The organism is Pseudomonas sp. LABIM340, assembly GCF_040017195.2.
In the GTDB taxonomy this organism is placed as follows: Bacteria; Pseudomonadota; Gammaproteobacteria; order Pseudomonadales; family Pseudomonadaceae; genus Pseudomonas.
In genome coordinates, this window is record NZ_CM200227.1 from 3605789 (window position 1) to 3659989 (window position 54201).

At 64.0% G+C, this 54201-nt stretch carries 60 protein-coding genes and 4 tRNA genes (2 of these 64 only partly in view); 34 read left to right on the forward strand and 30 right to left on the reverse strand.

Going from position 1 to position 54201, the window contains the following annotated elements:
* Window positions 1-538, forward strand: partial view of a lipopolysaccharide core heptose(II)-phosphate phosphatase PmrG gene (pmrG, locus tag ABKS89_RS16540; RefSeq protein WP_138215564.1) — the 3' portion only. 80 nt of this gene lie to the left of the window's left edge; 538 of the gene's 618 nt are visible here — the last part of the coding sequence; its start codon lies off the left edge, out of view; it ends in the stop codon at window positions 536-538.
* A 61-nt stretch (window positions 539-599) separates the two neighbouring features.
* Window positions 600-2060: a mechanosensitive ion channel domain-containing protein gene (locus ABKS89_RS16545; protein WP_348586161.1), complete on the forward strand. Its 1461-nt coding sequence runs from the start codon at window positions 600-602 to the stop codon at window positions 2058-2060.
* Window positions 2061-2087: 27 nt separating this feature from the next.
* On the opposite strand, the gene ABKS89_RS16550 is transcribed toward ABKS89_RS16545, so the two are convergent.
* Together ABKS89_RS16550 and ABKS89_RS16555 are read right to left on the reverse strand one after the other, a co-directional pair.
* Entirely contained in the window at window positions 2088-2441 is a 354-nt protein-coding gene (locus ABKS89_RS16550) for an SH3 domain-containing protein (protein ID WP_138215562.1), read from the reverse strand.
* Window positions 2442-2480: 39 nt separating this feature from the next.
* On the reverse strand, window positions 2481-3188 hold the full coding sequence (locus ABKS89_RS16555; RefSeq protein ID WP_348586162.1) for a 2OG-Fe(II) oxygenase: 708 nt from the start codon (window positions 3186-3188) through the stop codon (window positions 2481-2483).
* A 330-nt stretch (window positions 3189-3518) separates the two neighbouring features.
* On the opposite strand from ABKS89_RS16555, the gene ABKS89_RS16560 reads away from it, so the two are divergent.
* A complete protein-coding gene (locus tag ABKS89_RS16560) occupies window positions 3519-4145 on the forward strand; it encodes a class I SAM-dependent methyltransferase (protein ID WP_348586163.1) in 627 nt (208 codons plus the stop codon).
* A 187-nt stretch (window positions 4146-4332) separates the two neighbouring features.
* On the opposite strand, the gene ABKS89_RS16565 is transcribed toward ABKS89_RS16560, so the two are convergent.
* Entirely contained in the window at window positions 4333-5361 is a 1029-nt protein-coding gene (locus tag ABKS89_RS16565) for an ABC transporter substrate-binding protein (protein ID WP_138215559.1), read from the reverse strand.
* A 101-nt stretch (window positions 5362-5462) separates the two neighbouring features.
* Window positions 5463-6236, reverse strand: coding sequence for a class II aldolase/adducin family protein (locus tag ABKS89_RS16570; protein ID WP_348586164.1), 774 nt, complete (start codon window positions 6234-6236; stop codon window positions 5463-5465).
* A 196-nt stretch (window positions 6237-6432) separates the two neighbouring features.
* On the opposite strand from ABKS89_RS16570, the gene ABKS89_RS16575 reads away from it, so the two are divergent.
* From ABKS89_RS16575 to ABKS89_RS16590, 4 genes are all read left to right on the forward strand, one after another.
* Window positions 6433-7821, forward strand: coding sequence for an aminotransferase-like domain-containing protein (locus tag ABKS89_RS16575; protein WP_348586165.1), 1389 nt, complete (start codon window positions 6433-6435; stop codon window positions 7819-7821).
* 74 nt (window positions 7822-7895) lie between these two features.
* Complete coding sequence (locus tag ABKS89_RS16580) at window positions 7896-8696, forward strand: RNA polymerase sigma factor (protein WP_348586166.1); 801 nt, start codon at window positions 7896-7898, stop codon at window positions 8694-8696.
* Window positions 8693-9112, forward strand: a complete 420-nt coding sequence (locus tag ABKS89_RS16585; protein ID WP_138215555.1) for a PaaI family thioesterase — start codon at window positions 8693-8695, stop codon at window positions 9110-9112. Before ABKS89_RS16580 ends, ABKS89_RS16585 begins: the two co-directional genes overlap by 4 nt.
* A 75-nt stretch (window positions 9113-9187) precedes the next feature.
* Entirely contained in the window at window positions 9188-9889 is a 702-nt protein-coding gene (locus tag ABKS89_RS16590) for a YebC/PmpR family DNA-binding transcriptional regulator (RefSeq protein WP_138215554.1), read from the forward strand.
* A 45-nt stretch (window positions 9890-9934) separates the two neighbouring features.
* Here ABKS89_RS16590 and ABKS89_RS16595 read toward each other — a convergent pair whose 3' ends face one another.
* On the reverse strand, window positions 9935-10375 hold the full coding sequence (locus ABKS89_RS16595; RefSeq protein WP_138215553.1) for a hypothetical protein: 441 nt from the start codon (window positions 10373-10375) through the stop codon (window positions 9935-9937).
* 77 nt (window positions 10376-10452) lie between these two features.
* Complete coding sequence (locus ABKS89_RS16600; RefSeq protein ID WP_138215552.1) at window positions 10453-11349, reverse strand: LysR family transcriptional regulator; 897 nt, start codon at window positions 11347-11349, stop codon at window positions 10453-10455.
* A gap of 131 nt (window positions 11350-11480) precedes the next feature.
* Between ABKS89_RS16600 and ABKS89_RS16605 the strand changes: the two genes are divergently transcribed.
* The 4 genes from ABKS89_RS16605 to ABKS89_RS16620 all read left to right on the forward strand — a co-directional run bounded on the left by ABKS89_RS16605 (window position 11481) and on the right by ABKS89_RS16620 (window position 15635).
* Complete coding sequence (locus ABKS89_RS16605; protein WP_348586167.1) at window positions 11481-12989, forward strand: CoA-acylating methylmalonate-semialdehyde dehydrogenase; 1509 nt, start codon at window positions 11481-11483, stop codon at window positions 12987-12989.
* Between the two features lie 140 nt (window positions 12990-13129).
* Complete coding sequence (gene mmsB / locus ABKS89_RS16610; RefSeq protein ID WP_138215550.1) at window positions 13130-14005, forward strand: 3-hydroxyisobutyrate dehydrogenase; 876 nt, start codon at window positions 13130-13132, stop codon at window positions 14003-14005.
* A gap of 123 nt (window positions 14006-14128) precedes the next feature.
* Window positions 14129-15046 carry a bestrophin family protein gene (locus ABKS89_RS16615; RefSeq protein WP_348586168.1) on the forward strand — a complete coding sequence of 306 codons (918 nt, stop codon included), beginning with the start codon at window positions 14129-14131 and terminating at the stop codon, window positions 15044-15046.
* 22 nt (window positions 15047-15068) lie between these two features.
* Window positions 15069-15635, forward strand: a complete 567-nt coding sequence (locus ABKS89_RS16620) for a flavin reductase family protein (RefSeq protein WP_348586169.1) — start codon at window positions 15069-15071, stop codon at window positions 15633-15635.
* On the opposite strand, the gene ABKS89_RS16625 is transcribed toward ABKS89_RS16620, so the two are convergent.
* Both ABKS89_RS16625 and ABKS89_RS16630 read right to left on the reverse strand, forming a co-directional pair.
* Complete coding sequence (locus ABKS89_RS16625) at window positions 15622-17007, reverse strand: CoA transferase (protein WP_348586170.1); 1386 nt, start codon at window positions 17005-17007, stop codon at window positions 15622-15624. The two genes, ABKS89_RS16620 and ABKS89_RS16625, sit on opposite strands and share 14 nt — an antisense overlap.
* A 226-nt stretch (window positions 17008-17233) precedes the next feature.
* Complete coding sequence (locus tag ABKS89_RS16630; protein WP_138215546.1) at window positions 17234-17614, reverse strand: hypothetical protein; 381 nt, start codon at window positions 17612-17614, stop codon at window positions 17234-17236.
* A gap of 222 nt (window positions 17615-17836) precedes the next feature.
* On the opposite strand from ABKS89_RS16630, the gene ABKS89_RS16635 reads away from it, so the two are divergent.
* Complete coding sequence (locus tag ABKS89_RS16635) at window positions 17837-18151, forward strand: hypothetical protein (protein ID WP_045217597.1); 315 nt, start codon at window positions 17837-17839, stop codon at window positions 18149-18151.
* A gap of 112 nt (window positions 18152-18263) precedes the next feature.
* A complete protein-coding gene (locus tag ABKS89_RS16640) occupies window positions 18264-18449 on the forward strand; it encodes a hypothetical protein (RefSeq protein ID WP_045217600.1) in 186 nt (61 codons plus the stop codon).
* A 6-nt stretch (window positions 18450-18455) separates the two neighbouring features.
* Here ABKS89_RS16640 and ABKS89_RS16645 read toward each other — a convergent pair whose 3' ends face one another.
* A complete protein-coding gene (locus tag ABKS89_RS16645; RefSeq protein ID WP_348586171.1) occupies window positions 18456-18821 on the reverse strand; it encodes a hypothetical protein in 366 nt (121 codons plus the stop codon).
* A gap of 446 nt (window positions 18822-19267) precedes the next feature.
* Here ABKS89_RS16645 and ABKS89_RS16650 point away from each other — a divergent pair, with 446 nt between their 5' ends.
* Both ABKS89_RS16650 and ABKS89_RS16655 read left to right on the forward strand, forming a co-directional pair.
* The gene (locus ABKS89_RS16650; RefSeq protein WP_348586172.1) at window positions 19268-19981 is read left to right on the forward strand and encodes an endonuclease; all 714 of its coding nucleotides are present in this window, start codon (window positions 19268-19270) and stop codon (window positions 19979-19981) included.
* Between the two features lie 89 nt (window positions 19982-20070).
* Window positions 20071-20577 carry a DUF1993 domain-containing protein gene (locus ABKS89_RS16655; RefSeq protein WP_138215543.1) on the forward strand — a complete coding sequence of 169 codons (507 nt, stop codon included), beginning with the start codon at window positions 20071-20073 and terminating at the stop codon, window positions 20575-20577.
* Between the two features lie 31 nt (window positions 20578-20608).
* On the opposite strand, the gene ABKS89_RS16660 is transcribed toward ABKS89_RS16655, so the two are convergent.
* Window positions 20609-21082: an Lrp/AsnC family transcriptional regulator gene (locus ABKS89_RS16660; RefSeq protein ID WP_138215542.1), complete on the reverse strand. Its 474-nt coding sequence runs from the start codon at window positions 21080-21082 to the stop codon at window positions 20609-20611.
* A 132-nt stretch (window positions 21083-21214) separates the two neighbouring features.
* On the opposite strand from ABKS89_RS16660, the gene ABKS89_RS16665 reads away from it, so the two are divergent.
* Window positions 21215-21550 carry an ACT-like domain-containing protein gene (locus tag ABKS89_RS16665; RefSeq protein ID WP_348586173.1) on the forward strand — a complete coding sequence of 112 codons (336 nt, stop codon included), beginning with the start codon at window positions 21215-21217 and terminating at the stop codon, window positions 21548-21550.
* Window positions 21551-21648: 98 nt separating this feature from the next.
* Window positions 21649-22647, forward strand: a complete 999-nt coding sequence (locus tag ABKS89_RS16670) for a bile acid:sodium symporter family protein (protein ID WP_138215540.1) — start codon at window positions 21649-21651, stop codon at window positions 22645-22647.
* Between the two features lie 63 nt (window positions 22648-22710).
* Here the strand turns inward: ABKS89_RS16670 and gorA are convergent, their stop codons facing one another.
* Window positions 22711-24069 (reverse strand): glutathione-disulfide reductase, encoded by a 1359-nt coding sequence (gorA, locus tag ABKS89_RS16675; protein ID WP_348586174.1) that lies wholly within the window; start codon window positions 24067-24069, stop codon window positions 22711-22713.
* Window positions 24070-24157: 88 nt separating this feature from the next.
* Between gorA and ABKS89_RS16680 the strand changes: the two genes are divergently transcribed.
* Window positions 24158-24589, forward strand: coding sequence for a VOC family protein (locus ABKS89_RS16680; protein ID WP_348586175.1), 432 nt, complete (start codon window positions 24158-24160; stop codon window positions 24587-24589).
* Between the two features lie 59 nt (window positions 24590-24648).
* Here ABKS89_RS16680 and galU read toward each other — a convergent pair whose 3' ends face one another.
* Window positions 24649-25488 carry a UTP--glucose-1-phosphate uridylyltransferase GalU gene (gene galU, locus ABKS89_RS16685; RefSeq protein WP_138215537.1) on the reverse strand — a complete coding sequence of 280 codons (840 nt, stop codon included), beginning with the start codon at window positions 25486-25488 and terminating at the stop codon, window positions 24649-24651.
* A 205-nt stretch (window positions 25489-25693) separates the two neighbouring features.
* A complete protein-coding gene (locus ABKS89_RS16690) occupies window positions 25694-26059 on the reverse strand; it encodes a LexA family protein (protein WP_138215536.1) in 366 nt (121 codons plus the stop codon).
* A 499-nt stretch (window positions 26060-26558) separates the two neighbouring features.
* Between ABKS89_RS16690 and ABKS89_RS16695 the strand changes: the two genes are divergently transcribed.
* A complete protein-coding gene (locus tag ABKS89_RS16695; protein WP_171039440.1) occupies window positions 26559-26924 on the forward strand; it encodes a DUF3509 domain-containing protein in 366 nt (121 codons plus the stop codon).
* A gap of 103 nt (window positions 26925-27027) precedes the next feature.
* Here ABKS89_RS16695 and ABKS89_RS16700 read toward each other — a convergent pair.
* The 8 genes from ABKS89_RS16700 to ABKS89_RS16735 all read right to left on the reverse strand — a co-directional run bounded on the left by ABKS89_RS16700 (window position 27028) and on the right by ABKS89_RS16735 (window position 31390).
* Window positions 27028-27113: transfer RNA gene (locus ABKS89_RS16700), tRNA-Leu, on the reverse strand.
* A 155-nt stretch (window positions 27114-27268) separates the two neighbouring features.
* Window positions 27269-27342 (reverse strand) — tRNA-Cys (locus ABKS89_RS16705).
* A gap of 35 nt (window positions 27343-27377) precedes the next feature.
* Window positions 27378-27453: transfer RNA gene (locus tag ABKS89_RS16710), tRNA-Gly, on the reverse strand.
* A gap of 68 nt (window positions 27454-27521) precedes the next feature.
* Window positions 27522-28082 carry a CDP-diacylglycerol--glycerol-3-phosphate 3-phosphatidyltransferase gene (gene pgsA, locus ABKS89_RS16715; RefSeq protein ID WP_348586176.1) on the reverse strand — a complete coding sequence of 187 codons (561 nt, stop codon included), beginning with the start codon at window positions 28080-28082 and terminating at the stop codon, window positions 27522-27524.
* A 33-nt stretch (window positions 28083-28115) separates the two neighbouring features.
* Window positions 28116-29942, reverse strand: coding sequence for an excinuclease ABC subunit UvrC (gene uvrC, locus ABKS89_RS16720; protein WP_348586177.1), 1827 nt, complete (start codon window positions 29940-29942; stop codon window positions 28116-28118).
* Between the two features lie 2 nt (window positions 29943-29944).
* Window positions 29945-30589 (reverse strand): response regulator transcription factor GacA, encoded by a 645-nt coding sequence (gene gacA, locus ABKS89_RS16725; protein WP_017517075.1) that lies wholly within the window; start codon window positions 30587-30589, stop codon window positions 29945-29947.
* 235 nt (window positions 30590-30824) lie between these two features.
* The gene (locus ABKS89_RS16730; protein WP_348586178.1) at window positions 30825-31088 is read right to left on the reverse strand and encodes a hypothetical protein; all 264 of its coding nucleotides are present in this window, start codon (window positions 31086-31088) and stop codon (window positions 30825-30827) included.
* A gap of 214 nt (window positions 31089-31302) precedes the next feature.
* Window positions 31303-31390, reverse strand: a tRNA-Ser gene (locus ABKS89_RS16735).
* Window positions 31391-31524: 134 nt separating this feature from the next.
* On the opposite strand from ABKS89_RS16735, the gene ABKS89_RS16740 reads away from it, so the two are divergent.
* The 7 genes from ABKS89_RS16740 (at window position 31525) to ABKS89_RS16770 (ending at window position 35776) form a co-directional block, all read left to right on the forward strand.
* On the forward strand, window positions 31525-32190 hold the full coding sequence (locus ABKS89_RS16740) for a Bax inhibitor-1/YccA family protein (RefSeq protein WP_045214826.1): 666 nt from the start codon (window positions 31525-31527) through the stop codon (window positions 32188-32190).
* Window positions 32191-32305: 115 nt separating this feature from the next.
* Window positions 32306-32698: a sulfurtransferase complex subunit TusD gene (tusD, locus tag ABKS89_RS16745; RefSeq protein WP_138215517.1), complete on the forward strand. Its 393-nt coding sequence runs from the start codon at window positions 32306-32308 to the stop codon at window positions 32696-32698.
* The gene (gene tusC, locus ABKS89_RS16750; protein WP_348586179.1) at window positions 32698-33057 is read left to right on the forward strand and encodes a sulfurtransferase complex subunit TusC; all 360 of its coding nucleotides are present in this window, start codon (window positions 32698-32700) and stop codon (window positions 33055-33057) included. The genes tusD and tusC overlap by 1 nt, the downstream gene beginning before the upstream one ends.
* Window positions 33057-33359, forward strand: a complete 303-nt coding sequence (gene tusB / locus ABKS89_RS16755; protein WP_348586180.1) for a sulfurtransferase complex subunit TusB — start codon at window positions 33057-33059, stop codon at window positions 33357-33359. Before tusC ends, tusB begins: the two co-directional genes overlap by 1 nt.
* A complete protein-coding gene (locus ABKS89_RS16760) occupies window positions 33356-33691 on the forward strand; it encodes a TusE/DsrC/DsvC family sulfur relay protein (RefSeq protein WP_348586181.1) in 336 nt (111 codons plus the stop codon). The genes tusB and ABKS89_RS16760 overlap by 4 nt, the downstream gene beginning before the upstream one ends.
* Entirely contained in the window at window positions 33688-34686 is a 999-nt protein-coding gene (locus tag ABKS89_RS16765; RefSeq protein ID WP_348586182.1) for a glycosyl transferase family protein, read from the forward strand. The genes ABKS89_RS16760 and ABKS89_RS16765 overlap by 4 nt, the downstream gene beginning before the upstream one ends.
* An 88-nt stretch (window positions 34687-34774) precedes the next feature.
* Window positions 34775-35776, forward strand: coding sequence for a glutathione S-transferase family protein (locus ABKS89_RS16770; RefSeq protein WP_348586183.1), 1002 nt, complete (start codon window positions 34775-34777; stop codon window positions 35774-35776).
* A gap of 75 nt (window positions 35777-35851) precedes the next feature.
* On the opposite strand, the gene ABKS89_RS16775 is transcribed toward ABKS89_RS16770, so the two are convergent.
* From ABKS89_RS16775 to ftsK, 6 genes are read right to left on the reverse strand one after another with little or no spacing between them, the layout of a single operon-like run.
* Window positions 35852-36190, reverse strand: coding sequence for a lysozyme inhibitor LprI family protein (locus ABKS89_RS16775; RefSeq protein WP_518300945.1), 339 nt, complete (start codon window positions 36188-36190; stop codon window positions 35852-35854).
* 5 nt (window positions 36191-36195) lie between these two features.
* Window positions 36196-37581: a siroheme synthase CysG gene (gene cysG, locus ABKS89_RS16780; protein ID WP_348586185.1), complete on the reverse strand. Its 1386-nt coding sequence runs from the start codon at window positions 37579-37581 to the stop codon at window positions 36196-36198.
* Between the two features lies 1 nt (window position 37582).
* Window positions 37583-38863 (reverse strand): serine--tRNA ligase, encoded by a 1281-nt coding sequence (gene serS / locus ABKS89_RS16785; protein WP_348586186.1) that lies wholly within the window; start codon window positions 38861-38863, stop codon window positions 37583-37585.
* 46 nt (window positions 38864-38909) lie between these two features.
* Window positions 38910-40235, reverse strand: coding sequence for a replication-associated recombination protein A (locus ABKS89_RS16790; protein WP_348586187.1), 1326 nt, complete (start codon window positions 40233-40235; stop codon window positions 38910-38912).
* A 52-nt stretch (window positions 40236-40287) separates the two neighbouring features.
* Complete coding sequence (lolA, locus tag ABKS89_RS16795) at window positions 40288-40911, reverse strand: outer membrane lipoprotein periplasmic chaperone LolA (protein ID WP_045214800.1); 624 nt, start codon at window positions 40909-40911, stop codon at window positions 40288-40290.
* A 19-nt stretch (window positions 40912-40930) separates the two neighbouring features.
* Entirely contained in the window at window positions 40931-43342 is a 2412-nt protein-coding gene (ftsK, locus tag ABKS89_RS16800) for a DNA translocase FtsK (RefSeq protein WP_138215508.1), read from the reverse strand.
* A 221-nt stretch (window positions 43343-43563) separates the two neighbouring features.
* Here ftsK and trxB point away from each other — a divergent pair, with 221 nt between their 5' ends.
* From trxB to infA, 4 genes are all read left to right on the forward strand, one after another.
* A complete protein-coding gene (trxB, locus tag ABKS89_RS16805) occupies window positions 43564-44514 on the forward strand; it encodes a thioredoxin-disulfide reductase (RefSeq protein WP_081520473.1) in 951 nt (316 codons plus the stop codon).
* A 36-nt stretch (window positions 44515-44550) separates the two neighbouring features.
* Window positions 44551-45255, forward strand: a complete 705-nt coding sequence (gene aat / locus ABKS89_RS16810) for a leucyl/phenylalanyl-tRNA--protein transferase (RefSeq protein ID WP_348586188.1) — start codon at window positions 44551-44553, stop codon at window positions 45253-45255.
* Window positions 45256-45286: 31 nt separating this feature from the next.
* Window positions 45287-45994 carry an arginyltransferase gene (locus tag ABKS89_RS16815; protein WP_348586189.1) on the forward strand — a complete coding sequence of 236 codons (708 nt, stop codon included), beginning with the start codon at window positions 45287-45289 and terminating at the stop codon, window positions 45992-45994.
* 104 nt (window positions 45995-46098) lie between these two features.
* Window positions 46099-46317 (forward strand): translation initiation factor IF-1, encoded by a 219-nt coding sequence (gene infA, locus ABKS89_RS16820; RefSeq protein WP_002553999.1) that lies wholly within the window; start codon window positions 46099-46101, stop codon window positions 46315-46317.
* Window positions 46318-46404: 87 nt separating this feature from the next.
* Here the strand turns inward: infA and clpA are convergent, their stop codons facing one another.
* Together clpA and clpS are read right to left on the reverse strand one after the other, a co-directional pair.
* Window positions 46405-48678 (reverse strand): ATP-dependent Clp protease ATP-binding subunit ClpA, encoded by a 2274-nt coding sequence (gene clpA / locus ABKS89_RS16825; RefSeq protein WP_081520476.1) that lies wholly within the window; start codon window positions 48676-48678, stop codon window positions 46405-46407.
* Between the two features lie 28 nt (window positions 48679-48706).
* The gene (gene clpS / locus ABKS89_RS16830; protein WP_081520477.1) at window positions 48707-49069 is read right to left on the reverse strand and encodes an ATP-dependent Clp protease adapter ClpS; all 363 of its coding nucleotides are present in this window, start codon (window positions 49067-49069) and stop codon (window positions 48707-48709) included.
* Window positions 49070-49297: 228 nt separating this feature from the next.
* Between clpS and cspD the strand changes: the two genes are divergently transcribed.
* Window positions 49298-49573 carry a cold shock domain-containing protein CspD gene (gene cspD / locus ABKS89_RS16835; RefSeq protein WP_045214920.1) on the forward strand — a complete coding sequence of 92 codons (276 nt, stop codon included), beginning with the start codon at window positions 49298-49300 and terminating at the stop codon, window positions 49571-49573.
* Between the two features lie 73 nt (window positions 49574-49646).
* Here the strand turns inward: cspD and icd are convergent, their stop codons facing one another.
* On the reverse strand, window positions 49647-50900 hold the full coding sequence (gene icd / locus ABKS89_RS16840; protein WP_348586190.1) for an NADP-dependent isocitrate dehydrogenase: 1254 nt from the start codon (window positions 50898-50900) through the stop codon (window positions 49647-49649).
* 357 nt (window positions 50901-51257) lie between these two features.
* On the opposite strand from icd, the gene ABKS89_RS16845 reads away from it, so the two are divergent.
* The 3 genes from ABKS89_RS16845 to mnmA all read left to right on the forward strand — a co-directional run.
* Entirely contained in the window at window positions 51258-53480 is a 2223-nt protein-coding gene (locus ABKS89_RS16845) for an NADP-dependent isocitrate dehydrogenase (protein ID WP_138215504.1), read from the forward strand.
* A 104-nt stretch (window positions 53481-53584) separates the two neighbouring features.
* On the forward strand, window positions 53585-54028 hold the full coding sequence (locus tag ABKS89_RS16850; RefSeq protein WP_348586191.1) for an NUDIX hydrolase: 444 nt from the start codon (window positions 53585-53587) through the stop codon (window positions 54026-54028).
* Window positions 54029-54099: 71 nt separating this feature from the next.
* Window positions 54100-54201, forward strand: the beginning of a protein-coding gene (mnmA, locus tag ABKS89_RS16855; protein WP_348586192.1) for a tRNA 2-thiouridine(34) synthase MnmA. Its footprint extends 1026 nt past the window's final position; the window shows 102 of its 1128 coding nt (coding positions 1-102); it begins with the start codon at window positions 54100-54102; its stop codon lies off the right edge, out of view.

Sequence of the window (54201 nt, forward strand, 5' to 3'; positions counted from 1 at the left end):
ACCACTGGAAGACGTGCCGAGCAGCAGCCTGTTCGCGCAGAACTGGGCCCGCGGCGGGGTCGTCCTGCTGGTGCGTCACATGGAGCGCTGCGACCGCTCCACCGCCGAATGCCTGGGCGCCGCCGACGGCATCACCGCCCGCGCCGCCGCCCTCGCCCGGAGCATGGGCGAGAGCATCACCCGCCTCGGCCTGACCGCCACCGACATCTACAGCAGCCCGGCCAACCGCACCGTGCAGACCGCCGACCTGATGTTCGACCGCAACGTGGCGCGCCAGGACTGGCTGCTCACCTGCAAGGACGGCGACCTCGCCGAGCAGATCCGCCAGCACAAGGCCGCGCACCGCAACCTCGTACTGGTCACCCACAGCGAATGCTTCGACCTCCTGCGCGAGAACCTCAAGGTCCGCGAGACCGATACCCCCGAGTACGGCAGCGCCCTGGTGCTGTTCGACGAGAGCGAACCCAAGCTGCGCATCGCCGGCGAAGTCGAGACCGATGAGTGGCTGAAGCTGGTGGACTCGCACAACCCGAGCTGAGGCCGCTGCCAGAAAGCGCTTTCTGTGCCATCTTCTTGCGATCGTTCCAAGGAGAGGCTCGATGCCCGCCCTGCTCACTGCCCACCCGCTGTTCGCCGCCCCTGTCCTGCTGCTGATCGACCTGCTGCTCTGGCGGCTGGTCGGCCCGGCCCATCCGCACTGGCGGCTGGCCACGCGCATCCTGTGCTTCCTGCTGTTCAGCCTGCTGCTGTTCAACGCCGGGATGAACCCGCTGCGCGCCGCGCCCTGGCCGGATGACCTGCCCAGCCACATGGTCGCCACCGCCGTGCAGATCTTCTGGTGGCTGTTCGCCGCGCGCTGCCTGACCGTGGTGCTGGGCTTCCTGCTGGTGCAACGCATTGGCCACGGCGGTCGGTTGCTGCAGGACGTGGTCGGCGCGCTGATCTTCCTGGTCGCCATCATCGCCGCCGCCGGCTACGTGCTGGAGCTGCCGGTGAAGGGCCTGCTGGCCACTTCCGGAGTGGTTGCAATCGTCCTCGGCCTGGCGCTGCAGAGCACGCTGAGCGACGTGTTCTCCGGCATCGTGCTGAACACCACCAAGCCCTACCAGCTGGATGACTGGATCTCCATCGACGGCATCGAGGGCAAGGTCACCGAGATCGACTGGCGCTCCACCTACCTGCAGACCTCCCAGGGCACGCTGGCGGTGGTGCCCAACTCCCTCGCCGCCAAGGCCAAGGTGCTCAACCTGAGCCGCCCGGCGAACCTTTACGGTGTCAGCGTGAGCCTGACGGTCAGCCCACACATCCGCCCGCGCAAAGTCGTCGAGGCGCTGGAGCACGCCCTTGGGGGCTGCCGTGCCCTGCTGGCCAGTCCAGCACCGTCGGTCAGCGTGCGCAAGTCCGCGCCCGATGGAGTGGAATACGAAATGAGCGGCTTCGTCGCCGCCATGGGCGAGAAACGCGAGGTGCGCAACCAGTTGTTCGACCTCGCCTACCGCCACCTGCAGGCCGCCGGCATCAACCTGCTGGCCGAGGCGGACGCGCCGATGCGCGAGAGCGCCTCGCGGGCACGGGCGTTGCTGGTGCGCTCGGGCCTGTTTGACGCGCTGCGCGACGAGGAGCGCGACGAACTGGCGAACCGGATGCAGCGCCGCCCGTTCAAGCGCGGCGAAGTGCTGCTGGCGCCGGGGGATGTCAGCGACCGCCTGCTGATCATCGACTCCGGTGTGGTCAGCGTCACCCTGCCCCACGACAGCCAGACCATCGAGGCCGGCCGCATGGGGCCGGGCGAAGTGTTCGGCGAGGCCGGTGTGCTCACCGGTTCGGCCTGGCAGGCGCAGTTCACCGCCATCAGCGACGGCGCCGCCTACTACATCGACAAGGAAACCCTCGCCCCCTGCATGGAGGCGCGCCAGGAGATCGCCGAGGCCATGGGCCGTCTGCTCGACTTCCGCCAGAAGGCCAGCGCCGCGCTGTTGGTGGAGCAGCCCACGGTGGTCCAGCAGCGTGGGTTGATGGCCTGGCTCAAGCAGCACGCCGGGCGCCGCTACAAGGCCTGACTCCGTCGCAGATCAGGCGTTGCGGGGTCAGGCACTGACTTCCTGCAGGCAATCCAGCGGCACCCAGCCGGCCTCGCCGCCGGAACGCACGCACCAGAGCCAGCCGCCCAGCTCTCGTCCGCCTTCGAGCCGCTCGCCGACTTCCACGTCGAGTTCACGGGCGGTGTAGTCCTCCATCGCCACCCCGGAGCCCGGCGCGGTCATGTTGAACACCTGCCCCGGCACCCAGCCCTCGCGCTGGCCGGGCGTGGAGCAGAAGTACCAGTCTTCCCAGCCCTCGGCGCCTTCATAGCGCTCGCCAACGAACAGTGGCGCGCCCTTGGCGAAGGTAATGGGCGCGGGGTACTCGCTGCGGTGGCGCTGAATCACTTCGTAGTGCATGTCGATCTCCCGGTTCCCTGGACCGATCCATGCTACTCCTCACAGCGCATCGTGGAAGATCACCCCGAGGGTGAAGCGCTCGCCGGTATGCAGGCGACTGACGCCGTGGCGCAGATTGACCCGGTGATAGCCGCGCACGCCGTGAAACGGGCGCTGGGCCACGGCGAACACCACCGCATCGCCCTGCTGCAACGGCACCACGCTCGCCCGCGATTGCATGCGCGGGCGCTGCTCGGTGAGGACGATCTCGCCACCCGTGAACTCTTCGCCCGGCCGCGACAGCAGGATCGTCAACTGCAGCGGGAAGGCCAGTTCGCCGTAGAGGTCCTGGTGCAGGCAGTTGTAGTCGCCGGCACGGTAGCGCAGCAGCAAGGGTGTCGGCCGGTGCTGCCCGGAGGTATGGCATTGGGCAAGGAAGTCGGCATGCTCCGGCGGGTACTGGATACCTGTGCCCATGCGCTCCTGCCAGCTGTTGGCGATGGTGCGCAGCGTCGGATAGAAGGCTTGGCGAAGCTCCTGCAGCAAGGTCGGCAAGGGATAGGCGAAGTAACGGTATTCGCCGAGGCCGAAATTGTGCCGGACCATGACCACGCGGCTGCGAAATAGCGCGTCCTGGTCGTAGAGCGCGCGAAGTGTCTCGCACTGCGCCCTGTCCAGCAGGCCGGGGATCAGCGCGTGGCCGTCGGCGTCGAGTTGCTGGGTGAGTGCGGGCCAGTCGAGCGTGGCGAGTTTCTGGTGGATGGACATCCTGCTGATCCTTGATGGCAAGGCCCCAGTCTAGGGGCGCCCCTTCCCGCAGTGCGCCCCGGCACTGACTTTCAAACTTTCCCACAGGTGCGCGCACGGCACAGACCGTAGGGCGTATAACGCGCCAGCGTTATACGCCGCGGTGGCATCGGCGGATAACCCGTTCCGGGTTATTCGCCCTACGGTGCCGGCCAATGCGCCTCTGTAGGGCGCATAACGCCTATGGCGGACAGCCTGCTCCGGGTTATTCGCCCTGCGGTGGCCGGCCAATGGAGCCATCCGTCAGGCGTCGTTGTAGACTCGGGCATCCACCTTAGACCGACTGCCGACATGAGCACCGAAGACCCGATCCTGCGCGACATTTCCCGTGTCACCCTGCAGCACTACCAGAACAGCGCCCAGTCCTTCCGCGAGGGCACCTGGGACCACGACGTCACGCAGAACATTGCCGCGCTGCTGCGGCACATCCAGGGCGAAGCACCTTTCGCGCTGCTCGACTTCGGTTGCGGTCCGGGGCGCGACCTTTGCGCGCTGAAAAGCCTGGGGCATGCTCCGGTCGGCCTGGACGGCTGCGCCGACTTCGTCGCCATGGCGCGCGAGGCCAGCGGCTGCGAGGTCTGGCAGCAGGACTTCCTCGCCCTCGACCTGCCCGCCGAGCGCTTCGACGGCATCTATGCCAATGCCAGCCTGTTCCACGTACCACGCAGCGAGCTGCCACGTGTTCTGCGCCAGCTGCATAGGGCGCTGAAGGCGGGTGGCGTGCTGTTCAGCTCCAATCCACGTGGGGAGAACCAGGAAGGCTGGAATGGCGGGCGCTATGGCTCGTACCACGACCTTGAGAACTGGACGCGTCTGCTGGAGGACGCCGGCTTCCGCGAGCTGGAGCACTACTACCGCCCCGCCGGACTGCCGCGGGAGCAGCAGCCCTGGCTGGCGAGCGTGTGGCGCAAGGTTTGAATTGACGAGGATCACGGGCGTGGGCCATTGCCACGCCACGGAACACGCCGGAGCAAACCTGTAGGAACGCCCCATGGGCGTGATCGCAGGCAAGGCCCGCCCCTGCAGGGGAACACGATTCCTTGCAGGGACGAGCCGAGCCGGTGAGCAAATTACGCGGGTGCCGCGACCCGCGCTGAAGCGTCGATCAGCCCTTCGCCGCCCAGGCGTTGAAGCGCTGCTCCAGGTCCTCGCCGTGGTCGACCCAGAACTCGAAGTTCACCGGTACGGCCTGCTCGAGGTTCGCCGGCGCGGTGTTCAGGCGCTCGATCAGCTTGGGATCGATCAGCTTGTTGGTCCCCAGGTTCACCGAGCCATAGCCCAGCTTCACCGTGTGGATCTTCTGCTGCTCGGGCGACAGCGAGAAGGCGATGAAGTCCTCGGCGGCCTTCTTGTTCGGGCTGCCCTTGGGGATCGCCCAGGAGTCGATGGCGTACAGGCTGCCGTTCCACACCACCTTCATCGGCACGCCCTCTTCCTGCGCAGCGAAGGCGCGGCCGTTGTAGGCAGTGCTCATGACCACGTCACCGCTGGCGAGGAACTGCATCGGCTGCGCGCCGGACTCCCACCACTGGATCGACGGCTTGATCTCATCGAGCTTCTTGAATGCGCGGTCCACGCCTTCCTTGGTGGACAGCACCTTGTACAGGTCTTCCTTCTTCACGCCGTCGGCCAGCAGGGCGATCTCCAGGGTGTACTTGGCGCCTTTGCGCAGCGAGCGCTTGCCGGGGAATTTCTTCGTGTCCCAGAAATCCGTCCAGCCGGTCGGGCCGTTGGCGAGGCGTTTGCCGTCGTAGACCATGGCCATCGACCAGACCAGCAGGCCGGCGCCGCAGTCGGAGATGGTGCCGGGCACGTAATCTTCGGCCTTGCCGAGGATCGCCGGGTCGAGCTGTTCGAACAGGCCTTCTTCGCAGCCGCGCAGCAGCTCCGGGCCTTCCACCTGGACGACGTCCCAGTTGACGCCGCCGGTGTCGACCATGGCCTTGATCTTGCCCATTTCGCCGTTGTACTCGCCGGCGATCACCTTCATCCCTTCCTTCTTCTCGAAGGGTTTGTAGAAGGCCTCGGTCTGTACGTCCTTGCTGATGCCGCCGAATGAGATCACGGTCAGATCAGCAGCCATGGCGCCGGACGCCACGCCCATGAGCAGGGCTCCCAGAATCGGGTTTTTCATTTCCACCTCTTGGCTTTGTTGTTGGCAGATGGTTCAAGCACGCAGGCGCCCGGTCTCTGCGGACCGGGGCACGATAGCAGGGTCAGGTGCGCCCATTTTTCTTAACTTCGATAGACGGCCTCAGCGTCCTCGATCAGGCGCAGGGCCGATTCCCAGGCCAGCAGATGCAGGCCGTCGACCAGCGCCTCCTCTTCCTGCACGGCGACGCGCTCGCACACGGCGTGCGGCGGGTAACGCAGCTGGCGGCCGCCGGCAAGGGCCTGGACCTGCGCCTGGCAGGCGCGTTCGAGGAAGTAGATCTGGTTGAAGGCTTCGGCGATGCAGCGCCCGGTGGCCAGCAGGCCGTGGTTGCGCAGGATCATCACCATGTGGCTGCCCAGGTCGTTGACCAGGCGCGAACGCTCGTCCGGGTCCAGGGCGATGCCTTCGTAGTCGTGGTAGCCCAGGCGGTCGTAGAACTTCAGCGCGTGCTGGCTGATCGGCAGCAGGCCGTCTTCCTGGGCGGACACCGCAATGCCGGCGGCGGTGTGGGTGTGGATCACACAGGCCACGTCCTCGCGGGCGGCGTGCACCGCGGAATGGATGTTGAAGCCGGCGCGATTGACGCTTTTCGGGCCGAAGCGCGGGTCGATGACGTCGCCATGGTGGTCGACCTTCACCAGGTCGGAGGCACGCATTTCATGGAACAGGACGCCGTAGCGGTTGATCAGGTAGTGGCCCGGCTCGCCCGGCACCCGCGCGGAGATATGGGTGTCGATGTGGTCGGTCCAGCGGAAGTGCGCGATCAGCCGGTACAGCGCGGCGAGGTCGCAGCGCGCCTGCCACTCTTCGGCGGAAATGCTCGACGGATCGATGTTGTAAGCTGTGTCACGCATGACGGGCTGTCCTTGTTCTTATGCAGTGTTCTTGTGATCAGGCTATGCGGCGTATTGCCGCCGTCTGGGACCGAGTGTGCTGGCCACGCCCGGCCCGCACCATGCACAGGGACAACGCAGAAACTGCAGTGCTGTTATGGTCCGCGGACCTGTACAGATTGCCCGTCGCTCACCCACACAAGAATCGGACCTTCGGATGCTGTTGCTCGACCCCACCTCGGACATTCCCCTGGTCACCCAGATCGTCGACGGCATCGCCCAGGCCATCGACGAGCAGCGCCTGCGCCCCGGAGCCAAGCTGCCTTCGATCCGCAAGTTCGCCCAGGCCAACGGCGTCAGCCACTTCACCGTGGTCGAGGCCTACGACCGGCTGGTGGCGCGCGGCTGCCTGAACGCCGTGCCCAACGCCGGTTTCTACGTGCGCGGCCCGGCGGTCGAGGACAGCACCGGCCATGAGGCGCCCACCGAATTCGATTTCGATGCACACCTGCTGCTGCACAAGGTGTTCCAGCCGCTGGGCATGGAACTGCGCCCCGGCGTCGGCCTGCTGCCCGAGCACTGGCTCGATGGCGAAGGCCTGCTGCGCGGGCTGCGCAGCCTGGCGCGGGAAGAGCCGACGCAGTTCGGCAACTACGGCCACAGCAAGGGCAACCCCAGGCTGCGCGGCAAGCTCGCCGACCGCCTGGGCGATGCGGGGGTAGCCGCCAGCCCCGAGCAGATCCTGCTGACCGCCGGCGCCAGCCAGGCGCTGGACCTGACCGTGCGCTACCTGGTGCAGCGTGGCGATCCGGTGCTGGTCGATGAGCCCGGCTACCACAACCTGTTCCTCAACCTGCGGCTGCAGGGCGCGCAACTGCTGGGCGTACCGCGCAGCGCCGACGGGCTGGACCTCGACCGCCTGGAGCAACTGGCCCACGAGCACCGCCCCAAGGTCTACTTCACCCAGGCGCGCCTGCAGAGCCCCACCGGCGGCAGCCTGTCGCTGGCCGCCGCGCACCGCCTGCTGCAACTGGCCGAGAAGTACGATTTCCTCATCGTCGAGAACGACATCTACGCCGAACTCGACCCCGCCGGCCAACTGCTGCTGGCCAACCTCGACCAACTGGCGCGGGTGATCTACATCAGCAGCCTGTCCAAGGTCATCGCCCCGGCGCTGCGCACCGGCTTCATCGCCGCGCACCCCGAGCTGATCGAGGAGCTGGTGCCGCTGAAGATGGTCAGCGGCCTGACCAGCTCGGAACTCACCGAGACCCTGGCTCTGGACATCCTCCTGCAGGGCCGCCACCGCAAGCACGTGCGCCAGCTGCGCGATCAGCTCGGCGAGGCCCACGACAGCGTGGCGCGGCGCCTGGAAGCCGCCGGCCTGGAAATCTTCCACGAACCCCGCGCCGGCCTGTTCCTCTGGGCCCGGCACCGAGCGGTGGACGACGCCACTTTGCTCGCCAGCCGCGCCAAGGAAGCGAAGATCCTGCTGTTCCCCGGCCAGCTGTTCATGCCCGACGGCCGCAGCGTGCCGTGGATGCGCTTCAACGTCGCGCACTCGCTGGATGAGCGGCTGTATACCTTTCTCTCCGCGCAGGGTTGATGGTCACAAAATTCAGTGGAGCCGAGTCCAAGGACGAACAGCCGGCCTTTCGTCCGGCACGTCTGGAGGACACCATGAAATTTCCCGCCATCGACCCGCAGCAACTGCAACGCGCCCAGCAAGGCGACCCCGCCGCCCTCGATGCGCTGCTGGTGGCCCTGCAAGCACCGGTCTACAACCTCGCCCTGCGCATGCTCGGCCGCCGTGAAGATGCCCAGGACGCCAGCCAGGAAATCCTCCTGCGCATCACCACGCACCTTGCCAGCTTCCGCGGCGACAGCCAGTTCTCCACCTGGGCTTTCCGCATCGCCAGCAACGCGCTGCTGACTGCGCGCACCAAGGTCCGTGAGACGCCCACCGTGTCGCTGGAAGCTCTGGCGGAAAAGCTCGAACTCGGCCTGCGCCTGGCCGAAGCCAATGAGCGCCCGCTTGAACCGGCCGACAAGCTCGCCGCCGAGCGCATCGCGCTGGCCTGCACACAGGGCATGCTGATGTGCCTGGAGCGCGAGCAGCGCCTGGCCTATGTGCTCGACATCGCCTTCGGGCTGGACTCGGAGACGGCGGCGGCGGTGCTGAAGATCGAACCGGCGGCCTACCGCAAGCGCCTGTCACGGGCACGCCAGCGACTGGATGAGTTCATGCAGCAGCATTGCGGGCTGGTCAACGCGCAGGCCGCCTGCTCCTGCGAGCGCCAGGCACTGGCCCTGCCGGCGGGCGCCAGCGATACCCGCAAGGCCGAGAGCGAGCTGCTCGCCCTCACCCGCCTGGCCGATGCCGCAGCGGTGTTCCGCGGCCACCCGGATTACCGCGTCCCGCAACGGGTCATCGAAACCGTCCGCGCCGTGCTGCAGCAGCACACCGGAGGCTGGCAATGAACGCACTCGCCGATCTGGACTACCCCGAAGGCTTCCAGCCGCTGCAGCGGCGCAATCCGTTGCTGGACCTGCTCGGCCCGTTCCTGGTGCGTGGCGAAGGTGATTCACTGGAACTCGGCCTGCTGCTGGACGAACGGCACACCAACAGCCGCGGCGGCGTGCATGGCGGCATCCTCGCGACCCTGGCGGACATCGGCATGGGCTACGCCATGGCCTTCTCCAGCCAACCGCCGCAACCGCTGGTCACCGCCAGCCTGACCCTGGACTACGTCTCCAGTGCCCAGGTCGGTGACTGGCTGAGCATCCGCCTGCTGCACAGCCGGCAGGGCCGGCAGATGGCCTTTGCCAATGCGCTGCTGTCGGTGGGCGACAAGGTGGTGGCGCAGGCCAGCGCGGTATTCGCGGTCCCGCGCTGATCCGCCGGATATCGCCAGCGGCCGCGCGAGGCCTTAGACTTGCCGTCCATCAGTAACCGCCAGCAAGAGATCACTATGGGCGCCCAGTGGAAAGCCAAACATAAAGAAGTCGCCGCCAACGCCAAGGGCCGCATCTTCGGAAAACTGTCGAAGGAAATCATGATCGCCGCGCGCAACGGTGCCGATCCCGACATGAACCCGAAGCTGCGCCTGGTCGTCGAGCAGGCCAAGAAGGCCTCCATGCCGCGCGACACCCTGGAGCGCGCCATCAAAAAAGGCGCTGGCCTGCTGGACGGCGCCGCCACCTTCGAGCGCGTGGTCTACGAAGGCTTCGCCCCGCACCGCGTACCGGTGATCGTCGAGTGCCTGACCGACAACGTGAACCGCACCATCGCGGAAATCCGCGTGCTGTTCCGCAAGGGCCAGCTGGGCGCTTCCGGCTCGGTCTCCTGGGACTTCGATTACCTGGGCCTGGTCGAGGCCACCCCGGCCAGCACTGACGCCGACCCGGAACTGGCCGCCATCGAAGCCGGCGCCCAGGACTTCGAGCCAGGCGAGGAAGACGGCGACACCCTGTTCCTCACCGACTCCACCGACCTGGACGCCGTCTGCCGCGCCCTGCCCGAGCACGGCTTCACCGTGGCCTCGGCCAAGCTCGGCTACAAGGCAAAGAACCCGGTGAGCCTGTCCGACGCGGAACTGGAGGAAGTCGAAGCCTTCCTCGACGCCCTGGACGGCAACGACGACGTGCAGAACCTCTACGTCGGTCTGGCGTAAAGCGCAGCCGCAAAGGCTGGGTCATGCCCAGCCCTTGCAGTTTCTTCAGTACAGCCCGGTCGCGCTCCCCGGCTCGAAGACCGGAGTCTCGTTGGCCTGGATCATGTTGTAGCTCAGCATGAAGGTCACGCCACCCTCGCTGGCCAGTGCCTGGCTGACCCAGCCGATCGGATTGTTGAACAGCGAATCATCCGGGTTGAGCACGCCGATGGCCGCCGTGTCGGGATCCTCGTCCCAGGTCACGTCGCCCCAGTGCCAGCCCAATCCTTCGACGAACTGCCGGCCCAACAGGGCGCCGAGCGCGAACACCGCGTCATCGTCCACCTCGCGCCGCTGCGCCTTGGCATCGCGTACGTACTGGGTAATCGCCGCGACCACCTCATGGGGTGGCAACTCGGGGGGCAGTTGAAGCAACTCCAGGCCCTGCTGTTGCAGGTCTGCCAGTTGTTGTTCCAGCTCCGCCGACAGCGGGATGATTTCAGCCATTCTTCCTTCTCCTCAAACGGTTCCCACGCTGTCCTGGCGGGCACCTGTCACTGTTGAAACTTCCATCCTGGCGACACTCAAACGGCGCGCCCCATCAGCACATCCTGGCTGCCTTCGGCTTTCTCCCGCAGGAAATCCCAGGTAGTGCGCATCCGCGCGATGTCCTTGAGCTCAGTCGGCATCAGCATCCAGAAGGTCCGCACGAACTCGATTTCCCCTGCCAGCACCGGCTGCAGCGACGGGTCTTCGGCTGCTGCGAACGCCGGCAGAATCGCCAGCCCGGCGCCCTCCGACACCGCGCGCTGCTGGGCGAGGATGCTGGTGCAGCGCAGCGCCATGTGCAGCGGCCGGCCGATCTCATCGAGGTACTGCAGCTCCTTGCTGTAGAGCAGGTCGTCGACGTAGCCGACCAGGGCGTGCTCGCGCAGGTCGTCGCGATTGCGGATCGGACCGCGCTCGGCGAGGTAGTCCTTCGAGGCGTAGAGGCGCAGCACGTAGTCGGTCAGTCGGGTAATGATGTACGGCCCGCGACCGGGGCGTTCCAGGGTGATAACGATGTCCGCCTCATGGCGCGACAGCTGCAGTGCGCGCGGCACCGCCAGCAGGTCCACCCCCAGGTGCGGGTGGCGCTGGTTCAGCTCCACCAGTTGCGAGGTCAGCAGCGTCGAGCCGTAGCCCTCGGTGGCGCCGATGCGCACCTTGCCGGAGAGATTGTCCTCGGCGCCGGCCAGGCGTTTCTCGATCACCTTGCAGGCGCTTTCCATGGCCTCGGCCTGGGGCAATAGCCCGTGGCCAGCCTCGGTCAGCCGATAGCCGGCAGGCTCGCGCACCAGCAGTTGGGCGCCGACGCTCTTCTCCAGCGCCTGCAGGCGGCGGGCGACCGTGGTGTGGTCCACGCCCAGGCGCCGGGCAGCGACGGTCAGCTTGCCGGCTCGGGAAAGCTCGAGGAAAAACCGCAGGTTGTCCCAGTCCATATCTGCCTCGGCGCAGGCCGCGTGTGCAAAAACGCAGAGCATACTTGCACATCACCTCATTGAGCACATCAAAAATGCACTGCTAGGATCGTTCCAGACAACAAGAAAGCCTTCAGGCTGGGAGAACCCCGATGACTGCAACTGCCGTCCCAACCGTCAAACTCTTCCTCGACGGCAAGCCCGTCGAGTCCACCACCTCCGAATGGCGCGACGTGATCAACCCCGCCACTCAGGAAGTCCTCGCCCGCGTGCCCTTCGCCACGCCCGAGGAAGTCGAGCGCGCGGTGGCCAGCGCCAAGGCCGCGTTCAAGACCTGGAAGAAGACGCCCATCGGCGCCCGCGCGCGCATCTTCCTCAAGTACCAGCAACTGATCCGCGAGAACATGAAGGAACTGGCGGCCATCCTCACCGCCGAACAGGGCAAGACCCTGCCTGACGCCGAAGGCGACGTGTTCCGCGGCCTGGAAGTGGTCGAGCACGCCGCAGGGATCGGCAACCTGCAGCTGGGCGAGCTGGCCAACAACGTGGCCGGCGGCGTGGATACCTTCACCCTCCTGCAGCCTATCGGCGTTTGCGCCGGCATCACCCCTTTCAACTTCCCGGCGATGATCCCGCTGTGGATGTTCCCGATGGCCATCGCTACCGGCAACACCTTCGTCCTCAAACCCTCCGAGCAGGATCCGATGGTGACCATGCGCCTGGTCGAGCTGGCCCATGAGGCCGGCGTGCCGCCGGGCGTGCTCAACGTCATCCATGGCGGCCCGGACGTGGTGAACGCCATCTGCGACCACCCGGACATCAAGGCCGTGTCCTTCGTCGGCTCGACCCGCGTCGGCACCCACGTCTACAACCGCGCCTCCCTGGCCGGCAAGCGCGTGCAATGCATGATGGGCGCGAAGAACCACGCCATCGTGCTGCCCGACGCCAACAAGGATCAGACCCTCAACGCCATTGCCGGTGCCGCCTTCGGCGCCGCCGGGCAACGCTGCATGGCGCTGTCGGTGGCGATTCTGGTGGGCGAAGCGCACGACTGGATTCCCGACCTGGTGGCCAAGGCGCAGACCCTCAAGGTCAGCGGCGGCACCGAGGCCAATACCGACGTCGGCCCGCTGGTCTCCTGCGCGGCGCTGGATCGCGTCAGCGGCCTGATCGAACGCGGCACCCAGGAAGGCGCCAAGCTGGAGCTGGACGGCCGCAATCCGCAGGTGGCCGGCTACGCCAAGGGCAATTTCGTCGGCCCTACCGTGTTCTCCGGCGTCACCCCGCAGATGACCATCTACCGCGAGGAAATCTTCGGCCCGGTGCTCTGCGTGGTGTCGGTGAAGACCTTCGACGAGGCCATCGAGCTGATCAACGCCAACCCCAACGGCAACGGCACCGCGCTGTTCACCCGCTCCGGCGCCGCCGCGCGGCACTTCAAGGAAGAGATCGACGTCGGCCAGGTGGGCATCAATGTGCCGATCCCGGTGCCGGTGCCGCTGTTCTCCTTTACCGGCTCGCGCGGCTCCAAGCTCGGCGACCTGGGCCCGTACGGCAAGCAGGTGGTGCAGTTCTACACCCAGACCAAGACCGTCACCGAACGCTGGTTCGACGAGAACGAGGTCGGCGGCGCGGTGAACACCACCATCAATCTCAAATAACTCAGCCTGCCCGCCCGCTCGCCCCGAGTCGCCCCGGACTTCAGCAAGGATGCTGGTCCGGACCCGGCACCACGCGGGCGGGCACCTCCTTTCGCGCCTGATCGACCGGGCGCCCCGAACAAGAAGAAGAGGATCAACCCATGCGCATCGGCTTCATCGGACTCGGCAACATGGGCGGCCCCATGGCCGCCAACCTGCTCAAGGCCGGCTTCGACCTGAGCGTCTTCGATCTCTCCGCCAAGGCTGTGGAAGCGGCCGTCGCCCTCGGCGCCCGCGCCCTGGCATCGCCCGCCGAAGTGGCGCGCGACGATGTCGAGGTGATCATCACCATGCTGCCCGCCGCCGCCCACGTGAAGCAGGTCTTCCTCGGTGACGACGGCCTGCTGGCCAACGTGCAACCCGGCGTGTTGCTGATCGACTCGTCCACCATCGACCCGCTGAACGCCCGTGACGTCAGCGCCGCCGCCCTCGCACATGGCAACCCGATGCTCGATGCGCCGGTTTCCGGCGGCACCGCTGGCGCTGCCGCGGGCACCCTGACCTTCATGGTCGGCGGCGAGCAGGCCGATTTCGACCGCGCCCGCCCGGTACTCGCCGCCATGGGCAAGAACATCGTGCACTGCGGCGGCGCCGGCAACGGTCAGGTAGCCAAGGTGGCAAACAACCTGCTGCTGGGCATCTCCATGATCGGCGTGGCGGAAGCCATGTCCCTGGGCGTGAAGCTGGGCATGGACGCGGAGGTGCTGGCCGGCATCATCAACACCTCCAGCGGCCGCTGCTGGAGCTCGGAAGTGAACAACCCGCTCACCGGCGCCCCGGCGGCGCGCGGCTACAGCGGCGGCTTCGGCACCGACCTGATGCTCAAGGACCTCGGCCTGGCCAGCGAGGCAGCGCGCCAGGTGCGCCAGCCCGTGCTGCTCGGTGCGCTGGCCCAGCAGCTGTTCCAGACCTTCAGCAACCAGGGCAACGGTCAGCTGGACTTCTCGGCCATCGTGAAGCTGTACGAACAGGGCTGATATCGGCAATTCCCTGTAGGAGCCGCGATCGCGGGCATGGCCCGCTCCTACAGGGGCCCGCGAACCGCATCCCCGCCTCTATCTCGGCTATCATGCGCGCTCCGCCCCACCGGATGCCGCCCGATGATCCTCCGCCCGCAAAGCCCGACACTCTGGGTCCTGCTGTTCTCCCTCAAGGGGTCGATCATCCCCGCCATCTGGCGCAAGGTGCTGTACACGGTGCTGCTCAGCTCGCTGGTGGTGGCCACCCACGGCACGCTCTACCACTACAAGGTGATCATCACCTCCACGCCCTTCACCCTCTGGGGCCTGACGCTGGCGATCTTCCTCGGCTTCCGCAACAACGTCGCCTACCAGCGCTTCTGGGAGGCGCGCACGCTCTGGGGCGAACTGCTGATCGTAACCCGCAACCTGGCGCGGCAGACCCGCTCGCTACTGCCGGACCTGGATAGCGCAGGCCGTCGCCAACTGGGCAACCAGCTGATCGCCTTCACCTATGCCCTGCGCGACCAGCTGCGCGGCACCCCGCAGAGCGAAGACGTGCGCCGATTGATGGGCGACGAGGCCGCCGCGCTGGCCGCCAGCCGCAGCCCGACCAACGTCCTGCTCGCCAACCTTGGCCAGCGCTTTGCCGACCGCGGCCGTGCCAGCGGCGCCAGTGACATAACCCTGGCCGCCATCGACCAGCAGATGACCCGCCTGTCATACGTGCTGGGCGGCTGCGAGCGTATCCGCAACACGCCGATCCCCTACCCCTACATCCTGATGCTGCACCGCATCGTGCACGTCTACTGCTTCCTGCTGCCCTTCTGCCTGGTGGACAGCATCGGCTGGTTCACCCCGCTGGCGGTGTGCGTGCTGGCCTACACCTTCTTCGGCCTGGACGCCCTCGGCGACCAGATCGCCGACCCTTTCGATACCCAACCCAACGACCTGCCGCTGGACGCCATGAGCCGCAACATGGAAATCGCCGTGCTGGAAATCCTCGGCGAAACCGACCTGCCCGAACCGCTGAAGCCGGTGGACGGCCTGTTGCTCTGATCCAGCCCTGAGGAACCCCTGAATGAACCACCTGAAAGACGTGCCGCTGAACAAGGCCTACCTGCTGCTCAACCACGGCCCGAGCACCCTCGTCACCAGCGAACACGAAGGCGTCGCCAACGTCATGGCCGCCGCCTGGGTCATGCCGCTGGACTTCGATCCGCCCAAGCTGATGCTGGTGCTGGACCGCAACACCTGGTCGCGCCATCTGGTGGAAGGCTCGGGCGCCTTCGTCATCCAGCTGCCGACGCGCCAGCAGGCCGAACTGACCCTGGCGGTAGGCTCGAGCAACGGTGGCGAGGGCAGCAAGTTCGAGCAGCTGGATATCCGCACTTCCCGTGCGAAGCAGGTCGAGGCGCCGATCGTCGATGGCTGCGTGGCTTACCTGGAGTGCAAGGTGATCAGCGAGCCGCGCAACCAGGAGAAGTACGACCTGTTCATCGCCGAGGTCGTGGCCGCCTACGCGGACGAGCGCGCCTTCTCCAATGGCCGCTGGCACTTCCCCAGCGACGAGCTGCGCACCATTCATTACCAGGCCGGCGGCGCTTTCTTCACCACTGGCGAGGCTTTCCAGGTCAGTCGGGGCTGACCGGCTGCCAAGCTGCCGGCGCCGAGCCCAGCTCGGAGGCCGGCAATTCCCAGTAGAGCGGCGAGCCCGCGACGTGCAGTGGCGGACGCAAGCGCCGCGCGTACCCCCAGGGCGTTGTCTCGATGCCCGGTGCCAGATCGGCGGCCGTCTCCGCCGCCAGCTCCAGCGAACCCACTGACGAAACGCCCGCCTCCAGCAGGCATTGCGCCGTGCGCGCCAGCGACAGGCGCCAACGACTCCCACGGCCGCTGCGCCGACGCTCGGCCAACCCGCGCAAGGCCGCCGCGGCGATCAGGTAGCCGGTAGCGTGATCGAGTGCCTGCACCGGCAAGGGTACGGGTTTGTCTTCGCTCCGCCAGATGCGCCCGGCCTCGGCGATGCCACTGCTCATCTGCACCAGGCTGTCGAAACCGCGCCTTTCGCTCCAGGGGCCCGACCAGCCATAGGCATTCAGGCTGACATCCACCAGCCCCGGCGCAAGGGTCCGCCGTACATCGGCACCGAACCCCAGGCGGTCCAGGGCATCGGCCCGATAGCCGTGCACCAGCACATCGGCGCTGGCGAGCAGCGCCTGGAAGCGCTCCCGATCCGCAGGTTGGCGCAGGTCCAGGCGCGCGCAGTGCTTGCCCAGGGTGACTTCCGGCACCACGCCGGGCTCTTCCCAGTCCGGCGGATCGATGCGCAGGACTTCGGCGCCAAAGCCGGCGAGGAAGCGCGTGGCGATCGGCCCGGCCAGCACGCGGGTCAGGTCCAGCACGCGCAGTCCGGCCAATGGTCGCTCGCGGTCGATCTCGATATCCAGGGAAGGCCCGGAGACCAGTTGGAGATCGCGCAATACCAGCGGCTCGCGGGCAACGGCGAGGCCTTGCGGGTGCTGTTTCCAGGCCTCCCAGGAGCGCATTTCGGCCGCACAGCCGCCCTCCTTCACGATCGCCAGTTCCAGCTCACCCGCGCGCCAGTTAGCCACGGCGTCTGCGACCCGATCCCGATCATTCTCGGTACCGAGCACCCGAAGTGCGGCGGCACGGTGATGTGGGGCATTGGTGTGCAGGCGAACCCAACCGTCGCGGGTGCGGTAGTTGCCGGCGATGGCGCCCCACAGGTCGGGAGGTATCCAGCCTTGGGCGCGCAAGGAAGTGGAGAACCAGAAGGAGGCCAGCCGGCGGTCCACGACTAGCGACGTGGCGGCACCGGAGTCCGGTTCCAGCCACTCGCCCAGCGCCAGCCCGGCGCTGGCGATGCTGGCGGCGGCCAGTTCGGTGACGAAGAAAGCCGAAGGCAGGGAGCCTTCGCTGCGAAAGGCCAGGTGACTCAGGCGTTCGGCCTGGCCGCCCAGGGCAATCCAAAGTCGCTCCGCTAGAACGCGCTGCATCTCTATCTCCGCCTTTTCCTTGGAATTTCACCTTAGCCGCGCAGCGTCAGGCGGGCGAGCCGACCTTGGTCGACAGGCAATAAAAAGCCCGCAATCAAGCGGGCTTTTCGATGGGGAGCTAGTCCTTTAGCTGGTTTTCATCCTCTGCCCCCGAGTGTGAAAAAAACGTGAAGCAAAGGTCAGCCGAAACATTTTGTTGGAGATCGCATGCTCTGGAGAGTGGCGCTCAGCTCGAATAGTCCAGCGCGGTCCAGACGCGGCTGAGCCCATCACTGATCTGGCAGCTCGACAGATCATCCGCTGCGCCCCGCGAGGACAGGCGCACGGTGGAGTCGCCCTCGCCTTCGGTCAGCCATTGCAGGCGGCCACAGTTGGGCGTGTCGATCACATAGCTGGCAGCGATGGTCGAGCGCTCCTTCGGCAGACGGATGGCGTCGCGCACCGTGCCGCGCTCCTCGATGCGCTTGCCGTCGGCCACCAGCACGGCCCAGGCCTCCTTGCCCTCGATAATGAGGTAGGCGCCATTGGCGCGCGGGACGTCCGCCTGGGGCTGGGCACAACCCGCCAGCATCGCCACACCTGCGCAAAGCATCAGTTTCTGCAGCATCGCCATCGCTCCTGTTCTTCGAAGAGTGCCCGCCAAGCCAGTGGCGGCGGGCACTTCAGGGTTTCTGTCAGACCGCGAGAGGGATACTAGGAGAAAATACTGTTCATGCATACAGTATTTTGCGAAAATTTTTTAAACCTCGACGAAAGGCCACAGTCCATTGGCTACGTCGATCACCTCGAATCACAGGGCATGGGCCAGAACCCCATTGAGGAGCAAGCGATGGTGAGCATCCATCAGCTGAAATACACCGTGAACCACATGGCCATCGAGGAAGTGAGCGAGGCCGTGTCGGAACTGCTGCTGGAGGGGTTGGTCACAGAGGGCAAGACGCCCTTCAGCCGCACCCACTTCAACGTGTGCTTCGCGGAAATCGAGGCCCTGATGCAGCGCGCCGGCTATCACCGGCCGCTGGATGTGGTGGGCTACCAGGGCCAGGCCTACGCCATGTTCGATCCCAGTCGCTGGGACGCCGTGGAAGTCCTGCGCTGGCTGAAGGAGTACGTCGAGGAATCGAAGGCGGTCAGCACCGCCTGAGCGCGCGGGCTTTTTCGCAGGTCGCGGTTGCGGGAGCAGCGACTTGCGAAGGCCCACCCGGCGCACTAATGTCCCATGCACTTTTCCCGCTTGCCGAATCAAGGACGATTCCATGAGCGACTCTTCCTCCGACGACAGCTGGCTCTGGGCCTACCGCAAACTCCGTAGCTGGGATGTGGGCCGGGTCAGCTCCGCGTTCCTCGCCACACTCTTCCACTGGCGCGGCGATACCGGGCTTTTCTACAGCCACGGCGGCCTGCGCAAATCCCGTCTGACCCGCGACGACCTGATCGACTGATCCGACTTACTGCTGCTGGTAATAGCCGTTGCCGCGCGGATAGACCGCGCCGTTGGGGTATTCGATGCTCTGCCGGATGCCACCGCTGCCCTGGTCGATGATCACCGTGCCCGAGCGCGTCTCGCCGTAGCTGCGCGGCACCTGCGCACCACCATAACCGTCATTGCGCTGCCAGCTGGAAGAACTCTCCACGCTGCCGCTCGCACCCGGGCTGATGTAGATGCGCTGGATCACTGGCGGCGATTGCTGCCATTGCGACTGCCCCTGGTAGTTCTGCTGGGACTGCCTTTCCTGCGTGGAAAACTGCTGCGCGTAGACGGGTAGCGCCAGGGCACAACAGGCGATGGCCCCGAGGATTCTGGGACCGATCATGGCGATCTCCCGAATGATGGAAAGGCTCCAGCTTACCAAGCCTCGCCGCTCAGTTCATGGCAATGCGCAAACTCAATATAAATCCTTATAGGTCAATAACTTAAAACACACTTATCACGCTAACTTTAGGAAATGGCCTCCTCAGGGTGCTGCATGGCACCACGGCCCGTAGGACTCCCTAAGCCCTTGTTTAAACAAACGGATAGCGCCGACTTTTAAAGCTTTTTATAGAATATTTTTCCATTTAAAAACAATCACATAATGAGATATCCTCAACCTTCACAAGAGGTAATGGAGGCCTGTTGCGAAGCGTTCCCAGCGGCTCCATGGCGCGACGACCCAATCAACGCCTCCATCCGGGCAAACCGCCCCTTGCCATTCCATTGCCACGATTGGCATTTCTTTCTCAATCAGTAAGATGCAGCGACTTTCGTAAGGAACGCCTCATGTTCGGACGCTGCCTGACCCTGCTGCTGATCCTCGCCATCCCCACCGTCGCCTCCGCCGCCGCCCCGCGCACCTTCGAGGAAGCCAAGAAGGTCGGGCGCAAGCTGTACGCCCGCCAGTCGGTGGAGTTCTATTGCGGCTGCCGCTACAACGGCACCAAGGTCGACCTGAAGAGCTGCGGCTATACCCCGCGCAAGAATGCCAACCGGGCTTCGCGCATTGAGTGGGAACACATCGTCCCCGCCTGGGTGATCGGCCATCAGCGCCAGTGCTGGCAGAGCGGCGGGCGCAAGAACTGCTCGCGCAATGACCGGGTGTACCAGAAGGCCGAGGCCGACCTGCACAACCTGGTGCCGAGCATCGGCGAAGTGAACGGAGATCGGAACAACTTCAGCTTCGGCTGGCTGCAGCAGAAGCCCTCGCAGTACGGCGCCTGCCCGATGGTGGTGGACTTCAAGGCGCGCAAGGCCATGCCCCGCGCGCAGATTCGCGGCATGATCGCCCGCACCTACTTCTACATGAGCGACCGCTACGGCCTGAGGCTGTCCAACCAGGACCGCCTGCTGTTCACCGCCTGGAGCAAGCAATACCCGGTGGAAGCCTGGGAGCGTCAGCGCAACCAGATGGTTGGCTGCGTGATGGGCTGGGGCAACCCCTACGTCGGCCCGATCGAGACCGACCGCTGTCCCGCGCCGAAGGTGGCCAGGCGCTGAAGCCTGGCGACAGGCGCAAGCGCCAGCAGTAGACTCCGACAGCCGTCCAGCGTGACGAGCCCCACCTTTATCTGTCTGGAGTACGCAGCATGTCCTTCTCGATCTACCAGGCTTCCGTTCCCGTCTTCATCCGCATGCTCGGCAACCTCTCGGTGATCCTCACCAAGGCTGCCGAGCACGCACAGGCCAAGTCCATCGATCCTTCCGTCCTGATCAACGCCCGCCTCGCCCCGGACATGTTCGCCCTGGCGCGCCAGGTGCAGATTGCCTCGGACTCCGCCAAGGGCGCCGGCGCGCGCCTGGCCGGCGTCGACGTGCCGAGCTATGCCGATGACGAAACCACCTTCGACGAGCTGCAGGCGCGCATCGCCAGGACCATCGAGTTCCTCAAGACCCTCAGGCCCGAGCAGTTCGAAGGCGCCGAAAACCGCACCATCGAGCTGAAGCTGCGCACCCGCGAAGTCAGCTTCAAGGGCTCGGACTTCCTGCTGGGCTTCGTCAACCCGAACTTCTATTTCCACATCACCACGGCCTACGACATCCTCCGCCACAACGGCGTGGAAGTCGGCAAGATGGACTACCTGGGCGGCGTCTGACGGCTCTCGGCGCCGGCCTCCCCGGCGCCCTTCAGCCGCGCGGCAGTGGCAGCGTAGTGGTGGACTTGATCTCCGAAAGCGCCACGATGGAGTTGATCTCCTGCACCCCCGGCACCTGGGACAGCCGCTCGAAGAAGAAGCGCTCGTACGCCTCCACATCCTCCGTGACGATGCGCAGCATGAAGTCCACAGCCCCCATCAGGACATGGCACTCCAGCACCTCGGGAAACGCCTCCATGGCCTGCGCGAAGTCCGTCAGGTGATTGCGCCCGTGGGCGTTGAGCTTCACCTGGGCGAATATCTGGGTGTTCAGGCCGATCTTCTTGCGATCCAGCAGCGTCACCTGCTTGCGGATCACCCCTTCCTCCTTCAGCCGCTGAATCCGCCGCCAACATGGTGACTGGGACAGGCCGATGCGCTCGGCGATCTCCGCCGTGGAAAGAGTGGCCTCCTCCTGCAGCAGGGCGAGAATCTTGCGGTCATGGGCATCCAGTGAAATAGGCATAGATGATTCTTCTTAGATAAATTCAGAGAATAATTAATGCATAGATTCCCGCATCATAGCCAAAAACAGGCAAATAAATCCCCGGTACGGGCCGCAGAATAGTCCTCACTTCTCCTGCATCGGCCAGCCGACATGACGCTCCCCGCACTCCATCTCGTCGAATACTCCCTGGATCAACAGGACCGCCCGGTCCCCACCGAAGCGGCCGCCGACGTGCGCTACCTGATCCGCGCCGAGATCGATGCCGACATCCTCTGCCGCCTGCTGAACCAGTTCGCGCTCCAGGGGCATGTCCCGGCCGAGGTCGAATCCTCGCGCCGGGAGGACTGGATGGACATCGCCCTGCGGGTCAACACCCTGCCGCGCTACCGTGCCGAGGTCATCGCGCAGCGCATGCGCGGCATGGTCAGCGTGTGCTCCGTCGATCTGCACATACAGGGTGCGGAAACTGTCCTTTCAGCGACATAAGCTGGCTTTCTGGCGTTAGCCGGCACATCCTCCCGGGCTTAGAGTGCGAACCTGACCCTAGCGGTCCTTCACACACAACAACGATGAGAGATGTGCCCATGGCTCGCCCACGCCTGCTCCCCGACAACTTCACCCTGGCACTGATCGCCACCGTGACCGTTGCCAGCCTGCTGCCCTGCGAAGGCACCGCTGCCGTGATCTTTGGCTGGATCACCAACCTGGGCATCGCGCTGCTGTTCTTCCTCCACGGTGCGAAGCTGTCGCGCCAGGCGATCATCGCCGGCGCCACCCACTGGCGCCTGCACCTGCTGGTGTTCGCCTGCACCTTCATCCTCTTCCCGATCCTCGGCATGGCGCTCAAGCCTGTACTGTCACCGCTGGTGACCCCGGACCTGTACCTGGGCATGCTCTACCTGTGCGCCCTGCCCGCCACCGTGCAGTCGTCCATCGCCTTCACCTCACTGGCGCGCGGCAACGTGCCCGCCGCGATCTGCAGCGCCTCGGCCTCCAGCCTGATGGGCGTGTTCCTGACGCCACTGCTGGTGCAATTGCTGATCGGCGCCCACGGCGACACCGGTATCTCGACCCTCGACGCCATCGGCAAGATCACCCTGCAACTGCTGGTGCCCTTCGTGGCAGGCCAACTGCTGCGCACCTGGATCGGCGCCTGGGTCGAGCGCAACAAGCCGGTGCTGAAGTACGTCGACCAGGGCTCGATCCTGCTGGTGGTCTACACCGCCTTCAGTGCCGCCGTGATCCAGGGCCTCTGGCACCAGATCCCGCTGCCTGCCCTGGCCGGCCTAGTGGTCGCCTGCTGCGTACTGCTGGCCCTGGCGCTGATCGCCACCAACCTGCTCGGCCGTTACCTGGGCTTCTCCCTGGAAGACCGCATCACCATCGTCTTCTGCGGCTCGAAGAAGAGCCTGGCCACCGGCGTGCCCATGGCCTCGGTGCTGTTCGCCAGCAGCACGGTCGGCGTGATCCTGCTGCCGCTGATGCTGTTCCACCAGATCCAGCTGATGGTCTGCGCCGTGCTCGCCCAGCGCTACGCGCAGCGCCAGGAGGACGGCCACGCCTCGCTGGAACGCAGTAATTGACGGTCTGACGCCCACAAAAAAGCCGGTGCATCTGCACCGGCTTTTTTGTTGCAACCCTCGCCGTCAGGCGCCGACTGGCGTGCGCATGGTGACGAATTCCTCGGCGGCCGTCGGGTGGATGCCGATGGTTTCGTCGAATACCCGCTTGGTCGCCCCAGCCTTCAGCGCAATGGCGATGCCCTGGAGCATCTCCCCGGCATCCGGGCCCACCATGTGGCAGCCCAGCACCTTGTCGCTGTCGGCATCGACGATCAGCTTCATCAGCGTCCGTTCCTGGCTTTCGGTGAGCGTCAGCTTCATCGGCCGGAAGCGGCTCTCGAAGACTTTCACCTTGTGCCCGGCGCTGCGCGCTTCGTCCTCGGTGAGGCCAACGGTGCCAATGTTCGGCAGGCTGAATACCGCGGTGGGGATCAACTTGTAGTCCACCGGGCGGTACTCGTCCGGGCGGAACAGCTTGCGCGCCAGCGCCATGCCCTCGGCCAGCGCTACGGGGGTCAGTTGCACGCGGCCGATCACATCGCCAATGGCGTGGATCGACGGCTCGCTGGTGCCATAAGCCTCATCCACTCTCACGTAGCCGCGGTCGTCCAGCTCCACGGAGACGTTCTCCAGGCCCAGATTGTCCAGCTGCGGCCTGCGGCCAGTGGCGTAGAACACGCAATCCGCCTCCAGCACACGACCGTCCTTGAGGGTGGCGGCCAGGGTGCCATCGGCCTGCTTGTCGATGCGCGCGATATCGCTGTTGAATTGCAGGTCCAGACCCTTCCTTGTCAGCTCATCGCGCAGGTGCTCACGCACGCTGCGGTCAAAGCCACGCAGGAACAGCTCCTTGCGGTACAGCAGCGAAGTCTGCGCGCCAAGGCCATGGAAGATGCCGGCAAACTCGACCGCAATGTAACCGCCGCCGACCACCAGCACCCGGCGCGGCAGCGACTCGAGGAAGAAGGCTTCGTTGGAGGTGATCGCGTGTTCCTTGCCGGGAATGTCCGGCACCAGCGGCCAGCCGCCGGTAGCGATGAGGATGTGCTTGGCACTGAATCGCTGCCCGTCGACTTCCACGGTGTGCGCGTCCCGCAGCGTTGCATGGCCTTCCAGCAGGGAGACGCCACTGTTCACCAGCAGATTGCGGTAGATGCCATTGAGCCGGTGGATTTCGCGATTCTTGTTGGCGATCAGGGTCTTCCAGTCGAAGTTCGCTTCGCCCAGGGTCCAGCCAAATCCGGCGGCCTGTTCGAAGTCCTCATGGAAGTGCGCCCCGTACACCAGCAGCTTCTTCGGCACGCAACCGACATTGACGCAGGTGCCGCCCAGGTAGCGGCTTTCCGCCACGGCCACCTTGGCGCCAAAGCCAGCAGCGAAGCGCGCGGCGCGCACACCGCCGGAACCCGCACCGATGACGAACAGGTCAAAATCGAAAGACATCATGGTTCTCCGCTTGGATATGTCGGGCAGCATACCTCATGGCGCCTGACCTATCCTGCCAACTGCCGGTCCCGAAGGAGGTATTGCCATGCGCCCGACCCTGACCCACCTGGCCCTGCACGTGCCCGACCTGGAAGCCTGCGTTGCGTTCTACGAGCGATTCTGCGGCATGCGTGTCATCCACGAGCGCGAAGGCAAGGGCTCGCGCATCGTCTGGATGGCGGAGCCGGGCAAGGAGCACAGCTTCATTTTCGTCATCATGCCCGGCGGCCAGGAACGCCACCTGGCAAGCGATGATTACAGCCACTTCGGCTTCGCCTTGGACGCCCGCGATGAGGTCGACCGCGTCGCCAGGGATGCCGAGACTGCCGGCTGCCTGATCTGGGCGCCACGGGAAGAACCCTACCCCGTAGGCTATTACTGCGGCCTGCGCGACCCGGCCGGCAACTACGTCGAGTTCAGCTACGGCCAGCCGCTCGGCTCGGGCTCGGAAGCGATGCCGATTCCACGCTCGATGTAGGCTGGAAAAAGAAAAAGCCACCCGAAGGTGGCTTTCTCGAAGAACGGAAAGGTCCGGGATTACCAGGCCTTGCCGGTCTTGTAGAGGTTTTCGTAGCAGAAGTTGGTCGCCTCGATGTAACCCTCGGCGCTACCGCAGTCGAAACGCTTGCCCTTGAACTTGTAGGCCAGCACGCAACCGTCCTGGGCCTGCTTCATCAGGGCGTCGGTGATCTGGATTTCACCGCCCTTGCCCGGCTCGGTCTGTTCGATCAGGTCGAAGATGTCCGGAGTCAGGATGTAGCGACCGATGATCGCCAGGTTCGACGGGGCGTCTTCGGGCTTCGGCTTCTCGACCATGGTGTTCACGCGGTAGATGTCGTCGCGGATCATCTCGCCAGCGATCACGCCGTACTTGTTGGTCTCCTCCGGCGGCACTTCCTGGATCGCCACGATGGAGCAGCGGAACTGGTTGTACAGCTTGACCATCTGCTTGAGGACGCTGTCACCTTCGAGGTTCAGGCACAGGTCGTCCGCCAGCACGACGGCGAAGGGTTCGTCACCGATCAGCGGGCGGCCGGTCAGGATCGCGTGACCCAGGCCTTTCATCTCGACCTGACGGGTGTAGGAGAAGGTGCATTCGTCGATCAGGCGACGAATACCGACCAGGTACTTTTCCTTGTCGGTGTTGCGAATCTGGTGCTCCAGCTCGTAGCTGATATCGAAGTGGTCTTCGAGGGAGCGCTTGCCGCGGCCAGTGACAATACCGATTTCACCGAGACCGGCTTCCAGTGCCTCTTCAACGGCGTACTGAATCAGCGGCTTGTTCACCACCGGCAGCATTTCCTTGGGCATGGCCTTGGTGGCCGGGAGGAAGCGGGTACCGTAGCCGGCGGCCGGGAACAGACATTTCTTGATCATGGGAGTCCTTCGAGAGGGACAGGGGTGCGAGTTGCGCGCAGTCTAATCAGGCTGCGCCCGCCTTACAATGCCCCGGATTGCAAGCTGCACGACTCTTGTGAGGACTTGCGAAACTCGTGGCACGCGCATCTGACCATCAAGGGCCTGATTTAGTTCTCGAAGTTACTGGCAAATGGTCAGCATCCTACTTCATCCCGCAGCAAGTCTATGCCCTGGCGCCCTGCGCAACGTCGCTTCCGGAAAGCCGCTGACGCACTACTCCCCATATTGAGAGTTCATCGCCCTCCTCGACCTTCAGCGTCGGATATCCATCGCTCGCTGCCTGCAGCGCGAACGAACCGTCGACAATGGCCAAGCGACGGATCAGCGCCTCACCGTTGAGCGCCGCCACCACGATCTCGCCCGGAGCCGCCAGCTCCGAGCGGTCGACCAGCAGCAGGTCGGAGTCGTGAATGCCCGCCTGCGTCATGCCTTCGCCACATGCGCGGACTATGTAGGTATGAAGAGACGTAGCAGCGGCCACTCCGCCAGGCTGCACCACATCATGAACTTCCAGAATGGCTTGCTGCATGACCCTGCTCCAAATACTGTATATACATACAGATAACAGATGCGCGTCAGTCCGACAAGCTATTGAATGGAACCTCCAGGAAGAAATGCCGCTCAACCGAAAGGACAGCGCACCGATGGCGGTGGACTACCCTTAGGAGGGGTGAGGATATCGATATGAATCCAGGCACGTTCGTCACGCTCATGATTTTCGGCTGGGTCCTGCTGGCAGTGGTTACGCTGTGGGCCATCCTTCGCGTACCAATGCGCCGGGCCCGCTTGCAGAAGCCCAAGCACAAAGCGAAAGCCGACTCCTCGCGACACCAGCCTATCCCGCACTGAAATCATCGGTCGTGCAAAATGCCATGGCATTTTCACCTTGCCATGCAAGCTGCATGGCAAGCGAGACGGAGAATTCTTGCAAATAGATGATTTTAAAGGATTTTTTATTTTCACCAGATTGGTATGCACCCTGCAATGAAAAGGGAAGGAACCGCCCATTCACTGCCGAGGACGACACCATGCCAATCGACCGCCTGCCTGCCGCCCAATACCTCTGCCAGGTCTTCTCCGATTTCGAAGTGAGCTTCACGGCTCGACCGGACGGCAATCTGATCATGACGCTGAGCAAGAATGCGGGCGAACACATCGCCTGTCGCGTGGTGCGCCTGGAAGAGCAACGTAATGAAGAACTGCTGACCAGCCTGGTAGGCCGTATTCGCCGCGACCTGGCGACAGAATATGGCCCGCTGAAGGAGCATGATGCCGACCACTTCAAGGAAGAGGTCCCGCTGCAGAACTTCTACGAGACAGCCGAGCCGCTGCGCCAGCGCCGCATCGTCAAGGCCGGTGCGAAGCTACGCTCGATAGCCAATATTGGAGCCTGAATGGGCGAGCAATAAAAAACCCGGCCTTGGCCGGGTTTCTATTGTTTGGATCACTCGCCTCGATTCAGGTATGCAGTCTGCAACGAATCGGGAAAGAGGAAGATGGTGCCCGGAGCCGGAATCGAACCGGCACGCCCAAAGGGCGAGAGATTTTAAGTCTCCTGCGTCTACCGATTTCGCCATCCGGGCGGCAGCGCGTTGCAGTGTCTCCAGGTGCAAGCCCGGAAAGGGCTGGACTATATACAGCCCCACTCCCCCTGCGCAAGTTGCTGAAACTCGCAATCCCTGCAGCGGGCTAGTAAAGAAAAAGCCCTGTAAATCTTGGATTTACAGGGCTTTTCTATTGGAGGCTGAGGTCGGAATCGAACCGGCGTTCACGGATTTGCAATCCGGTGCATAACCACTCTGCTACTCAGCCATAACACGGATGAATCAAGGCGAATCATCAAAATCTGGAGCGGGAAACGAGACTCGAACTCGCGACCCCGACCTTGGCAAGGTCGTGCTCTACCAACTGAGCTATTCCCGCGTTGTCGTGTTGACGGGCGCCATTCTAACGATTTGGAAATGCCTGTCAACTCCTTGATTCAAAAATACTTATTTCTCTTTCGGGCTCGTATTCAGGTGCGGCCATGCCGCCACCAGATAGTGCAGCATCGACCACAGCGTGAGAATCGCGGCAACGATCAGCAGCGCATAACCAACCAGCACCCAGAAAGTCATCAGTGGCAGATTGGCCAGGAGGATGACCAGCGCCAGCATCTGCGCCGCGGTCTTCCACTTGCCCAGACTGGAAACGGCGACATGCGCCCTCGCCCCGATCTCTGCCATCCACTCGCGCAGTGCCGAGACCACGATCTCGCGACCAATGATGATGGCAGCTGGCAGCGTCAGCCACAGGTTCGCATGCTCTTCCACCAGCAGCACCAGTGCGGTGGCGACCATCAGCTTGTCCGCCACCGGGTCGAGGAAGGCGCCGAAAGGCGTGCTCTGCCCCAGCCGACGCGCCAGGTAGCCATCCAGCCAGTCAGTGGCGGCAGCCAGGGCGAATACGGAGCTGGCAGCCAGGTGGCTGGCCGGGAACGGGAGATAGAACAGCAGGATGAAGATCGGAATGAGCAGAACGCGGAGCAGTGTGAGCAGGTTCGGGATATTCATCGGGTCGGAAGGTCTGCGAGTTGAGCCGGCATTCTACTCGCTGTGCAGTGCAGCATAAATCTGCTCTGCCAGCTTTTTGCTGATACCGGGGGCTTTGGCAATTTCATCGATACTGGCTCTGCCCAGCTCCTGCAACCCGCCGAAATGCTTGAGCAGGTCACGACGGCGCTTGGGCCCGACGCCGGCAACGTCTTCTAATGTGGAGGTGCGACGAGCCTTGCCGCGCCGAGCACGGTGGCCAGTAATCGCAAAGCGGTGCGCCTCGTCGCGGATCTGCTGGATCAGGTGCAGCGCGGGCGAGTCGGCGGGCAATGTGAATTCATGTTCGGCGTCATTGAGGTACAGCGTCTCCAGACCGGGCTTGCGGGTAACGCCCTTGGCAACACCGAGCAAAGTCAGCCCCACTACTGCCAGTTCCTGGAGCACTTCCTGGGCCATCGCCAGCTGGCCTTTGCCGCCGTCCACCAGAAGAATGTCGGGCATCTTGCCCTCGCCTTCCTTCAGGCGGCTGAAGCGGCGCGTCAGCGCCTGGTGCATGGCGGCGTAATCGTCGCCGCCGGTGATACCTTCGATATTGAAGCGGCGATAGTCCGACTTCAGCGCACCTTCCGGACCAAAGACCACACAGGAGGCCACGGTCGCCTCGCCACTGGAATGACTGATGTCGAAGCATTCGAGCCGCTGCGGCGGCTCAGGCAAATCCAGCGCCTCACCCAGCGCATCGAAACGCGCGGCCATGTGCTGGCGATTCGCGAGGCGGGCGGCGAGCGCCTGTTCGGCATTGGTCACCGCCAGCTGTTGCCAACGCGCGCGAGTGCCGCGGACCCGCGGGGTGATTTCCAGCAGGCGGCCACGGGACTCCTCGATGGCCGAAGCCAGGATCGGGAAGTCTTCATGCACCGCGTTGACGATCAACTCGTTCGGCAGATCGCGTTCGTGATGGCTGAGGTAGTACTGCCCGAGGAAGGCCAGCAGGACGTCGCCCACCTCCTCCTCGATCGCTACCTGCGGGAAGAAGTTCTTGCTACCCAGCACCCGCCCGCCGCGCACACTGATCAGGTGCACGCAGGCGCCGCCAGGATTGACGATGGCCGCCACCACATCGACGTTGCCCGTGCCGAACTCCATGCTCTGCTGGTCCTGCACGCGGCGCAGGATCTGCACCTGGTCGCGCAGCTCCGCCGCCTTCTCGAAGTCCAGGCGCATCGCCGCCTGCTCCATGCCGGTGGACAGTTCTTCGGCTAGCACATTGCTGCGCCCTTCGAGGAACATGATCGAGTGGCGCACGTCTTCGGCGTACTCCTCCTCGCTCACCAGCCCGACACAAGGAGCCTTGCAGCGCTTGATCTGGTACTGCAGGCACGGGCGCGTGCGGTTGCGGTAGTAGCTGTCCTCGCACTGGCGCACGAAGAAGGCCTTCTGCAGCAGCGCAAGGCTTTCGCGGATGGCGCCAGCGCTCGGGTAGGGACCGAAGTAACGCCCTTTGGCCTTCTTTGCACCACGGTGAATGGTCAGGCGCGGGAAAGGGTCCTCACTCGACAGGAAGACGTACGGGTACGACTTATCGTCGCGCAGCAGGATGTTGTAAGGCGGCCGCCACTCTTTGATCAGATTCTGCTCGAGCAGCAGCGCCTCGGTCTCGTTGGCGGTGATGGTCGTCTCGACCTGGGCGATCTTCGCCACTAGGGCGGCCGTCTTCGGCGCCAGGCCTGACTTGCGGAAATAACTGGAGAGACGCTTCTTGAGGTCCTTCGCCTTGCCGACATACAGCAGCTTGGCCTCAGCGTCGAACATGCGATAAACGCCCGGCCGCCCGCTGCAGGTGGCCAGGAAAGCCGCCGAATCGAACGATTGCGCCATGATCAGTTGCTGGCGTCGACCATGCCGTGCCGGACAGCCAGCAAAGCCAGCTCGACGTCACTGGTGATCGAGAGTTTCTCGAAGATCCGGTAGCGGTAGGTATTCACGGTCTTGGGCGAGAGGCACAGCTTGTCCGAGATGCTCTGTACCTTGTGGCAGTTGGCAATCATCAGCGCAATCTGAATCTCGCGCTCGGACAGGGTGTCGAATGGCGATGCATTTCTTTCCGGCTCGAAGGATTTCAGCGCCAGGTTCTGGGCAATCTGCGGGCTGATATAACGCTGGCCGGCAAATACCTGGCGAATCGCCTGGACCATCTCGTCCAGGGCCGCGCCCTTGGTGAGATAGCCGGCGGCGCCAGCCTGCATCAGGCGAGTCGGGAACGGGTCCTCTTCGCACACCGTCACTACCACGACGCGCACGTCGGGCTGGCTGCGCAGCAGTTTTCGGGTGGCTTCCAGGCCGCCGATGCCGGGCATCTTCACGTCCATCAGCACAACATCGGGCTTGAGCTCGCGAGCCAGCTGCAATCCGCGCTCGCCGGAGTCGGCCTGCCCGACGACCTGCAGGCCGTCGATATCAGCCAGCATGCGGGTAATTCCGGTGCGCACCAGATCGTGATCATCGACCACCAGCACCTTAATCACGCAGCACCCCTTGAGCAGAATGGAATGGCGAGCCCCCGAAAAGAGACCCCGAACAATTGCCGAACCTTAACAGAAAGCGGCTCTACGACCTAGCTTGGAAGCGGTTCGCCAAAATGCAAGCGCCAGAGAAATGCAGCGCAGGCGGGATAAATGCTGACAGATGCCCGCCGGGCCGTCTAGGACGGCCGTGCCGGGAACTCTCTGCAGGAAGGATCGACTGCAATACAGGTGGAACTCAGGCTTCGACGGCATCCAACAGGGCCCACGGCTTGTAGCCTGCGGCGCGCGCCGCCTTTTCCGCCTCGAGGATCGCCTCGGTGCGACTCAGCGAGCGTGAACGATGCTCGAAGCGAAACGCGGGCCCACCTTCTGCACGCACACTGAGAATAATCAGATAGCCCCGCATGGGGTTACTGACTTCCCGAGTGGTTTTCTCTTTCTTCGGAGCAACGCCCAGCGCTTCGCGCATCTGCCGCTCGAGATCTTCGACTTGGTTCATTCAGGGTTTCCGGAGGGTGGTACTTGAAGTTTAACTGAGCGGATCAACGTCCTACAGAATCATCTATCGGGATGACCGGCTTTTCTGATGCTGTTCAACTTGTGCAATGCAATTGCCATGAGCGCGATGCGCAATTGGAGAGAAACCCTAATGCGAAGCATCGTCGCCAGAAACGCGAAAGCCCCGCATTGCGGGGCTTTCAACGTTGCAATAGTGGCGGAAGCGTAGAGATTCGAACTCTAGGACAGTTGCCCGTCGACGGTTTTCAAGACCGTTGCCTTAAACCACTCGGCCACGCTTCCACATGAGCGGGCGGCAATATTACCGGATCGCAACACACTGTCAAACTCTGATGATTCAGCACGCTTTTCCCTCTGTTATGATGAGTACCACTACGGTCATGGATCCGTATCCCGCTTAACAGGAGTGTCTCGACATGCAAGAACGGCAATATCTCGACTCCACAGCCGTGGAGCAGAAAGAGGTCAGCGGCGTCCTGCGCAACACCTATGGCCTGCTGGCCCTGACTCTGGCCTTTAGCGGCCTGGTAGCCTTCGCGTCGCAGCAGATGCGTCTGCCCTACCCCAGCTTCTTCGTGGTGCTGCTGGGCTTCTACGGCCTGTTCTTCCTCACCGTGAAGCTGCGTAACAGCGCCTGGGGCCTGGTCAGCACCTTCGCCCTCACCGGCTTCATGGGTTACACCCTCGGCCCGATCCTGAACATGTACCTGGGCATGGCCAACGGCGCGAGCATTATCTCCTCGGCCTTCTTCATGACCGCCCTGGTGTTCTTCGGCCTGTCCGCCTACGTACTGACCACCCGCAAGGACATGAGCTTCCTGTCCGGCTTCATCACCGCGGGCTTCTTTGTGCTGCTGGGCGCCGTGCTGGTCTCGTTCTTCTTCCAGATCAGCGGCCTGCAACTGGCCATCAGCGCCGGCTTCGTGCTGTTCTCCTCGGCGATGATCCTGTTCCAGACCAGTGCAATCATCCAGGGTGGCGAGCGCAACTACATCATGGCCACCATCAGCCTGTACGTGTCGATCTACAACCTGTTCATCAGCCTGTTGCAGATCTTCGGCATCATGGGCAGCGACGATTGATCCTCGCGCCTCCCAGGAAAAAGCCCGTCTCGACGGGCTTTTTTCATTTTCGGCGCGGCAAACATCTGCATAGCGCCGTATCATCCAGCGAAAATTCGCCGATCAGGCCTGCTCCATGAAGTTCGTCATCGCCCTCTTCTCTCCGCCGCACTCGCCGGCAGCCCGACGCGCCCTGCGCTTCGCCGAGGCTGCATTGGCTGGCGGCCATGAAATCACCCGGCTGTTCTTCTATCAGGACGGCGTGCATAGCGCCTCGGCGAACACCGTCACCAGCCAGGATGAACTGGACGTCGCCGCCGCCTGGACGCGCTTCGTCGCCGATCACCAGTTGGACGGAGTGGTCTGCATTGCCGCCGCGCTGCGCCGGGGCGTGCTCAATCCGGAAGAAGCCAACCGCTATTCCCGTCCCGCCGCGAACCTGCAGGCGCCCTGGGAGCTTTCCGGCCTCGGCCAGCTGCATGAAGCAGCGCAACTGGCGGACCGCCTGGTCTGCTTTGGAGGCAACTGATGGCCAAGTCCCTGCTGATCATCAGCCGTCAGGCGCCCTGGGCCGGCCCCGCCGCCCGCGAGGCGCTGGATATCGCCCTGGCCGGCGGCGCCTTCGACCTGCCGATCGCGATGCTCTTCCTCGATGACGGCGTGTTCCAGCTCGCCCCCGACCAGCGCCCGAGCACGGTCGAACAGAAGGACCTGCAGGCCAATCTGCAAGCCCTGCCGCTGTTCGGCGTGGAAGCGCTCTATACCAGCAGCCGCAGCCTAGCCGAACGCGGCCTGGACGGCGCCAGCCTGACACTGCCCGCCCAGGCGCTGGGCGATGCCGCGCTGCGCAACCTGCTGCAAACCCACGACCAGGTGATCACGATCTGATGGCTACTCTCCACCTGCTCTCGCACTCCCCGTTCAATGACGGCCGATTCGACAGTTGCCTGCACCTGCTGGGGGCAGACGACGGCATCCTGCTGAGCGGCGATGCCACCTACGCGCTGCGACCCGGCAGCAAACCTGCACAGATGCTCCAGGCGCTACCCACTGGCAACGCATTATTCGCCTTGCAGGAAGACCTTCAGGCCCGCGGCATGGACGATGCACCCGCCCACGTCGTTGCCGTCGATTACCCCGGCTTCGTCGAACTCTGCACTCGTTTCGACAAGGTGAACGCCTGGCTATGAGCACTCTACTGATCAACGGCCAAGCCCTGCCGCTGGACAAGGACGGCTATCTCGTCGACCTCAACGACTGGAGCGTCGTCGCCGCCGAGGCCCTGGCGCACAACGAGGGCATCCACCTGACTCCCGAGCATTGGGAAATCCTCCTGCTGCTGCGCGAGTTCTACGGCGAGTTCCAGCTCTCGCCGGCCAACCGTCCGCTGATCAAGTACGCCGCCCAGAAGCTGGGCGCGGAAAAGGGCAGCAGCCTGCACCTCAACCTCCTGTTCAAGGGCACACCGGCCAAGCTTGCCGCCAAGCTCGCCGGCCTGCCGAAGCCGACCAATTGCCTATGACCGCCTCCCCGCTCGTCCTGCAGACACCCGCCGAACACCCCTTCGCCCAGTTCGTCCGCATCCTGGGCAAAGGCAAGCGCGGCGCGCGCGGCCTGACCCGCGAGGAGGCCCGCGAAGCCCTTGGCATGATCCTTGACGACAAAGTCGAGGAAGCCCAGCTGGGTGCCTTCCTGATGCTGCTGCGGCACAAGGAGGAAAGCGCCGAGGAACTCGCCGGCTTCACCGAAGCCGCGCGCTCCCGCCTGCAGGCGCCGAAGATCACCGTGGACCTCGACTGGCCCAGCTACGCCGGCAAGAAGCGTCACCTACCCTGGTACCTGCTGGCCGCCAAGTGCCTGGGTGGCAGCGGCACCCGTATCCTGCTGCATGGCGGCGGTGCGCATACCGCCGGCCGGGTCTACAGCGAACAGCTTCTGGAACAGCTCGGCCTGCCGCTGTGCCGTGACTGGAATTCCGTCAGCGCAGCCCTGGACGCCAAAGGCATCGCCTTCGCCCCGCTGGTCGACTGGATGCCGCGCCTGCAGCGCATGATCGACCTGCGCAACACCCTCGGCCTGCGCTCCCCCATGCACTCGGCCGTGCGCCTGCTCAACCCGCTGGGCGCAACCTGCGTCCTGCAGAGCATCTTCCATCCTGGCTACCAGGAGGTGCACCGTGAGGGCAGCCGCCTGCTCGGCGACTATGCCATCGTCATCAAGGGCGAAGGCGGCGAGATCGAGATGAACCCCGACGCCACCTCCCACCTCTATGGTTGCCGCGACGGCGAAGCCTGGGACGAAGAGTGGCCGGCGCTGTCGCCGCTGCGCCACGTGAAGCCGGAAACACTGGACCCGACCCACCTGGCCGCCTTCTGGCGCGGCGAAGCCGAAGACGCCTACGGCGAACTGGCCGTCCGCGCGACCATGGCACTCGCCCTGCGCGCCATGGGATTGCAACGCGACGAAGCCTTCGCGGAAGCCGATAGGCGCTGGGCTGCGCGGGATAAATCGATTTAATCGATACTTGGAATCCTGTTTTTGCGCTAAACAATCGAGCCGCAGCCGATAGACTGGTCCCATCTTCCCCGTGTTCTGGAGCAATGAGATGGGACAGTTGATCGATGGCCGCTGGCATGACCAGTGGTATGACACCAGCAAGGACGGCCGCTTCCAGCGCGAGAACGCGCAGCGCCGCAACTGGGTTACTGCCGACGGCCAACCCGGCCCCACCGGCGAAGGCGGCTTCCGCGCTGAAGCCGGCCGCTATCACCTCTACGTTTCACTGGCCTGCCCCTGGGCCCACCGCACGCTGATCTACCGCCAGCTCAAGGGCCTCGAGTCACTGATCGACGTTTCGGTGGTCAGCTGGCTGATGCTGGAAAACGGCTGGACCTTCGACAGGGCCCTTGGCTCCACGGGCGACAAGCTCGACGGCCTGACCTTCCTCCATCAGCGCTACACCAGGGACGATGCGAACTACACCGGCCGCGTGACCGTGCCGGTGCTGTGGGACAAGCACGAGCAACGCATTGTCAGCAACGAATCGGCGGAGATCATCCGCATGTTCAACAGCGCCTTCGACGGCATCACCGGCAATCCGCTGGACCTCTACCCGGAGCCGCTGCGCGCACAGATCGACGAATTGAACGAGCGCATCTACCCGGCGGTGAACAACGGCGTGTACCGCGCCGGCTTCGCGACGACGCAGGACGCCTATGAAGAGGCCTTCAAGACTCTGTTCAACGAGCTGGACTGGCTGGAAGAGCGCCTGGGCGAGCAGCGTTACCTGGCCGGTGAATACCTGACCGAAGCCGATGTGCGTCTGTTCACCACACTGGTCCGCTTCGACGCGGTCTACCACGGCCACTTCAAGTGCAACCTGCGGCGCCTGGCGGACTACCCGAACCTGTCCGGCTGGCTGCGCGAGCTGTATCAACTGGAGGGCGTTGCCGGAACCGTGGATTTCCAGCACATCAAGAACCACTACTACGCCAGCCACCGCACCATCAACCCGACCGGTGTCGTGCCGCTCGGCCCGCTGCAGGACTTCACCGGACCGCACGGGCGGGACCATCTGCCGGGTAAAGGGATCGCGCGCAAGGGCTGAGTAGCGCACCGCTCTTGTAGGAGCGGGCTACGCCCGTGATTCGCGAACAAGGTCCGCTCCTACAGGAGGGCCGAGTCAGATCGGTTTGTCGATACCGTCGTAGACCTTCTGCAGCGCGTCCAGACGTTCCTGGTAGCGCTGCTTGAGGCAGGCCTTGTTGGCGCCGCAGGCGCGGCGCTGCTCCAGCCAGGCAAGCTGGGAGTCGCCCAGGTTGCCACGCATGCCCATGGCGAACAGGCCGCGCAGCAGGCGGTAGGTCGTCGCCACCTGCACATCCATCTCGGACAGCTGGCGATCCGCGCAGATGGCTTTCTCGTCAGCCTGCCTGGCCTTCTTGCAGTCGAAGCTGGCCGCATGGGCCGGCAAGGCGAAGCAACCCAGAGTACACGCGACACCCAGGATCGCAACGCGCAAGGATCTCACTGCTGCCCCTCGAACCACGCCAGCTTCTCACGCAGCTGCACCACTTCCCCGACAATCACCAGGGTCGGCGCATGTACTTCATGCTCGGCCACCAGCTCCGGCAGGTTCGCCAGGGTGCCGGTGAACACGCGCTGGTGCACCGTGGTGCCCTGCTGGATGAGCGCCGCCGGCGTGTCGGCGGAGCGACCATGACGCACCAGTTGCTCACAGATGACCGGCAAGCCGACCAGGCCCATGTAGAACACCAGGGTCTGCCCGGGGGCGACCAGATCGTTCCACGGCAGGTCGGTGCTACCGTCTTTCAGATGGCCCGTCACGAAGCGCACGGACTGCGCATAGTCACGATGAGTCAGCGGGATACCGGCGTAGGCCGCGCAACCGCTGGCCGCCGTAATACCCGGCACGACCTGGAACGGGATGCCATTGGCCGCCAGTTCGTCGATCTCCTCGCCACCACGGCCGAAGATGAACGGATCGCCGCCCTTCAGGCGCAGCACACGCTTGCCCTGCCGGGCCAGCTCGACCAGCTTACGATTGATCTCGTCCTGCGGCACGGCGTGGTCCGCACGGCGCTTGCCGACGTAGAGCCGGTCCGCGTCACGGCGACACAACTCGAGGATGGCCGGCGCAACGAGGCGGTCGTAGAGCACCACGTCGGCCTGCTGCATCAGGCGCAGGGCGCGGAAGGTCAGCAGGTCGGGATCGCCCGGACCGGCGCCGACCAGATAGACCTCACCGCGAGACTCGGCCTGCGGCGCTTCCAGCTTGTCCGCCAGCAGGCGCTCGGCTTCGCCCGGCTGGCCGGCGAGCATGCGCTCGGCGATCGGGCCCTGGAACACCTCTTCCCAGAATTTCCGGCGCTGCTGAAGATCCGGCAGGCGCTGCTTCACGCGCTCGCGGAAGCGGCTGGCGAGACCAGCCAGTTGGCCATAGGTCGCGGGAATCCAGGTCTCCAGCTTGGCGCGCAGCAGGCGCGCAAGCACCGGTGCGTCGCCGCCACTGGAAACCGCTACTACCAGTGGCGAGCGGTCGACAATGGCCGGGAAGATCACACTGCACAGGGCCGGCGCATCGACCACGTTGACCGGCACCCCGCGTTCGTTGGCGTCGCGGGAAACCTGGGCATTGAGCGGCTCATCGTCCGTGGCGGCGATGACCAGCACGCAATCCTGAAGGTCGCCCTGCGCGTAGGGGCGCAGGAGCAATTCACCCGCGCCCTCCTCGATCAGCTCACGCAGCTCCGAATGCACTTCCGGAGCCACGACTCGCAGCACTGCGCCGGCGTCGCTCAGCAGGCGCGCCTTGCGCAGTGCGACATCACCGCCGCCGACCAGTAGCGCGCGACGTCCGCGCAGGATGTGGAACAGCGGCAGGAAGTCCATCTCAGCCGATTACCTCGATGCCCGCCATGTACGGCTTGAGCACTTCCGGCACACGGATCGAACCGTCGGCCTGCTGGTAGTTCTCCAGCACGGCGACCAGGGTACGGCCCACGGCCAGGCCCGAGCCGTTGAGGGTGTGCACCAGCTCCGGCTTGCCGGTTTCCGGGTTGCGGTAGCGCGCCTGCATGCGGCGGGCCTGGAAGTCGCCACAGTTGGAGCAGGAGGAAATCTCGCGGTATTTGTCCTGGCTCGGCACCCAGACTTCGAGGTCGTAGGTCTTGGCGGCGCCGAAGCCCATGTCGCCGGTGCACAGCGCCAGAGCACGGTACGGCAGCTCCAGGGCCTGGAGGACTTTCTCGGCGTTGCCGACCAGGCTTTCCAGGGCTTCCCAGGACTTGGAAGGCTCGACGATCTGCACCATCTCGACCTTGTCGAACTGATGCTGGCGGATCATGCCGCGGGTGTCGCGGCCCGACGCGCCGGCTTCGCTGCGGAAGCACGGGGTGTGGGCGACGAACTTCATCGGCAGCTCTTTCGCGTCGAGGATCTGCCCGGCAACAATGTTGGTCAGCGAGACTTCGGCGGTCGGGATCAGATACAGGTCCGCTTCGTCTTCGCGCTGGATCTTGAACAGGTCTTCCTCGAACTTCGGCAGCTGGCCGGTGCCTTGCAGCGCCGGAGCCTGCACCAGGTACGGGGTGTAGGCCTCTTCGTAGCCGTGTTCGCGGGTGTGCAGGTCGATCATGAACTGCGCCAGGGCGCGGTGCAGGCGGGCGATCGGGCCGCGCATCAGCGCAAAGCGGGCGCCGGACAGGCGCGCGGCGGTCTCGAAGTCCAGCCAGCCGTGCTGCTCGCCCAGGGCGACGTGGTCCTTGATTTCGAAATCGAAGGTGCGCGGAGTGCCCCAGCGACGGACTTCGACGTTCTCTTCCTCATCAGCACCCACCGGCACGGACTCGTGGGGCAGGTTCGGGATGTTCAGCAGCAGGCTGTCGAGCTCGGCCTGGATGGCGTCCAGCTCGCGCTTGCCGGACTCCAGATCCTCGGCCATGCGGTTGACTTCGGCCTTCAGCGGCGCGACGTCTTCACCATTCTTCATGGCCTGGCCGATGGCCTTGGACCGCGAGTTGCGCTCGGCCTGCAGGGTCTCGGTGCGGGTCTGCACGGATTTACGCTGGCTCTCCAGCGCTTCGATGCGCGCCACGTCCAGGGTGAAGCCGCGGGTGGCCAGGCGTTCGGCCACTTCCTGCGGCTGGGTACGAACCAGTTTGGAATCGAGCATGGTGTCTTCTCGTGTCTAGTGTCAGGCGGCGCTCGCGGGCGCCACTTCAGGATTTTCTGCGACGGCGGGAACTGGCCTTGTCGAGGCTGGCCAGATGGCGCAGCTTTTCGCCGATCTTCAGTTCGAGCCCGCGCGGCACGGGTTGGTAATACTGGCGCGGTTCCATGGACTCGGGGAAGTAGTCTTCTCCGGCCGCATAGGCATCCGGCTCATCATGGGCATAGCGGTACTCGTCGCCATAGCCCAGGTTCTTCATCAGCTTGGTCGGTGCGTTACGCAGATGCAGCGGCACTTCCAGCGAGCCGCTCTCCGCCACGTCACGACGCGCCGTGTTGTAGGCGTTGTAGACGGCATTGCTCTTCGGCGCGCAGGCCAGGTACACGATAGCCTGCGCAATCGCCAACTCACCTTCGGGGCTGCCGAGGCGCTCCTGCACATCCCAGGCGTGCAGGCACAGGGTCAGGGCACGCGGATCGGCGTTACCGATGTCCTCACTAGCCATGCGTACCACCCGACGAGCGATGTACAGCGGATCGCAGCCGCCGTCGAGCATGCGCGAATACCAGTACAGCGCGCCATCCGGACTGGAACCGCGCACCGACTTGTGCAGCGCGCTGATCTGGTCGTAGAAGGCCTCGCCGCCCTTGTCAAAGCGCCGGCGCGAGTCGCCCAGCAGGTTCTGCAGCAGCTCGGCACTGATCTCGCCGTTGTCCTCGGCCAGGTCGGAGGCGTTCTCCAGCAGGTTGAGCAGGCGCCGGCCATCGCCGTCGGCAGCGGCCATGAGAATGGCGAAGCTGTCGTCAGGCAGGCTCAGGTTGCGCTTGCCCAGCCCCTTTTCCTCGATCAGCGCACGCTCGACCAGTCGGCGCAGGGCCGCTTCGTCCAGGCTTTTCAGCACATAGACGCGGGCGCGGGAGAGCAGCGCGTTATTCAGCTCGAAGGACGGGTTCTCGGTGGTCGCGCCAATGAAAATCAGCGTGCCGTCTTCCACATAGGGCAGGAAGGCATCCTGCTGGCTCTTGTTGAAGCGGTGCACTTCGTCGACGAAAAGGATGGTGCGGCGGCCGTACTGCGCGGCGTGCTGCTTGGCCACTTCCACCGACTGGCGGATTTCCTTCACGCCAGAGAGCACCGCCGAGATGGTCTCGAAATGCGCATCGGTAACCTGGGCCAGCAGCTTCGCCAGGGTTGTCTTACCGACTCCGGGCGGGCCCCAGAAGATCATCGAGTGCAGCGCGCCCTGCTCCAGCGCCTCGCGCAGCGGCTTGCCGCGGGCGAGCAGGTGCTCCTGGCCGACGTACTCGTCCAGACTGGTCGCGCGCAGGCGCGCGGCCAGGGGCTGGGAAACGGGGGCGGAGCGGAACAGATCCAAGGTCTTACCTATTTATCACTCAAAGCCGGGGACTTGACGCACGCAGTACCGGTCACTCCTGGATGACGTCGACACCCTTGGGCACTTCGAAGACGAACTGCTTGGCGTCCATCGCCTCGTTCATCTTCACGTCGAAGAACAGGATGTTGGTGCGCTGGCCGACGCTGTCGATCAGTTGCATGTCGTTCACCACACCACTGCGGAAAGAAATCCGCAGGCTGTCGAACAGGGTGTCCTTGGACTTCGGCTTGAGGGTGAAGTCGACCACGTTGCCGCCATCCTTGGCGGTGATGTCAAAGCTCTGGCCGATCTTCGACACGTCACCGGAGAGCAGCAGCGCCGGGGTCTGGGTCAGGCGCTGATCAAGCTTCTGGATGGTCACCTGCTCCAGGTCCGGGTCGTACAGCCAGATCTTCTCGCCATTGGAGATCAGCAGTTGCTCGTTCGGCGCATCGGTGTGCCAACGGAACAGGCCCGGGCGTTTCAGGCCCAGGGTGCCTGCAGTTTCCTGCAGGCGGGTGCCGCTGCCGTCCAGGGTCAGCTGGGAAAAGCGCGCGGTCATTGTCTGGGCCTTGGTGAGCATTCCGCTCAGGCGCTGCGCAGCAGCCTCGTCGGCATGGGCCTGGACGCCGGCAACAGCCAGCGCAGCAACGAACAACAGGCGGATCAGACGCATCGAAATCCTCGAAGTCGAATCAATCACGGATCGGGGCCGGCGCCATTACTTCGCGCGAGCCATTGGTATTCATCGGAGTGACCACACCGGCCATCTCCATCGCCTCGATCATCCGCGCGGCGCGGTTGTAGCCGATCTTCAGCTTGCGCTGCACGGCGGAGATCGAAGCCCGGCGGCTTTCGGTCACGAAGCGCACGGCTTCGTCGTAAAGCGGATCGTCCTCACTGCCCTCGCCGCCTTCGCCACCACCGCCACCTTCGAACGAACCGCCACCGCCTTCTTCGGCGCCGGCGAGGATGTCCTCGATGTAGTTCGGCGCGCCACGCAGCTTCCAGGCCTCGACAACGCGGTGCACCTCATCGTCGGAAACGAAAGCGCCATGGACGCGAATCGGCAGGCCGGTGCCCGGCGGCAGGTAGAGCATGTCGCCATGACCCAGCAGCTGCTCGGCGCCACCCTGATCGAGGATGGTGCGCGAGTCGATCTTGCTGGAGACCTGGAAGGCAATACGGGTCGGGATGTTCGCCTTGATCAGGCCGGTGATCACGTCCACGGACGGACGCTGGGTCGCCAGGATCAGGTGGATGCCCGCCGCACGCGCCTTCTGGGCGATACGGGCGATCAGCTCTTCCACCTTCTTGCCGACGATCATCATCATGTCGGCGAATTCGTCGACCACCACCACGATGGTCGGCAGGGTCTGCAGCAGCGGTGCTTCGTCTTCCATGCTCTCGCGGCGGTACAGCGGGTCGGTCAGCGGGGTGCCGGCCTCCTCCGCGTCCTTCACCTTGCGGTTGAAGCCCGCGAGGTTACGCACGCCCATGGCCGCCATCAGCTTGTAGCGGCGCTCCATCTCGGCGACGCTCCAGCGCAGCGCGTTGGCAGCCTCCTTCATGTCGGTGACCACCGGGCAGAGCAGGTGCGGAATGCCTTCGTAGATCGACAGTTCCAGCATCTTCGGGTCGATCATGATCAGCCGCGCCTCTTCCGGCGTGGACTTGAACAGGATCGACAGCAGCATGGCGTTCACGCCCACCGACTTACCGGAACCGGTGGTACCGGCCACCAGCAGGTGCGGCATCTTCGCCAGGTCAGTGATGACCGGGTTGCCGCCGATGTCGTGGCCCAGGGCCAGCGGCACGGTGGACTTGTGCTCGTCATATTCCGGCGTCATCAGCACTTCGGAGAAGCGCACCATCTGCCGGTCTTCGTTGGGAATCTCGATGCCGACGGTGGTCTTGCCGGGGATGACTTCCACCACGCGCACACTGATCACCGCCAGCGAACGCGCCAGGTCCTTGGCCAGGTTGGAGATGCGGCTGACCTTCACGCCGGCGGCCGGCTGGATTTCGAAACGGGTGATCACCGGCCCCGGATGCACGGACTCGACGATGACTTCGACGCCGAACTCCTTGAGCTTGATCTCCAGCAGGCGCGACATGGCCTCCAGGGATTCGGGCGAGTAGCTCTGCTTCTTTTCCGAGGCCGGGTCGAGGATCGACAGCGGCGGCAGCGTGCCTTCCACGGCGGTATCGACGAACAGCGGCGCCTGCTTCTCTTTCAGCACGCGCTTGCTCGGCTCGGCCGGCTTGGTGGGCGGCGGCGGGACGTCGATCTTCGGCGCCACGCGCTTTTCGCGCTCCTGCACGCTCTTGACCAGCGCTTCCTCGCGCTCGATCAGGCGCTCCTTGACCTTGGCCTGCTCGCGGCGGTCGGCAACGATGGGCGCGGCGACCTCGGCCACGCGCTCGTCGACTTCTCGAAGCTGGGCGACGAGCTGCTTGTGCTCGCTGCGGGCGCTCCACCAGCGGTTGGTGGCGTTATGAATCAATTCGAAGAGGTCGAGGGTGATCTTGCCGGTGACGTCCATCACCTTGAACCAGGACAGGTCAGCGAACACCGTCATGCCAAACAGGAACAGCGCCAGGAACAGCAGCGTGCTGCCCTGCACGTTCAGCGCATTGATGCCCAGTTGGCCCAGGCTCTCGCCCAGCGCACCGCCAGCCGTGGCCGGCATATGGGCACCGCTGGTGTGGAAATGGATGTAAGCCAGCGCGGAGCCGGACAGGACCAGGAACACCAGGCCGATCAGACGCCAGGAGAACAGCCAGCCGCTCCACTCCCAGGCCACGTGGCGTTTGCGGAAGACCTGGTAGGTCTTCACCGCCAGCAGCAGCGGGAACAGGTAGGCGAAATAGCCCAGCACCATGAACAGGATGTCCGCGCTCAGCGCGCCCAGGCGGCCGGCCGCGTTCTGCACCTGCTCGACGTGACTGGAATGGCTCCAGCCCGGATCGGAGGAATCGTAGGTGAGCAGCGCCATCCACAGGTAAAGGCAGAGTGCGCCGAGCGCAATCAGGGCCCCTTCCTTCAGACGGTAGTGCAGTTGCTGGCGCCAGGCGGCGGCATGGCTTGCTGTGGTGTCCTTCAAAACGCTTCTATTCCTGCGCTATACGCGCGTCCGAGAGTCGTTGGGCCGCGAAACGGGCCTATTGTACGGCTTTGGCCGGCCGATGCCAGCGAACCCGGGTGTGCCTGACTGCGCTTTTGCCGGCTTTCCGGGGTTCGGTGTAGCATAGCCCAACACCGCTTTTCGGCTGCTCAATTGGAGCATGCATTCTCTTACGTGACAAAGGCTTATGGAGTCTTTTTATGAGTGAAGTCAAGCATTCGCGCCTGATCATCCTGGGCTCCGGCCCCGCGGGCTACACCGCGGCCGTGTACGCCGCGCGCGCCAACCTCAAGCCTGTTGTCATCACCGGCATCCAGCCCGGCGGCCAGCTGACCACCACCACCGAGGTCGACAACTGGCCCGGCGACGTCGAGGGCCTGACCGGTCCCGCCCTGATGCAACGCATGGAGCAGCACGCCAAGCGTTTCGATACCGAGATCGTCTACGACCACATCCACACCGCCGAGTTGCAGCAGAAGCCCTTCACCCTCAAGGGCGACAGCGGCACCTACACCTGCGACGCGCTGATCATCGCCACCGGCGCCTCGGCTCAGTACCTGGGCATGTCCTCGGAAGAGGCCTTCATGGGCAAGGGCGTTTCCGCCTGCGCTACCTGTGACGGTTTCTTCTACCGCAACCAGGTCGTCTGCGTGGTCGGCGGCGGCAACACCGCCGTGGAAGAGGCGCTGTACCTGTCCAACATCGCCAAGGAAGTCCACCTGATCCACCGTCGCGACAAGCTGCGCTCGGAGAAGATCCTGCAGGACAAGCTGTTCGAGAAGGCCAAGAACGGCAACGTCCGCCTGCACTGGAACACCACCCTGGACGAAGTCCTGGGCGACAACATGGGTGTGATCGGCGTTCGCCTGAAGGACGCCGAAAGCGGCGAAACCCGCCAGCTGGACCTGTCCGGCGTATTCATCGCTATCGGCCACAAGCCCAACACCGACCTGTTCAAGGGTCAGCTGGAGATGCATGACGGCTACCTGAAGATCAAGGGCGGCGCCGAAGGCAACGCAACCCTGACCAGCATCGACGGCGTATTCGCCGCCGGCGACGTGGCCGACCACGTTTACCGCCAGGCGATCACTTCCGCCGGCGCCGGCTGCATGGCCGCGCTGGACGCCGAAAAGTTCCTCGACGACAACTGATCGGCGCCAGGGGAGGCTCACCCTCCCCTCCTCCCTATGCTCAAGTGGCTTTCCCGCAGCAATTTCGACTTTCCGCCCCTCGACAAGGCCCTGCATGAGCCCAACGGGCTGCTTGCGGCCGGCGGAGACCTCAGCCCGCAGCGTCTGATCCAGGCCTACCGCCATGGCTGCTTCCCCTGGTACCAGGATGGCCAGCCGATCCTCTGGTGGTCACCGGACCCACGCACCGTGCTGTTCCCCGAAGAGCTACACGTCTCCCGCAGCCTCGCCAAGTTCATCCGCCAGCAGCAGTACCGGGTCACCATCGACCAGGCCTTCGAGCAGGTCATCCACGGCTGCGCCGGACCGCGCGATTATGCGGACGGCACCTGGATCACCACGCCAATGCAGGACGCCTATTGCCAACTGCACCGCCTGGGTGTTGCTCACTCGGCGGAAGCCTGGCAGGGCAACGAACTGGTCGGCGGGCTTTACGGGCTGGCCATCGGCCGGCTGTTCTTCGGCGAATCCATGTTCAGTCGCGCCGACAATGCCTCCAAGGTCGCCTTCGTCGCCCTGGTGCAGCGCCTGAAGGCCGCGGGTTTCGTGATGATCGACTGCCAGATGCCGACCCAGCACCTGCACAGTTTCGGCGCCCGCGCCATTTCCCGCCGCGAATTCGCCAGCTACCTGCGCCGTCATCTCGACGAAAAACCATCGCAGGACTGGACTTCGCAGGCGGACCCGCTCAGCCTGTCTTAAACTTGCCTGAGGGACCTCGCAGGGGTTGAAGATGACCGAGCTCGCCCGCCTGAAGTTTTACGCCACGCAACCGCATCCATGCAGCTATCTGCCCGAGGAGCAGGCCACCACCCTGTTCCTCGACCCCAGCCAGCCCATGGACGCGCAGTTGTACGCCTCGCTGTCCGAGGTGGGTTTCCGGCGCAGCGGTGAGCATCTCTACCGGCCGCACTGCCAGCACTGCACCGCGTGCATCCCGGCGCGCATTCCGGCCGCCGGCTTCCAGCCGAATCGCCAGCAGAAGCGCATCATCAAGCGCAACGCCGATCTGGAAGTTGTCCGCAAGCGGCCCGCCTTCACCGAGGAGTACTACGCCCTCTACATGCGCTACATCGAGCAGCGCCACGCCGACGGGGACATGTACCCGCCCAGTCGCGACCAGTTCGCCACCTTCCTGGTGCGCGACCTGCCGTTCAGCTGCTTCTTCGAGTTCCGCCTCCACGGCAGACTGCTTGCCGTCGCGGTGACTGACGTTCTGCCCAACGGCCTCTCCGCGGTCTACACGTTCTACGAGCCGGACGAAGAGCGCCGCAGCCTCGGCCGATTCGCCATCCTCTGGCAGGTCGCCGAGACCGAGCGCCTGAACCTGCACGCCGTCTACCTGGGCTACTGGATCAAGAACTGCCGAAAGATGAACTACAAGACCCAGTACCGCCCGATCGAGCTTTTCGTGAACCAGCGCTGGGTAGCCTTGAACTGAAGCGAAAACAGCCATTGGCGTTGTGGGGCGATTTCAGGCACAATGTGTGCCTTTTTTAATGCCCTGAAACTTCAGGCAACCATAGATACCGAGGGTTCTACTGCATGTCGAAAGAAGACAGCTTCGAAATGGAAGGCACTGTCGTCGACACCCTGCCCAACACCATGTTCCGCGTGGAGTTGGAGAACGGGCACGTCGTTACCGCGCACATCTCCGGGAAGATGCGCAAGAACTACATCCGCATCCTGACCGGCGACAAAGTTCGCGTTGAACTGACGCCCTACGACCTGTCCAAGGGTCGCATCACCTACCGCGCTCGCTGACAGACGGTAGGTGCCGGCAAGAAACCGGCACACAGAAAAACGCCCGGCATTTGCCGGGCGTTTTCGTTTGGGCCTGACTAAAGCGCGTCAGGCCGGCTCTGCGGCGATCACTTCGAACTCGAAGGCCAGCTCGCCGTCCTTCAGGTCCACATGGGCCACACCGCCGTGCTCGGCCAGCTCACCAAACAGGATCTCCTCGGCCAGCGGCCGCTTGATCTTGTCCTGGATGAGCCGCGCCATCGGGCGAGCACCCATCTGCGGATCGTAGCCCTTGTCCGCCAGCCAGCCGCGCGCCGAATCGCTGACCTCGATCTGCACGTGCTTGTCCTCCAGCTGCGCCTGCAGCTCGGTGAGGAACTTGTCGACGATGCTCTTGATGGTCTCGTGACTCAGACGGCCGAACTGGATGATGGTGTCCAGGCGGTTGCGGAACTCCGGCGTGAAGCTCTTCTTGATCACTTCCATGGCATCGGTGGAATGGTCCTGCTGCGTGAAGCCGATAGAGGCCCGCGCCGCGGTTTCCGCGCCAGCGTTGGTGGTCATGATCAGGATGACGTTGCGGAAGTCCGCCTTGCGCCCGTTGTTGTCGGTCAGCGTGCCGTGGTCCATCACCTGCAGCAGCAGGTTGAAGACTTCCGGGTGCGCCTTCTCGATCTCATCCAGCAGCAGCACGCAGTGCGGCGTCTTGGTGATTGCTTCGGTAAGCAGTCCGCCCTGGTCGAAACCGACATAGCCCGGAGGCGCGCCGATCAGACGGGACACGGTATGCCGTTCCATGTACTCGGACATGTCGAAGCGCACCAGCTCCACACCCAACGCCTTGGCCAGCTGACGAGCCACCTCGGTCTTGCCCACCCCGGTCGGGCCGGAGAACAGGAAGGAGCCGACAGGCTTGTCCGGCGATTTGAGACCGGCGCGTGACAGCTTGATGGCAGTCGACAGCGACTCGATGGCCGCGGCCTGACCGAACACGGTCAGCTTCAGATCACGCTCGAGGTTGCGCAGCAGCTCTTTATCGGAGCTGGACACGTGCTTGGGAGGGATCCGCGCGATCTTCGCGACGATGTCCTCGACCTGCGGCACCTCGATGCGCTTCACGCGCTTCTCTTCCGGCTGCAGGCGCTGGTAGGCACCGGCCTCGTCGATCACATCGATGGCCTTGTCCGGCATGTGCCGATCATTGATGTAGCGGGCAGCCAGCTCGGCGGCGGCGCGAAGCGCCTCATCGCTGTACTCGATGTGGTGGTGCTGCTCGAAGCGTGGCTTCAGGCCTTTCAGGATGCCGAAGGTGTCTTCGACGGACGGTTCGGTGACGTCGACCTTCTGGAAGCGACGAGCCAGCGCGCGATCCTTCTCGAAGATGCCGCGGAATTCCTGGAAGGTGGTCGAGCCGATGCAGCGGATCTCACCGGACGACAGCAGCGGCTTCAGCAGATTGGACGCATCCATCACGCCACCCGATGCCGCACCGGCGCCGATGATGGTGTGGATTTCGTCGATGAACAGCACGGCGTGCGGGCGCTTGCGCAGCTCGTTGAGCAGCGCCTTGAAGCGCTTCTCGAAGTCGCCGCGGTACTTGGTGCCCGCCAGCAGCGCACCCAGGTCCAGGGAGTAGACGACGCTGTCGGACAGCAGGTCCGGCACCTGGCCGTCGACGATGCGCTTGGCCAGACCTTCGGCGATGGCAGTCTTGCCGACGCCAGCCTCACCCACCAGCAGCGGGTTGTTCTTGCGGCGACGAGCCAGGATCTGCGCGACGCGCTCGACTTCCGACTCGCGACCAACCAGCGGGTCGATGCGACCCTGGCGCGCCAGGTCGTTCAGGTTGCTGGCGTAGGCGTCCAGCGGATGGCTGGAAGTGGAAGACTCGCCGCCCTCCTCGTCCTGCATCTCCTGCTCGCTGTCCTGATGCTCGGCATGGCCCGGCACCTTGGAGATGCCATGGGCGATGTAGTTGACCACGTCGATCCGCGCGACGCTCTGCTGCTTGAGCAGGAACACCGCCTGGCTTTCCTGCTCGCTGAAGATGGCGACCAGTACGTTGGCGCCGGTGACTTCGCGCTTGCCGGAACTCTGCACGTGGAATACGGCACGCTGCAGGACACGCTGGAAGCCCAGGGTCGGCTGGGTTTCGCGATCCTCGTCGTGCTGGGGGATCAGCGGCGTGGTGGAATCGATGAACTCCTGCAGGTCTCGCCGCAGCTTGTCCAGATTCGCACCGCACGCCTTCAGAACCGTTGCGGCAGCCTCATTATCAAGAAGCGCCAACAGCAAGTGCTCAACGGTCATGAACTCATGCCGCTTCGCCCGCGCCTCCTTGAAGGCGAGATTGAGGGTGACTTCGAGCTCTCGATTCAACATGACTTCACCTCGCTCCCAAACATCCGCATCAACCTTCTATCTCAATTTCGCACAACAGTGGATGTTGGCTCTCCCTCGCATATTGATTGACCTGCATGGCTTTGGTTTCCGCAACATCGCGGGTAAAGGTCCCGCAGTGCGCCTTGCCCTGGGTATGCACAGTCAACATGACCTTGGTTGCCTGCTCGCGGTTCATGTTGAAGTACAGCTCGAGCACCTCAACCACGAAATCCATCGGGGTGTAATCATCGTTGAACATGATGACCCGATACATGGACGGCGCCTTCAGGGCAGGTTTGGCTTCTTCAACCGCCAGCCCCGTCCCGTCGTCTTCCATTGGATCCGGGCGGTCCTGATTGAATGTTAGTCGAATCTGGCTACTTGCATGCATGCTGGAATAAAAGCTTTGCGAGTGGGTGAATGAGTGGGCCGGCCGGAGTTTGAATCGCCTCTCAGGCCCAGACGACGCCGCCTTGACTAACGGCAAAAGGGTGTTACAACCAAAGGATACCCCCCGGAGGGTATCAGGAGTTCCGGACGCCAGTCTTCAGAAAAAGGCATAGCGGAATAGTAGTGGATGATACTCCAGCGATGGAGTCCTTTGCAGAGGGATATCAGCATGCTTAGCGGTAAGGTCAAGTGGTTCAACAACGCCAAGGGCTACGGTTTCATCCTGGCTGATGGCCGAGATGAGGACCTGTTTGCTCATTACTCGGCAATCCAGATGGATGGCTACAAGACTCTCAAGGCCGGCCAACCCGTCAGTTTCGAGATCCTGCAAGGTCCGAAGGGGTTGCACGCGGTGAACATCCAGCCCGTCAACGCCAATGCATCCACCCCGTCCGCGCAGACTGCCCCGAGCAGCGAGGTAGAGAACCTCACGGCGGAAGCCTGATTCGTCAAGGATCAGACGAAACGAAAAAGGCCGGCAGCAAGCCGGCCTTTTTTATGGGCGAAGTATCACCCGGTTACATCTTGGCGATGATCGCGTCGCCGAACTCGGAGCACGACAGCAGCTTGGCCCCGTCCATCAGTCGCTCGAAGTCGTAGGTCACGGTCTTCGCGGCGATGGCGCCGTTCACGCCGTCGATGATCCGGTCGGCCGCTTCCGGCCAGCCCATGTGGCGCAGCATCATCTCGGCGGAGAGGATCACCGAGCCCGGATTGACCTTGTCCAGCCCAGCGTACTTGGGCGCAGTGCCGTGAGTTGCCTCGAACATGGCCACCGAATCAGACAGGTTGGCGCCCGGCGCGATGCCGATGCCGCCCACTTCCGCCGCCAGGGCGTCGGACAGGTAGTCGCCATTCAGGTTGAGGGTGGCGATCACGTCGTACTCGGCCGGACGCAGCAGGATCTGCTGCAGCATGGCGTCGGCGATCACGTCCTTCACCACGATATTCTTGCCGGTAGTCGGGTTCTTGAACTGCATCCACGGGCCGCCGTCGAGCAACTGCGCACCGAACTCGTCGCGAGCGAGCTCATAGCCCCAGTCCTTGAAGGCACCCTCGGTGAATTTCATGATGTTGCCTTTATGGACGATGGTGACCGAGCTGCGGTCATTGTCCACGGCGTATTGCAGGGCCTTGCGCACCAGGCGCTTGGTGCCCTCCTGGGAAACCGGCTTGATGCCGATGCCGCAGTTTTCAGTGAAGCGGATCTTCTTGACGCCCATCTCCTCGGTGAGGAACTTGATGACCTTCTGGGCCTCAGGAGTGCCGGCCTTCCACTCGACGCCGGCATAGATGTCTTCGGAGTTCTCGCGGAAGATCACCATGTCCACATCGCCAGGCTTCTTCACCGGGCTCGGCACACCTTCGAACCAGCGCACCGGTCGCAGGCAGACATAAAGGTCGAGCTGTTGACGCAGGGCCACGTTCAGGGAGCGAATGCCACCGCCCACCGGAGTGGTCAGCGGGCCCTTGATCGATACGACGTAGTCGCGAACGGCATCCAGGGTTTCCTGGGGCAGCCAGGTGTCCTGGTCGTAGACCTGGGTGGCCTTCTCGCCGGCATAGACTTCCATCCACGCGATCTTGCGGTCGCCTTTGTAGGCTTTCTCGACGGCAGCGTCGACGACCTTGATCATGACCGGGCTGATATCGACGCCAATGCCATCACCCTCGATGAAGGGGATGATCGGGTTCTTCGGTACATTCAAGGACATATCGGCGTTGACGGTGATTTTGTCACCGGCCGGCACCTGGATCTTTTGGTATCCCATGCTGAACTCCGCTTTTTGATTGAAACCCTCTTGCAGCCACTGAGGGTAGCTCACAAGTCGGTAATCGAACTACATCATTCCTTAGTCTAAAAAAGGGACACGCTTCACCCTGCCTTTAGGGTGGTATACTGGCCGGCATGACTTAATGGTCATCGAGGTCCGAGCAGTCTGGGACCAGACTCTCTCCTCGCAGCGGCGCACGTCCTCACCAGGATCCCGCCGTACAACGCTCTACTGGCGCCCCAATATCCCCGCGGCAAATCTCGAAGGTCGGTCAACCACTTCGCTGACCGCAAGCGTGTACCAACGCGATTCGAGACTCTGTGCGCGCCCAGCAAAGAAGAGAGTTAGAACGAGATGTCCATCCGCTCGAAGATCACCTACACCTTCACCGACGAAGCACCCGCCCTTGCCACCTATTCGCTTCTTCCTATCGTAAAAGCCTTTGCCGCTTCCGCCGGCATCGACGTCGAGACCCGCGACATCTCTCTTTCGGGCCGTATCCTGGCCTCCTTCGCTGACAAGCTCGGCGACAAGGCGATCGAAGACGATCTGGCCTACCTGGCCGTACTGGCCACCGACTCCAAAGCCAACATCATCAAGCTGCCGAACATCTCCGCTTCGGTACCGCAGCTCAAGGGCGCCATCGCCGAGCTGCAGAAGCTGGGCTACGCCGTTCCGGACTTCCCGGAAGATCCGCAGACCGACGCCGAGAAAGACACCCGCGCCCGCTACGCCAAGGTCCTGGGCAGCGCCGTGAACCCGGTCCTGCGTGAAGGCAACTCCGACCGCCGCGCCCCGGCTGCCGTGAAAGCCTACGCCCGCAAGCACCCGCACAGCATGGGCAAGTGGAGCATGGCTTCGCGCTCCCACGCCGACTACATGCGTGGCGGCGACTTCTTCTCCAGCGAGCAGTCGGTCACCATCCCGAAGGCCGGTGAAGTCCGCATCGAGTTCGTCGGCAAGGACGGCAAGGTCGAGACCAAGAAGACCCTGAAGATGCAGGACGGCGAAGTCCTCGACAGCATGTTCATGAGCTGCAGCAAACTGCGTGCCTTCTTCGAGAAGACCCTGCAGGACTGCAAGGAAACCGGCGTCATGTGGTCCCTGCACGTCAAGGCCACCATGATGAAGATCTCCCACCCGATCGTCTTCGGCCACGCCGTCACTGTCTACTACAAGGACGTGTTCGAGAAGTACGGCCAGCTGTTCGAAGAGCTGGGCGTGAACCCGAACAACGGCATCTCCAGCGTCTATGACAAGATCAAGTCGCTGCCGGCCTCGCAGCAGGAAGAAATCCTGCACGACATCCACGAGGTGTACAGCCACCGCCCGGAAATGGCGATGGTCGACTCGGTCAAGGGCATCACCAACCTGCACATCCCCAGCGACGTGATCGTCGACGCCTCCATGCCGGCCATGATCCGCAACTCGGGTCAGATGTGGGGCAAGGACGGCAAGCAGAAAGACACCAAAGCGGTAATGCCGGAAAGCACCTACGCCCGCATCTACCAGGAAATGATCAACTTCTGCAAAACCAACGGCGCGTTCGACCCGACCACCATGGGCAGCGTACCGAACGTCGGCCTGATGGCGCAGAAGGCCGAGGAATACGGCTCCCACGACAAGACCTTCGAACTGGAAGCTGACGGCGTGATGCGCGTCGTCGACGCCGACGGCAAGGTCCTGATGCAGCACGAAGTACAAGCCGGCGACATCTGGCGCGCCTGCCAGACCAAGGACGCCCCGATCCGCGACTGGGTCAAGCTGGCCGTTACCCGCGCCCGCGCTTCCAACACCCCGGCCATCTTCTGGCTGGACCCGGAACGTGCCCACGACAACGAGCTGCGCAAGAAGGTCGAGCTGTACCTGAAGGACCACGACCTGACCGGCCTGGACATCAGCGTCAAAGGCTACAACGAAGCCATCCGCACCAGCATGGAGCGTCAGCTGCGCGGCCTGGACACCATCTCGGTGACCGGCAACGTCCTGCGCGACTACCTGACCGACCTGTTCCCGATTATGGAACTGGGCACCTCGGCCAAGATGCTGTCCATCGTTCCGCTGATGGCGGGCGGCGGCATGTACGAAACCGGCGCCGGCGGCTCGGCTCCGAAACACGTACAGCAGCTGGTGGAAGAGAACTACCTGCGCTGGGATTCCCTGGGCGAGTTCCTGGCCCTGGCCGTCTCCTTCGAGGAAGAAGGCATCAAGACCGACAACGCCAAGGCCAAGGTACTGGGTAAGACCCTGGATATCGCCACCGGCAAGCTGCTCGACAACAACAAGTCGCCGTCGCGCAAGATCGGTGAGATCGACAACCGCGGCAGCCACTTCTACCTGGCCATGTACTGGGCCCAGGCCCTGGCCGAGCAGAACGACGACGCCGAGCTGAAAGCTCACTTCGCCGGTCTGGCCAAGACCCTGACCGAGAAGGAAGCGGCCATCGTCGCCGAACTGAACGGCGTACAGGGCAAGCCGGCGGAAATCGGTGGCTACTACCGTTCCGACGCGGAGCTGACCAGCAAGGTCATGCGCCCGAGCGCGACCTTCAACGCCGCGATCGACGCACTGGCGTAAGCCATTTCGCGTGACACCAGAACCCCCGGGCCTTCCCGGGGGTTCTGCTTTCTGCGCCCCGCGACGTTAAACTCGCGCCTTTTCGCCCCAACGAGATCATCACCATGCGCTGGCTAGCACACGTCACCGTCGCCACCATCGTCGAAGACCAGGGCCGCTTCCTGCTGGTGGAAGAAATGTCCGCTGACAAAAAGCAGGTGTTCAATCAGCCCGCCGGCCACCTGGAAGCCCACGAAACCCTGCTCGAGGCCGCCGTGCGCGAAACCCTCGAGGAAACTGGCTGGGACGTAGAGCTGACCGCCGTCACCGGCATCTACCTGTACACCGCACCGAGCAACGGCGTGACCTACCAGCGCGTCTGTTTCGCCGCGCGCCCCCTGCACCATCACCCCGAGCGCGCGCTCGACGACGGCATCCTCGGCGCCCGCTGGATGACCCGCGAAGAGCTGGCCGCGCAGCCCGATCGCTGGCGCAGCCACCTGGTGCTGCGTTGCATCGACGACTACCTCGAAGGCGAGCGCTTCCCGCTGGCCCTGATCCGCGACTGAGCCAAGCCCGAGCCTCTGCCGCTCGGCTCTGGTAGAATCGCCCTCTTTACCTGCGTTCGTGACCCGCTGCCATGTCTAGCTCATCCAAAGCCCCCCAGAACACCCGCGTCATCGTCGGCATGTCCGGCGGCGTGGATTCCTCCGTCTCCGCCCTCCTCCTCAAGGAACAGGGC

Coding starts and splice junctions, on each gene's coding strand:
- ABKS89_RS16545 (WP_348586161.1), top strand. CDS start 600: ATGCCCGCCCTGCTCACTGCCCACCCGCTGTTCGCCGCCCCTGTCCTG.
- ABKS89_RS16550 (WP_138215562.1), bottom strand. CDS start 2,441: ATGCACTACGAAGTGATTCAGCGCCACCGCAGCGAGTACCCCGCGCCC.
- ABKS89_RS16555 (WP_348586162.1), bottom strand. CDS start 3,188: ATGTCCATCCACCAGAAACTCGCCACGCTCGACTGGCCCGCACTCACC.
- ABKS89_RS16560 (WP_348586163.1), top strand. CDS start 3,519: ATGAGCACCGAAGACCCGATCCTGCGCGACATTTCCCGTGTCACCCTG.
- ABKS89_RS16565 (WP_138215559.1), bottom strand. CDS start 5,361: ATGAAAAACCCGATTCTGGGAGCCCTGCTCATGGGCGTGGCGTCCGGC.
- ABKS89_RS16570 (WP_348586164.1), bottom strand. CDS start 6,236: ATGCGTGACACAGCTTACAACATCGATCCGTCGAGCATTTCCGCCGAA.
- ABKS89_RS16575 (WP_348586165.1), top strand. CDS start 6,433: ATGCTGTTGCTCGACCCCACCTCGGACATTCCCCTGGTCACCCAGATC.
- ABKS89_RS16580 (WP_348586166.1), top strand. CDS start 7,896: ATGAAATTTCCCGCCATCGACCCGCAGCAACTGCAACGCGCCCAGCAA.
- ABKS89_RS16585 (WP_138215555.1), top strand. CDS start 8,693: ATGAACGCACTCGCCGATCTGGACTACCCCGAAGGCTTCCAGCCGCTG.
- ABKS89_RS16590 (WP_138215554.1), top strand. CDS start 9,188: ATGGGCGCCCAGTGGAAAGCCAAACATAAAGAAGTCGCCGCCAACGCC.
- ABKS89_RS16595 (WP_138215553.1), bottom strand. CDS start 10,375: ATGGCTGAAATCATCCCGCTGTCGGCGGAGCTGGAACAACAACTGGCA.
- ABKS89_RS16600 (WP_138215552.1), bottom strand. CDS start 11,349: ATGGACTGGGACAACCTGCGGTTTTTCCTCGAGCTTTCCCGAGCCGGC.
- ABKS89_RS16605 (WP_348586167.1), top strand. CDS start 11,481: ATGACTGCAACTGCCGTCCCAACCGTCAAACTCTTCCTCGACGGCAAG.
- mmsB (WP_138215550.1), top strand. CDS start 13,130: ATGCGCATCGGCTTCATCGGACTCGGCAACATGGGCGGCCCCATGGCC.
- ABKS89_RS16615 (WP_348586168.1), top strand. CDS start 14,129: ATGATCCTCCGCCCGCAAAGCCCGACACTCTGGGTCCTGCTGTTCTCC.
- ABKS89_RS16620 (WP_348586169.1), top strand. CDS start 15,069: ATGAACCACCTGAAAGACGTGCCGCTGAACAAGGCCTACCTGCTGCTC.
- ABKS89_RS16625 (WP_348586170.1), bottom strand. CDS start 17,007: ATGCAGCGCGTTCTAGCGGAGCGACTTTGGATTGCCCTGGGCGGCCAG.
- ABKS89_RS16630 (WP_138215546.1), bottom strand. CDS start 17,614: ATGCTGCAGAAACTGATGCTTTGCGCAGGTGTGGCGATGCTGGCGGGT.
- ABKS89_RS16635 (WP_045217597.1), top strand. CDS start 17,837: ATGGTGAGCATCCATCAGCTGAAATACACCGTGAACCACATGGCCATC.
- ABKS89_RS16640 (WP_045217600.1), top strand. CDS start 18,264: ATGAGCGACTCTTCCTCCGACGACAGCTGGCTCTGGGCCTACCGCAAA.
- ABKS89_RS16645 (WP_348586171.1), bottom strand. CDS start 18,821: ATGATCGGTCCCAGAATCCTCGGGGCCATCGCCTGTTGTGCCCTGGCG.
- ABKS89_RS16650 (WP_348586172.1), top strand. CDS start 19,268: ATGTTCGGACGCTGCCTGACCCTGCTGCTGATCCTCGCCATCCCCACC.
- ABKS89_RS16655 (WP_138215543.1), top strand. CDS start 20,071: ATGTCCTTCTCGATCTACCAGGCTTCCGTTCCCGTCTTCATCCGCATG.
- ABKS89_RS16660 (WP_138215542.1), bottom strand. CDS start 21,082: ATGCCTATTTCACTGGATGCCCATGACCGCAAGATTCTCGCCCTGCTG.
- ABKS89_RS16665 (WP_348586173.1), top strand. CDS start 21,215: ATGACGCTCCCCGCACTCCATCTCGTCGAATACTCCCTGGATCAACAG.
- ABKS89_RS16670 (WP_138215540.1), top strand. CDS start 21,649: ATGGCTCGCCCACGCCTGCTCCCCGACAACTTCACCCTGGCACTGATC.
- gorA (WP_348586174.1), bottom strand. CDS start 24,069: ATGTCTTTCGATTTTGACCTGTTCGTCATCGGTGCGGGTTCCGGCGGT.
- ABKS89_RS16680 (WP_348586175.1), top strand. CDS start 24,158: ATGCGCCCGACCCTGACCCACCTGGCCCTGCACGTGCCCGACCTGGAA.
- galU (WP_138215537.1), bottom strand. CDS start 25,488: ATGATCAAGAAATGTCTGTTCCCGGCCGCCGGCTACGGTACCCGCTTC.
- ABKS89_RS16690 (WP_138215536.1), bottom strand. CDS start 26,059: ATGCAGCAAGCCATTCTGGAAGTTCATGATGTGGTGCAGCCTGGCGGA.
- ABKS89_RS16695 (WP_171039440.1), top strand. CDS start 26,559: ATGCCAATCGACCGCCTGCCTGCCGCCCAATACCTCTGCCAGGTCTTC.
- pgsA (WP_348586176.1), bottom strand. CDS start 28,082: ATGAATATCCCGAACCTGCTCACACTGCTCCGCGTTCTGCTCATTCCG.
- uvrC (WP_348586177.1), bottom strand. CDS start 29,942: ATGGCGCAATCGTTCGATTCGGCGGCTTTCCTGGCCACCTGCAGCGGG.
- ABKS89_RS16730 (WP_348586178.1), bottom strand. CDS start 31,088: ATGAACCAAGTCGAAGATCTCGAGCGGCAGATGCGCGAAGCGCTGGGC.
- ABKS89_RS16740 (WP_045214826.1), top strand. CDS start 31,525: ATGCAAGAACGGCAATATCTCGACTCCACAGCCGTGGAGCAGAAAGAG.
- tusD (WP_138215517.1), top strand. CDS start 32,306: ATGAAGTTCGTCATCGCCCTCTTCTCTCCGCCGCACTCGCCGGCAGCC.
- tusC (WP_348586179.1), top strand. CDS start 32,698: ATGGCCAAGTCCCTGCTGATCATCAGCCGTCAGGCGCCCTGGGCCGGC.
- tusB (WP_348586180.1), top strand. CDS start 33,057: ATGGCTACTCTCCACCTGCTCTCGCACTCCCCGTTCAATGACGGCCGA.
- ABKS89_RS16760 (WP_348586181.1), top strand. CDS start 33,356: ATGAGCACTCTACTGATCAACGGCCAAGCCCTGCCGCTGGACAAGGAC.
- ABKS89_RS16765 (WP_348586182.1), top strand. CDS start 33,688: ATGACCGCCTCCCCGCTCGTCCTGCAGACACCCGCCGAACACCCCTTC.
- ABKS89_RS16770 (WP_348586183.1), top strand. CDS start 34,775: ATGGGACAGTTGATCGATGGCCGCTGGCATGACCAGTGGTATGACACC.
- cysG (WP_348586185.1), bottom strand. CDS start 37,581: ATGGACTTCCTGCCGCTGTTCCACATCCTGCGCGGACGTCGCGCGCTA.
- serS (WP_348586186.1), bottom strand. CDS start 38,863: ATGCTCGATTCCAAACTGGTTCGTACCCAGCCGCAGGAAGTGGCCGAA.
- lolA (WP_045214800.1), bottom strand. CDS start 40,911: ATGCGTCTGATCCGCCTGTTGTTCGTTGCTGCGCTGGCTGTTGCCGGC.
- trxB (WP_081520473.1), top strand. CDS start 43,564: ATGAGTGAAGTCAAGCATTCGCGCCTGATCATCCTGGGCTCCGGCCCC.
- aat (WP_348586188.1), top strand. CDS start 44,551: ATGCTCAAGTGGCTTTCCCGCAGCAATTTCGACTTTCCGCCCCTCGAC.
- ABKS89_RS16815 (WP_348586189.1), top strand. CDS start 45,287: ATGACCGAGCTCGCCCGCCTGAAGTTTTACGCCACGCAACCGCATCCA.
- infA (WP_002553999.1), top strand. CDS start 46,099: ATGTCGAAAGAAGACAGCTTCGAAATGGAAGGCACTGTCGTCGACACC.
- clpA (WP_081520476.1), bottom strand. CDS start 48,678: ATGTTGAATCGAGAGCTCGAAGTCACCCTCAATCTCGCCTTCAAGGAG.
- clpS (WP_081520477.1), bottom strand. CDS start 49,069: ATGCATGCAAGTAGCCAGATTCGACTAACATTCAATCAGGACCGCCCG.
- cspD (WP_045214920.1), top strand. CDS start 49,298: ATGCTTAGCGGTAAGGTCAAGTGGTTCAACAACGCCAAGGGCTACGGT.
- icd (WP_348586190.1), bottom strand. CDS start 50,900: ATGGGATACCAAAAGATCCAGGTGCCGGCCGGTGACAAAATCACCGTC.
- ABKS89_RS16845 (WP_138215504.1), top strand. CDS start 51,258: ATGTCCATCCGCTCGAAGATCACCTACACCTTCACCGACGAAGCACCC.
- ABKS89_RS16850 (WP_348586191.1), top strand. CDS start 53,585: ATGCGCTGGCTAGCACACGTCACCGTCGCCACCATCGTCGAAGACCAG.